Here is a 57,671-nt window from a genome sequence, read left to right as displayed (position 1 = left end):
AAAAAGTATCCTTTGCCTTTTCAGTATTGTTTCATCCATTGCATATGCCCAACAGATTTTACCAGAAGTTGAACGTGCCAAAGTAGTGGACGAGATATTGGAAGAACGCTTCAACAATCTGCTTCCAAAACTTATGGACGATACGGGAATAGATATGTGGATAGTTATTTCCAGAGAGTATAATGAAGACCCTGTTATAAAAACAATGCTACCGGCTACATGGTTGAATGCCCGCAGAAGGACTATTTTACTTTTTTACAGGAACAAGGCCAAGAATTCTATTGATAAACTGGCCGTGGCACGTTATAATGTTGGGAAAAGTATTCAATCAGCTTGGGACAAGGAAAAAGAGCCAAATCAATGGAAACGCCTAATGCAGCTCATAGAAGAACGAAACCCCAAGAAAATAGGGCTTAACTTTTCCAAAGATCATAATATTGCCGATGGTTTGGATAAAACAGATTATGATGAGTTTATGGCCAACCTGCCAAAAAAGCAACAATCAAAAGTAGTATCTGCAGAACAATTGGCAGTCCGTTGGATTGAGACACGTACAAATAGGGAGATGGTCATCTATAATCAATTGGTGGACATAACCCATGATATCATTGCTGAAGCGTTTTCAGAAAAGACGATTACGCCCGGAGTTACCACAACAACGGAAGTAGAGTGGTGGATGCGTCAAAAAGTTACGGATTTGGGATTGGAAACGTGGTTTCATCCAACGGTTGATGTACAACGAACCAGTGAAGAATTGGTAGGACATTTGTATTCATTCTCCGGTAGACCTAATGATTTGATTATCCAGCCAGGCGATTTGTTGCATTGCGATTTTGGTATAACCTTTTTACGTTTGAACACAGACTGTCAAGAACTGGCTTATGTGCTAAAACCGAATGAAACGGAAGCCCCGAAATTCTTGGTCGATGGGTTGAAAGATGGAAATCGTGTCCAAGATTTTCTTACACAAAATATGATAAAGGGAAGAACTGGAAACCAAATCTTGGCAAAGTCGTTACAAGAAGCAAAAGATGCAGGATTGCGTCCGGCAATTTATACACATCCGCTTGGGCTCTATGGACATTCTGCTGGTACTACAATCGGCATGTGGGATGCTCAGGACGGTGTGATGAAAGATGACGGGGAAAACTACCCTTTAAATCCAAATACAGTTTATGCTATAGAGCTAAATACCACTATTACTATTCCAGAATGGAAACGTGACATTCGAATTATGCTTGAAGAAGCAGGGTTTTATGGCGAAGATGGATTTCGCTACGTTAACGGTAGACAGACCGAACTTCTTTTAATCCCCAGAATTAAGGAACATTTAGGAAATTAAGGTTGTTTAAATAGTTGCCTTTCAGTATCTTAAACATGTAAGTTTTTGGTTGTACTAAATCAAGTATGATCTTTAAAACCCACATGCTATGAAAATACTATTTACGTGCTTCCTATCTTTTTTTGTCGTTACTATTTGTTTTTCACAAGAACGATTGATAACTGGTAAAATAACTGATGGAGGAGGTGATTTTTTCCAAAATGCAAAAATCCAAGTCATAAATCAAGATGTATCCGCGACTTCTGATGCGGATGGGTATTATACGATTGCTGCATCACCGGGAGATGTGCTTTTTTATAGTGCAGAAGGAATGGAACCGGTTCAAATTCGTGTAGAGGATGTTACCAAAAGACTAAATCTGGAACTATTTCCTAGAATTGAAAAATTGGAAAACGTAACCGTGACCAAAAAAAGACGTAACAGTCAAAAGGAGTTGGAGATAGATTATGCCAGTAACCCAAATATTATCAAAACTGCTTTCGGCTATTTGAATAAAGAAAAGGCTTCTTACTCTATGAGGATATTGGACAGTAAGGACTTCTTGCAGGGAGAGTATGATTTGGTCAGGGTATTACGGGGTAGATTTGCAGGTGTTACTGTTTTAAGGGGCGCTACTACCGGAGTACTTACCATTCCTGGCAATCCAGAATTTAACGCTTTAAGTACGCAAACGAGTAATGCGACAGTTCTAATCAGGGGCAAAAAGGCTATCTATGATGTAGATGGTCAAATATTTACTGATTTCCCTGATTTTATTGATGTCCAGAATATAGAACGTATTGCGGTTATAGCATCAGCAGCAGGAACTGTTCGTTACGGAAATGTAGGTAGTGGTGGCGTGGTGGTCATAAATACAAAAACCGGGACTATAATTCCAAAAGATAAAAACAACCTTGTGATGGATAGTGCTAGACTTTTGGATAATTATTACACGGGAACAGCACTTACCGAGGCGGATATTCTAAAAAATGCACCCAACTATCTTAAGGAATTAAAAAGTTCCAATTCTTTTGAAGAGGCAAAAACCAAGTATGAATCCAGTGTTGAAAAGTATAGAAATTCTCCATATTTTATTCTGGATTCCTATCAATATTTTTTCGAAAAATGGAAACAAGAAGCCTATGCGGATGAGATTATCGAAGATGGACTTTCAATTATTGGAAACAACCCAATTCATTTAAAAGCACTGGCCTATATCTATGAATCGCAGGAACGCTATGAGCTTGCCGACGAAGTATATAAAGAGGTTTTTATATTGAGACCGAACTATGCACAATCGTATAGGGACTTGGCACTTAGCAATAGAAGTGTGAATAATTCAAGAAAAGCAGCAATGCTTTATGCACGTTACTTTTATTTGTTGGATGAAAACTTTATGCGAGCGGATACTAGCAGTTTCTCCAAGATCATCAATAGAGAGTTTAATAACTTGCTGGCCTTGGAAAAAACAGATATGATGAAGCGTTCCGCTGGTAAGAAGATAAAAGTGGAGAATGAAGATTTTAAGGGAACACGATTGGTTTTTGAATGGAACGATAGTGAAGCCGAATTTGATTTACAGTTCCTAAACCCCGATAACCAATACTATACTTGGAACCATAGTTTAGAGGCAAATGCTGATACTATTGCCACAGAAAAGAATTTAGGATACTCATGCTCTGAATATTTAATTGATGATTCGCTGGCAGGTACATGGAAAGTGAACATCAAGTACCTGGGCAACAAAAGCTTGACCCCTACCTATCTTAAGGCAAAAATTTATCATAATTATGGAGATAAATCCCAATATAGTGAATCAAAGGTCTTCAAACTTGACGTAAAAAATGCGAATAGGGAGCTTTTCCGCATAACTAAAAATGTTTCAGTGGCCTCAAAGTAGATGCTATGAAAATATTCTATGGTCTTTTTTTGGGATGTACCATGCTATTTTCAGGTATGCTATCTGCCCAACTTGATTATAAGGGCAAAATCTTTGATGCTGAAAGTGGATTGCCCATACCTTATGTCAATATTGGAATAATTGAAAAGGGTGTTGGTACTGTTAGTGATGAGACAGGAATATTTCACCTTGAATTCAATCCTGACCTTTATACTTCACATGATGTCGTTTTATTTTCCTCTTTAGGATATGAAACACTGGAGATTCCCATTTCTGATTTAGAATTTGTATACAATGAATATCCGATACTAAAACTAAATCCTTCCATTTTAGAATTGAGCGAAGTAGTCGTAACGGACGAAAAAGGGGATTTTGTGGAAAAATCTGTTGGTTATAAAAATAAGGGTGAAACGGTATACGGATATTGGAAGGACAACATTGCCCTTGGTGGGGAATTAGCCTCTCATATTTCCGTTGCTAAAGGGCTACGGCAGCTTAAATCCTTTGGATTCGAAGTCTGGGAAAATATATCTGATAGTGTTCTGGTACGGATCAATGTTTATGATATAGACAAGTCTTGGGGTTTTCCAAAAAATAACCTGAATCAATCTACAGAAAATATCCTGCATACTATAAAGAAGAATGATATGTTCGCACATGTGGATTTAATCCCTTTTTCCATTTTTGTAAGGGACGATTTTATTGTTTCTATTGAATTACTTCAAGTATATGGCAAAGAAAAACCGAGAATGGCTTTGGCAGGAGTCTCTTATGGGAATGGTTCTTTTAGAAAATATGCCAGCCAAGATAAGTGGGAGAAAATATCAGATAAGAGCATGGCTTTTTTTATGGAAACTTCGTATTTCGTTTCTGTAAATGAAGCAGAAAGGATAAGAAAAAGAGAGAAAAGGCGTAAAGAAAAACTGCCCATGATTTCTGGTTTCATTATGGAAAATAGCAATATGCTCTCAAATGTGACCGTCCGAAATCTAAGAACCAAAGAGTGGACTACAAGCGATGAAAATGGTAGGTATACGCTTCATGCAAAACCCAAAGACAGGCTTCTTTTTACTAAAAAAGGCTATTTCAACACCAGTTTAAAAGTAAAAAAAAGACCCTCTTTAAATGTTAAGCTTAAACTAAGAACATCACCTTAGCTACACTTGCAAAACTCCCATATTGAATTGTTTTTCAATAGGTGCATGATTGGCGGCTTCAATCCCCATGGATATCCATTTTCTTGTGTCCAATGGGTCGATTATTGCATCGGTCCATAGTCGCGATGCTGCATAATACGGCGAAATCTGATTATCATACCGTTGTTTGATTTCATCGAACAATGCTTTCTCTTTTTCAGCATCTAATTTTTTCCCATTTTTTTCCAACGAAGCCTTTTCAATCTGCATTAATACCTTAGCGGCAGAGTTTCCGCTCATTACCGCAAGCTCTGCACTTGGCCAAGCTACCATAAGCCTAGGGTCATAGGCTTTTCCACACATGGCATAATTTCCTGCGCCATAGCTGTTACCAATGACCACCGTGAATTTTGGTACTACGGAGTTACTTACCGCATTCACCATTTTGGCACCATCCTTTATAATACCGCCATGTTCGCTTTTACTGCCAACCATGAAACCTGTAACGTCTTGTAAAAAGACCAAAGGAATTTTCTTTTGGTTGCAATTGGCAATAAATCGTGTGGCTTTGTCTGCTGAATCCGAATAGATCACACCTCCAAAACGCATTTCGCCTTTTTTGGTTTTTACCACTTTTCTTTGATTGGCGACAATACCAACGGCCCACCCATCGATTCGTGCATAGCCTGTTAAAATACTTTTGCCAAATCCTTCTTTGTACTGTTCAAATTCAGAATTATCGACCAGGCGCTTTATAATTTCCAACATATCGTATTGGTCGCTTCTGGAAGCTGGAAGAATGCCATAAATATCATTTTCATTCTCAACGGGAAGCTGGCTTTCGACCCTATTAAAACCCGCTTTTTCAAAATCCCCGATTTTAGAAACGATATTCTTTATCTTATCCAACGCATCTTTATCGTCCTTGGCCTTGTAATCTGTAACACCACTAATCTCCGAGTGTGTGGTAGCGCCTCCCAAGGTTTCATTATCAATGCTTTCACCAATAGCGGCCTTTACCAGATAACTCCCAGCTAAAAAGATGCTCCCTGTTTTATCTACAATAAGTGCTTCATCGCTCATAATGGGCAAGTAAGCTCCGCCAGCAACGCAACTGCCCATGACAGCTGATATCTGGGTAATGCCCATACTGCTCATAATGGCGTTGTTCCTAAAAATCCGACCAAAATGTTCCTTGTCCGGGAAAATCTCATCTTGCATGGGCAAATACACTCCAGCGCTGTCTACTAAGTAAATAATGGGCAACTTATTTTCTATGGAAATCTCTTGTGCCCTTAAATTTTTCTTTCCCGTAATTGGAAACCAAGCTCCTGCTTTTACCGTAGCATCATTGGCAACCACAACACATTGTTTTCCCTTAATATATCCGATTTTGACAACAACACCAGCTGACGGACATCCACCATGTTCCTCATACATTCCATCGCCTGCAAATGCCCCTATTTCTATGGTTTTAGAACCCGTGTCAAAAAGATAATTAATACGCTCACGTGCGGTCATTTTACCTTTTGCGTGATGCTTTTCTATTCTTTTTTTGCCTCCTCCAAGCTTAACCGTAGTAAGTTTTCTTCGAAGCTCGGAAAGCTTCAATTTATTGTGGTCTTCATTTTTATTGAAGTTAATATCCATAGCTACTAAACCATTTTTAATCTTATCGGTTAAAGATAAGGAGTTATAATCATTACTTTTGATTTCAAATGGAAATGAAACTGAAATGGGGCATTATAGGCCCTGGAAATATTGCCAAAAAATTTGTTGCGGACCTGTTGCTTTTTGATGATGTTGAAATTGGTGCAGTAGCTTCAAGAGCTTTGGACAAAGCTCAAGGATTTGCAGAAGAGTATGGGATTGGCAACGCATACGGAAGCTATGAAGAACTTTTTAAAGCTAGTACCTCAAATATTGTTTACATAGCCACTCCACATAACTATCATAAAGAATTGGCAATAAAAGCCATGGAATATGGCAAACACGTACTTTGTGAAAAACCACTTGGAGTATCTAAATTGGAAGTTGAGGAAATCATTGCCGTAGCCAAGAAGAACAAGGTTTTTCTTATGGAGGGACTTTGGTCGCGTTTTAATCCGTCCATAAAAAAAATAAAAACTTTGATCGATACTGGTACGATAGGTGAATTGGCATACCTACATGCCGATTTTGCTTTCTATGGTCTAAACAGGGATGAAAAATCTAGAATCCTAAATCCTGATTTGGCTTCGGGCTCGTTGTTGGATATTGGAATCTACCCTATTTTTCTAGCTTATCTATTATTGGGCAAGCCCGATAACATCCATGCCTTTTCAAATTTTCATACAAACGGTACCGAATTGCAGACGTCGATGATCTTTCAATATCCCGCTGCACAAGCAGTGTTATATTCCGGACTGACAAGTCGGTCTAAAATGGAAGCTGAAATATCTGGGAGCAAAGGAAGTATATATATTCACCCTAGATGGCACGAGGCAAATGGTTTTTCCCTAGAAAAAGACGGCAGCACGGACGATTGTATACTTCCTATGGAGGGTAACGGTTTTGTTCATGAAATAAGGGAAGTACATCATTGTCTTAAAACTGGAAAATTGGAAAGCGAGCTGTGGACGCACCAAAATAGTTTGGATTTGTCAGAATTACTGGACAATGTGCGAGCCATTACTGGAATTAAGTTTCCGTTCGAGGCATAAACTGTTGCGAAGTCATCAAGAATAAATCAAATTTTTACGATATTTGATTTTACACTAATTAACTATATGGTAATGAATAAGAATACAGTGCTGGCGTGGGCAACATGGATCATGATTTTTGTTGGTATGGGAATGATAGCACTAGGTGCGTTTAAATATGACGATATAGCCGGATGGGGATTTGCAGCGGTCGGTATTGGTTTTTTTGCAATAGCCTGGGTTTTCAATGCACTTAAAGGTAGAGTATAGTTTTCCACTTTTTAATTTAAAAAATAACTGAATGTCAGACGATAAAAAAGTCATCTTTTCAATGTCTGGGGTAACCAAGACATTTAAAACGGCCAATACCCCTGTTCTAAAAAATATCTATTTAAGTTTTTTCTATGGAGCCAAAATTGGGATTTTGGGTCTGAATGGGTCAGGTAAATCTACTTTATTAAAGATTATTGCAGGTGTCGATAAGAACTATCAAGGCGATGTGGTATTCTCTCCTGGATATTCCGTAGGCTACTTAGAGCAAGAGCCACAATTGGATGACGAGAAAACCGTACTTGAGGTGGTGAAGGAAGGAGTGGCCGAGACAGTCGCCGTATTGGATGAATACAATAAAATCAACGATATGTTTGGTCTTCCAGAAGTATATGAAGATGCGGACAAGATGCAAAAGTTGATGGACAAACAAGCAGCATTACAAGATAAAATTGATGCCTCCAATGCTTGGGAACTGGATACGAAACTGGAAATTGCTATGGACGCCTTACGTACCCCTGATTCTGATAAGAAAATTGGTGTTTTGTCCGGTGGTGAAAAGCGAAGGGTCGCATTATGCAGATTATTGTTGCAAGAGCCAGATGTACTGTTGTTGGATGAGCCAACTAACCATTTGGATGCAGAATCGGTACATTGGTTGGAGCACCATTTGGCGCAATATAAAGGAACGGTTATCGCAGTAACGCACGACCGTTACTTCTTGGACAACGTTGCCGGATGGATTTTGGAATTGGACAGGGGAGAGGGCATACCATGGAAAGGAAATTATTCTAGTTGGTTAAATCAAAAATCCAAGCGCTTGGCCCAAGAGAGCAAACAAGCTTCAAAACGTCAGAAAACATTGGAACGGGAGTTGGAATGGGTTCGACAAGGTGCAAAAGGAAGACAGACCAAACAAAAGGCGCGTTTAAAAAATTACGATAAGCTACTGAGTCAGGACCAAAAGCAACTAGAAGAAAAACTAGAGATATATATTCCCAATGGCCCACGTTTGGGTACCAATGTTATAGAATCCAAAGGAGTAAGCAAAGCTTATGGGGATAAGTTATTATACGAAGAGTTGAATTTTAATCTTCCCCAGGCGGGCATTGTGGGCATAATTGGTCCCAATGGTGCCGGTAAGACCACAATCTTTAGGATGATAATGGGAGAGGAGACTCCAGATAAGGGAGAATTTGTTGTTGGAGATACCGCGAAATTGGCTTACGTAGATCAAAGCCATTCTAACATCGACCCCAATAAAACCATTTGGGAAAACTTTAGCGATGGTCAAGAATTGGTAATGATGGGTGGGAAACAGGTAAATTCTAGAGCTTACCTAAGCCGATTTAATTTTTCGGGTAGCGAGCAAAATAAAAAGGTGAACATGTTGTCGGGTGGTGAACGTAACCGACTTCACTTGGCCATGACCCTCAAAGAAGAAGGAAATGTTCTGTTGCTTGATGAACCTACTAACGACCTCGATGTAAATACGTTAAGGGCACTAGAGGAAGGATTGGAAAACTTTGCAGGTTGTGCGGTAATTATATCTCACGACAGGTGGTTCTTAGATAGAATATGCACACATATCTTGGCCTTCGAGGGTGATTCACAAGTATACTTCTTTGAAGGTTCCTTCTCAGACTATGAAGAAAACAAGAAGAAACGCCTTGGAACGGATATCATGCCCAAACGTATCAAATACAAAAAACTGATTCGTTAGTCAATTTTTTAAATGCTATTTTTCCAAGGCCCTTAAACCTTCTTCAAGCAATTTTTTGGCTTCGGTCATGTATGCTTTTTGATGGGCTTCAAGACTATTTGGTTCACTTTTTGCTTCCGTGGGATCATAAACAAAGGATTTAGAAAGCGTAACCAGTTGATCGATGGCTTTTTTAGCAGTTTCTAATCTGTCGGTAGAATGTTTTTCAAATATCTTCACCATTTCTTTCTCCATGGATACTTGTTCATTTCCTTGGGTATTGGCGTAGGCTTCATTTTCAATGGTACTTTCAGCATTATCTTCCACTACAACTGTTTGGGGCATTCCCAAAGTACATTCATCTAAAATAGTGATCAGTTCAGTGATCAAGCCCTTGGATTTTTTTGAGAAATACCTTCCGGCGTCCCAATCTACTGGGTCCTTTGCCTTGTTCAAAGCTTCCATGGCATCAAGCATTTTATCTTTTGACTTTGCACAACTGCATTCTTCCATAAAGGCTTTAGACTTCTCAAGCGCAATTAAGGCCCTATCGGCATAATAGGTTTGATGTTCGAAATTAGTGGCACTTAAAGCACTTTTTGTATGGTTGAGACCATAAGTAACTTTAGCATAAAAATTATCGCATTGATTGGATAAGGAAGTATTAATGGCAAGGAAGCACACCAATACAAACAAAACATAGGATTTGGGAACCATGGTTAAGTATTAATTTGGTTTGAGTCTTTTACTTAAACGATCTTAAACGCTCAATATTACATTTGTCTAAAAATCATCTTTAGGATACCAGTCCAATTGAATCACTTTTATATGTTGATTTTCTTGATTTATCAACATTTTAAATTTCTTTACATCGCTCACGTTGGGTCGCCCTCGGTAATGATAAGGGTATACTTCTTTGGGTTTAAATTCTAAAACGGCATTGGCTGCATTTTCAACGGTCATGGTGTAGGGCAGATTCATACATACAAACGCATTATCAATATTCTTTAGAGCCCGCATTTCAGGAATATCCTCCGTATCCCCAGAAAAGTAGATTTTTTGTTCATCCATGGTCAATACATATCCATTGCCCCTTCCTTTTGTATGGAATTTTAATGCTTCTTCCCTTAGATTATACATGGGAATGGCTTCAATGGTAATACCATACCGTTCTTTACTGGCTCCGTTGTCCAAAACATCGATTTGTGGAGTGAATTCTTGTGGCATTTTATCTGCAACGGCTTGGGGTACTATAATCTTTGCTTTTTGGGTATTCAGCTGTTGTAGGGTTTCTAAGCTAAAATGGTCACCATGTATATCCGTAATCAAAATTAAATCTGGTTGATAGTGCCCCTCGAATGCTTCTTTACCACCCACAGGGTCAATGTAGATGGTAATATCTTTCCATTCCAATACAGCGGTTGCATGTTCTATTGGGGTAATTTTCAGGGAGTCCGATTCATACTTTACAGTAGTTTCTACAATTTCATGGCCCTTAATTTCCTTATACATAGAGGATAAAACTAAAACCAACATCAAGGGCAAATATTTTTTTTTCATATTTAGAATTTTAATCAAACCCAGTAAAATAGAGGCTTCTAACGATTTAATAACTATTTTTTCAGTAGAATTTAATCTAAAAAAATCCAAACTAAAAACTAAAGCGTATATAAACCAAACTCAATTGATTAAATAGTTTTAACAAATCAATTAATTTACAAAGTTATGACTGAAACAAAAAGTAACAACGGATTAAAGGTAATAGCTGGTTTACTTGGTGTAGTTCTTTTAGGAACTATTATTTACACAGTAAGCCTTTACCAGGATAAGAAAAAGACCGCTAACGCTCTTACCCAAGAAAAGGAATTGGTGGTTGAAGATTTGAATAGCTTGAAGTCAGAATACGATAAAGCTATTTTGGAAAGCAACGCTACAAATGAAGAACTTGTTGCCGCAAGAGACAATATTGCAAAGTACATCGATTCTGTTCAAGGAATGAAGGCTGATATCGCTTCCCTTTCAAGATATAGAAGACAAGTTAGTGTACTTAAGAAAGAAAGAGAAGCATTGTTAAAGCAAGTTGACTCTTTGACGTCTTCCAATACGCTATTGGCCATGCAAAGGGATAGTACGTTCACTGAATTGGAAAAGCAAACTGTATTCAACGATTCTTTAGTTGTTCAGAATACGCAACTTGCCGATGCTGTTGAAAGAGGTTCTGCTTTAAGCCTTTCTACTTTTACTGTTGATGCTGTAAAAGAAAGAAGCAGTGGAAAATTGGTTTCTACTTCTAGAGCTAAAGCTACTGACAAATTCAAAGTATGTTTCACAATTGCGGACAACGTAATTGCAGAAGCTGGAGATAGAGAATTCTTTATTGAAGTTCTTGACCCACAAGGAAATGTTTTAGGAGACAGCTTTACAAAGTCTAGTGAAGAAGGAGCTTCTATTACCTACAGCAAAGGAACTAACTTCTACTATGAGAACAGTACCTTGGATGTTTGTGACTACATTAATAAGCCTGCTTCAGATTTCCAAAAAGGAAACTATATGGTAAATGTTTATGACAATGGTCTTAAACTATTGGGTACTTCTAAGTTCGCCCTAAAATAATATACACTATCCACATTTAATTAAAAATCCCGATTCTGCGAAGAATCGGGATTTTTGCTTTTAGATAATATGATCGTTGCGCTATTTTAGACTACCTACCATATCTTCTGGTTTTACCCATTCGTCATATTCTTCCGCAGTAACATAACCAAGGTTAATGGCTTCCTCCTTTAAGGTCGTACCATTTTTATGGGCCGTATTTGCAATTTCAGCAGCTTTGTAATAGCCAATCTTGGTATTTAAAGCGGTAACCAACATTAATGAGTTGTTCAATAATGTCTTGATGACTTCGTGATTTGGCTCAATACCAACTGCACAGTTTACATCAAAACTTACGCAGGCATCACCTAATAATTGCGCTGATTGTAGAATATTTGCTGCCATCATCGGTTTAAAAACATTGAGTTCGTAGTGTCCCTGTGTTCCCCCTACGCTAATAGCCACATCGTTACCCATAACTTGGGCACATACCATGGTTAAAGCTTCACATTGCGTGGGATTTACTTTTCCGGGCATAATGGAACTGCCAGGCTCGTTTGCAGGAATTATGATTTCACCAATGCCTGAACGTGGTCCAGATGCCATCATCCTAATATCATTTGCTATTTTGTTTAAAGAAACTGCCAATAGCTTTAGAGCTCCGTGACTTTCCACGATTGCATCATGGGCGGCAAGTGCTTCAAATTTATTGCCGGCCGTTTTAAAAGGAAGGTTTGAAAATTGAGAAATGTATTTGGCAACCAAAACATCATAACCTTTGGGTGTATTTAGACCAGTACCAACAGCAGTACCGCCCAACGCCAGCTCACTTAAGTGTTCCATGGTATTCCTCAAGGCTTTTAAACCATGGTCCAATTGTGAAACATAACCAGAGAATTCTTGACCTAAGGTTAGGGGAGTGGCATCCATTAAGTGTGTACGACCTATCTTAACAACATCTTGGAACTCTTTTGATTTTTTCTCCAAAGTATCCCTTAACTGCTGAACTCCGGGTATGGTTACATCTACGATTTTCTTATAAGCTGCAATATGCATTCCCGTTGGAAAAGTATCATTGGAAGATTGGCTTTTGTTGACATCATCGTTTGGCTGAATGGTTTTTTCACCTTCTCCTATTTTTTTTCCTGCAATTTCGTGGGCTCTGTTCGCAATGACTTCATTTAAGTTCATGTTGCTCTGCGTTCCCGAACCAGTTTGCCAAATCACCAATGGAAATTGTCCATCATGCTGACCTGCTAGAATTTCGTCGCAAACTTGTGCAATTAAATCCCGTTTTTCTATTGATAAAACTCCAAGCTCATGATTGGTGTAAGCAGCAGCTTTTTTGAGATATGCAAAACCATAAACTACATCCAATGGCATAGAGGCTGGCGTACCAATTTTAAAATTATTTCTAGAGCGTTCGGTCTGTGCCCCCCAGTATTTATCCGATGGTACTTTTACCTCGCCCATCGTATCTTTTTCGATTCTAAAGCTCATTTCTCAAATTTTTAGGTATACAAAGTTAGGTGATGTTCATTAAAATTATATGACATCTCTACAATTGTATATTTTTTAATTTGAGATTTGTTTTTTTAAAGGATTTCAAAGTATCTTTGTACAACAAAAGGAGTAAATCATGTTCGAATTTGACCAATATCTAGGTTTCTTAGCTTTTTTAACCATTTTGACCATAGGCTTCTGGTTAATGATTTTCTTGTTGACTTTTGTAGTTCCTTACTGGTTGTTTGGGAACTTAATGGAGATGTACAAAGAAAGACGTGAGGCTAAAAGAGCAGAACGTAACGAATAATCGAGGAGGCTTTTAGCCTCTTTTTTTATCCTTCAAATTCTACATCCTCTTCACCATTACTTCTACCTTCTCTTTTGTTTCGCTCATTCTGTGGTTGATTGAACCTATATAGAAAAGACAGTGTTAGTTGCCGTTCCCTAAATTGGAACTCACTGTTTGTAAAGACGTTCTCTGTTGTGGTCTCCGTAATACGCTTTCTGGAATTAAAAAGATCTCTAACATTTAAGGATAGTGTTGCTTTATCTTTAATTACATCTTTACTGAAGGCGAGATTAGTACTCAATATGCCCTTGTTTACATTCTGTGCGTCGACCCTTCTTCCTCGATAAAGTGTGTTGGTTTGAAAGTCCACTTTTCCTGGAAGCGGTATTTTAGCACTTAAACGGCTGAACCATGTGAAATTATCAGCATCAAAACTCTGAAAAACCGCTTCACCCAGAAAGTTGGTAAACGTGAAGTTGCCTCGTAGTTGTTGTTGAAATAAATTGAGGTTCAACGTTAAACGCCAATCTCTTTTTGGGACATAAGTGGTTGTCAATTCACCACCAAACCGAGTATCTGTTGCCAGATTGATAGGAGTTCTCACTTGAACTGGAACTATAATAGGGTTTGCCACATCATCAGGGTTTTCAATCTCAACAAAATCGCCTGTCTCTTGTGTAATAAATTGAAATACTCCTGTGGAACGATTATAATACCCAGAAGTTGTTAATGTAATTTTATCCCAACGCTTTATATATCCTAAATCAAAAACATTGGTGTACGTAGGGTCCAAGTCTGGATTTCCCTGAAAAAGATTTGTATTGCTGGAACGTGACGGAAAAGGATTGATAAATCTGGACCGGGGTCGTCGTAACCTTCTACTATAGCTTATGGTGAACTGTTCATATTCTGATAGTTCATAACCAAAAAACAATGAAGGAAACCAATCGATATAATCCTTTTCAGAAACATCATTCGTGTTTACGAGCTCAATACCAATATCCGAAGCTTCCATACGTATACCTCCCAAAATACTGAAGCTATTGATTTTGGTTCCCAGTTGGGCATATGCGGCATTTACATATTCCTTATAGATGAGTTCGTTGCTAAAATCAGGGTCGGAATCCAATACACCATCTTCTAAAATTCCAAAAACAAAATCGGTATTAAATGTATTGAATGTGCCACGGTAACCTATCTCAAATTGTGATCGATTGTTTTTACCAAAGGGATGCACATAATCAAACTGCGCCAATTGGTTGATTTGGCTTTCATCATTTATGGTCTGCTCTGTAGGTAACTGAATATTGTCACCGAGTATAAATTCTTCAATAATTGAGTTTTCAATATCGATACCCTTGGAATATTGATAATCGGCAGTCAATAATTGTCCATCTTTCTTAAATCTTTTCTGATAGTTTACGGAGTACTGTATGTTTTCGTCAAACTCATCTTCATTCGTGAATCGGTTCCGTTGTATGGTCGGATTTCGCAATGCGTCAAAATTGAAGAAATCAACATCTACCGTGTTGTCTCCATCCGACCTTCTATAAACGAATGAATTGGTGATGCTACTTTGTGCCTCGTCATCCAAAAACAATTCAAAACCAATATTGGTGTTAATACCATCGTCCTTACGCTGATACTCCCTAAACTCATCTTGAAAACTTGCGGTGTTTCCGTCTTCATCAAAATTTTCTTGTAGAAACTGTGCATTTCCGGGCGCATCTCGATAGCGATAGGTGGTAGTGGTGAAAATATTGAAGCGCTCTCTTCTAAGATTCAGGTTCAAAGCTCCCCCAAAATTATCTGGATAACCTCCAAAGGCATTAATGGAACCATTTAATCCTGCAGTTTTGCTCTGTCTTAAAATTATGTTTAGAATACCGGCAGTGCCTTCGGCATCATAACGGGCGGAAGGGTTGGTGATGACTTCTACTTTTTCAATGGCATCAGCAGGCAATTGTTGTAAGGCATCTGGGCTAAGACCAGATAGGGCAGAGGGTTTTCCATTGATCAATATCCGTACACTTTCATTGCCCCTTAAGCTAATGTTCCCTTCAACATCCACGGTTATGGATGGTACATTGTCCAACACATCTGTTACAGAACCACCTTTTACGGTAAGGTCACTTCCTACGTTATAGACTTTTTTGTCCAAACGTAGTTCGACCGTTGTGCGTTCACCAACAACTTCTACATCTTCGAGTTGTTCTACATCGATGCCAAGTTCAATGGTACCTAAATCAGTTGAGGCTTTTAAGGTTTGCGATTTAAGCTGGTACGTTTTATAAGAAATGTATTCCACACGGATATTAAAAACCCCTGGAGGGGTTTCTACTTCAAAATTTCCAGATTCATCTGTTATTCCGCCTGTTACTTTTTCAGGGTTTCGAACACGTTGGAGTACTAAAGTAGCATACTCCAAAGGTTGTCCTGTGTCCCTATCGATGACCTTTCCGGTTATTTTAATGGGAGAAGGTCGATTGCCCTGTCCTTTGTTTTGTGCTGTTAGTACTATGGAGTTAAGCAATAGAAAGGACAGTAGCAGTTTTTTCATATCAGTCTTTGGATTTCTTCTTTTTCTTCTTTTTCTTTTTGCTGGTCTTGAACCTATTTTCTTGGAGCTCTAAATATGCATTGTACTTATCTTCTGGCAACCCGTTCTTCATTTCTTCATTCTGGTTCTTGCCTATTTTTTCAAGCTCTTCCCTCATTTTCTGAGGTTCTAATTTTAAAATCTGCAGCTCTATTCGCTGTTGTACATATTTCGTCAATGTAGTTTTGACTACGGCTTCTTCAAACGGATTGAGCCCCAACTCCTCCGTAATAGAAGGCATACGTTGTTCCACAATCTCTTCAGCAGTAAGCGGGTCTGGTTTTTCAGGTGCTTGTTGCGCTTGTGGAATAGCACTTCGTTGTTGTCTGCCAAACCTATTTCCAAATTGAGCGGACAGCGTAGAAGTGTATGTAATTGCCAATAAAAATGTGATAACGAATACAGTACGTACATTTTTCATGATGTTGAACTTAAATATGATTCTAAAGTTAAGTGAAGGTTTAATCCAATTTGGTTAAACTTTTGTTAAGTACATTTTATAGTATTTCTTTAATATTTTCGGCTGGTCTGCCGATTACGGCATTTCGGCCTTTCATTACAATTGGCCGTTCTATCAATTTTGGATGTGCTATCATGGCATCCAATACTTGTTCGTCCGTTAAAAGCTGGTTACGGTACTTTTCTTTCCATATCGCTTCATTTTTTCGGACCAGATTTTCAGGAGAAATTCCCAAACAGGCAATGACCTCTCGCAATTCCTCTTTCGTAGGAATATTTTCCAAATATCGTACCACTTCAAACTCTTGACCAGATTTTTCTAAAACTTCTAGTCCTTCCCTGGATTTTCTACATCTTGGATTATGGTAAATTTTTATCATAACTATAATTAGATTTAATCGTCACGTTGCCCCATCATCATAAGGAACGCCTTCAAAAATGAATTGATATCACCGTCCATAACAGCATCAACATTACCGGTCTCTTCTGCTGTTCTAACATCCTTGACCAATTTGTAGGGATGCATAACGTAGTTCCTGATTTGTGAGCCCCATTCTATTTTCATTTTGGAGGACTCGATTTCTGCACGTGCTTCCTGTTTTTTACGAAGCTCAATTTCGTACAATTGCGATTTTAACATCTTCATGGCAGTGGCTCGATTATCGTGTTGCGAACGTGAATCGGAACAAGAAATCTGAATGCCTGTAGGCTTGTGGACCAATTGTACCTTGGTTTCTACCTTATTCACATTTTGCCCACCGGCTCCGCTGGAACGAGCAGTAGTTATTTCAATATCAGATGGATTTACATCGATTTCAATAGTGTCATCGACCAACGGATACACATAAACGGAAGCAAAAGAAGTATGTCTTTTGGCATTACTGTCAAAAGGAGAGATACGCACCAAACGATGTACACCATTTTCCCCCTTCAACCAACCAAAGGCAAATTCACCTTCGATCTCCAAAGTGACTGTTTTAATACCAGCTACATCGCCTTCTTGATAGTTGAGTTCTTTGACCTTATAACCATTTTTTTCGCTCCACATCAAATACATTCGCATGAGCATGGCAGCCCAATCACAACTTTCCGTGCCACCTGCGCCGGCCGTTATTTGCAATACGGCAGTGAGTTCATCGCCTTCGTCCGAAAGCATGTTCTTAAACTCAAGATTTTCTATAAGAAGGACTGCTTTATCGTGCTGTTGGGTTACTTCTTCCTCGGAAACTTCACCAGCTTCTTGAAACTCCAACAATACCTCTAAATCCCCAATCAAGGCTTTCGCTGCATTGAAGTCTTCTACCCATTTCTTTTTGGACTTGAGCTTCTGCATTTGGACTTGGGCTTCTTGTGGATTGTCCCAAAAACCGGGTGCAAGGGTTTTCTCTTCTTCGTTCTCTATTTCAATAAGTTTGGCATCAATGTCAAAGATACCTCCTTAACGCACCAAGGCGCTCAATAAGATCTTTTTGCTGATCTGTAGTTATCATCAGAATTTAATTTCAAGCAAAAATAGTGTTTCACAATGGTCAAGCAACGAAATTTATATATTTTTAGGTTTAACTAACTACGATATGAAAAAGTACCTCTCTCACATTTTACCATTCATTCTGATAACTAGCTTTTTAAACGCCCAAAGTTTTGATAGTACCAAAGAATATCAAAAGTTTAATGGCTACTTTAATTTTTATTTTGATGACAAAACAGATAAGATTTTCTTAGAGGTAGATGAACTGGAAAAGGAATTTTTATATGTGTATTCTTTGAGCAGTGGAATAGGTAGCAACGATATAGGATTGGATAGGGGGCAACTAGGAAACGAACAAATAGTTTTCTTTAGAAAAGCGGGAAACAAATTACTATTGGTTCAACCCAATTTAAAGTTTAGGGCACTGACCCAAAATAAACTGGAGAAAAAATCGGTGGAACAAGCGTTTGCAAAATCGGTGCTTTATGGGTTTAAGATTGAAGAAGAATCAAAAGGAAAGTTTTTAATCGATATTACTGATTTTCTAATGCGTGATGCCCATGGTGTCTCCGCCAGATTGAAACGGACCAAACAAGGTTCTTACAGTTTGGATAAATCCAAAAGTGCCATGGCCTTTGACCGTACCAAAGCATTCCCAAAGAATGTGGAGTTTGATGTAACGCTTACCTTTTCTGGAAACCCTGAGGGAGCATACATACGCTCTGTTGCCCCAAACCCTTCACTGGTTACCGTTGCTCAGCATCATTCCTTAATTGAGCTACCTGATGATAAATATGAAAAACGTGTGTTCGACCCGCGCTGTGGTTCGTACCCAATATCATATTACGATTACGCTACTCCAGTACAAGAGCCTATTTTAAAACATTTTGTAAGACGTCACCGTCTTGAAAAGAAAAATCCTGGAGCAGCTGTGAGCGAAGCTGTAGAGCCCATAATTTATTATTTGGATAACGGAACCCCGGAACCTGTTCGTTCCGCGCTTCTCGAAGGAGGCAAATGGTGGAATCAAGCCTTTGAAGCCATAGGTTATAAAGATGCGTTTCAATTGAAAATATTGCCCGATGATGCAGATCCCTTGGATGTTCGTTATAACGTAATCCAGTGGGTACATCGTTCCACAAGAGGCTGGAGCTATGGAAGTAGCATCACCGACCCACGAACGGGAGAAATTATGAAAGGGCATGTGAGCTTGGGAAGTCTTCGTATACGCCAAGATTTCTTGATTGCACAGGCCTTAATGAACAAGCCTTTTGCTGAACGGGATGATAATTACCAACCTATGTTGGAATTGGCTTTGGCACGGATTAGACAGCTCTCTGCCCATGAAATTGGACATACCCTGGGCTTTGCCCATAATTTTGCTGCTAGCACCAATGGCAGAGCTTCGGTAATGGACTATCCACATCCGCAATTTGAACTAAAGGGCGATGCCATCGATTTTTCCAATGCATATGACACGGGAATCGGGGTATGGGATAAAGTCACTGTGGCATATTCTTATACAGATTTTCCGAATAAGGCTAAAGAAGCGGAAGGTTTAAACGCTATATTGGAAAAAGCACAAGCTGATGGTCTACGATACATATCCGATCAAGATGCCAGACCCATGGGCAGTGCACATGCTTTGGCCCATTTATGGGACAATGGGAAAAATGCAGCAGAAGAATTGGAACAAGTACTAGCGATACGAAAAATAGCTATGGCTAACTTTTCCATGGACAATATTCGTTCAGGAGAACCCAATTCGGTGCTGGAAGATGTTTTTGCACTTTTATTCTTTTTTCACAGGTATCAAACGGAAGCAACTTCTAAAGTTATTGGGGGATTGGATTATAATTATGTCGTAAAGGGTGATGGACAACGTGCTGTTTCCGTTGTTAACCGAACCGGTCAGGAGAATGCCCTGAAAACCATATTACAAACATTGGACGCTAATAAACTGGCAATACCAAAAGACAAACTAAACCTTTTTCCACCACGCGCCATTGGATATGGACGAACAAGAGAATCTTTTAAAGGAAGAACAGGTGTTAGTTTTGATGCGCTTTCGGCAGTGGAAACCTCATCAGATATGACTTTGGGACTCTTGTTACATCCTGAAAGGGCTTCTCGTTTAATTCAGCAGAAAAGCTTGGATAAAAACCAGCTTGGATTAGAACAGGTGTTCAATACTTTAGTGAATGCTACGATTGAAAAAACACATAAAAATACCTATTTAGACGAAGCGCAGCAGATTATAAATTTTAGAGTACTGTTTCACATGATGAATTTGGCAGCGCACAATGAAGTTCACCCTCAAGTAAATGCAATAGCCAATGAGTCTTTAAAGCGATTAAAAACCAGAATGACCAATAAAGGAAGTAGTGCGATTTCCTCAGAAATGGTACGGCGAATAGATGCATTTCTAAAAGCTCCGGCTAGTTTTAAGGTTATTCCAGCTCCTAAGATTCCAGATGGTTCCCCAATTGGTATGGATTGTATGAACTAAAGATTTGTTCCTTTTATGAAAATTAATTTGATAAGTGACACGGTCACACGACCAAGCAATGGTATGCTGGAGACCATGATGAATGCCAAGGTAGGGGACGATGTCTTTAAGAATGACCCAAGCGTTAATGCATTTGAAGAAGAAGTAGCCAATTATTTTGGTATGGAAGCCGCTTTGTTCTTTCCAAGTGGCACTATGACCAATCAAACAGCCATAAAATTGCATACACAGCCTGGTGAGCAGCTAATTTGTGACAAGTACGCCCATGTCTATAATTACGAAGGTGGCGGTGTAAGCTTCAACAGTGGTGTTTCCTGTAAACTGGTGGATGGGAATAGGGGAATGATGACCGCTGAACAAGTTGAAGCGGCCATTAACCCTCCCGATTTTTATCATAGCCCCTTGACTTCTTTGGTCTGTATCGAAAATACAACGAATAAAGGAGGAGGTGCATGCTGGGACTTTGATGAGCTCCAAAAAATAAGAAAGGTCTGTGATGAAAATGAATTAAAATACCATTTGGACGGCGCACGACTCTGGAACGCATTGGTAGCTAAAAATGAAAATCCAAAGGACTATGGAGCTTTATTTGATTCCATTAGCGTCTGTTTTAGCAAGGGCTTGGGTTGTCCCGTGGGTTCCGTGCTTGTGGGTAGCGAAAAATTAATCGCCGATGCCTTACGGGTGCGTAAGGTATTTGGGGGCGGTATGCGCCAGTCTGGTTTTTTAGCGGCAGCAGGTTCATACGCCCTAAATAACAATATTGCTCGACTGTCCGAAGACCACAACAAAGCACAGGAAATTGGAAGTGTCCTCGGTAAACTGGAATTTATCAAAAAAGTAGAGCCCATTGAAACCAACATTATCATTTTTGAGTTGGATGAATCCCAAATGTCTTCAACTATTTTCTTGTCCAAGCTGGAGGACAACCATATCTCGATTATTGGAATGGGGCAAGGTAAACTGCGTATAGTGACACACTTGGATTATACTGCGCAGATGCACGACCACTTTCTTGACATTCTACGAAAAATAGGGTGATTACTCTTAATCGGAAACGGGTGCTGAGTGTAGCACCTATCTCTATTTTTGTATCTATCGAAATCGTTTGAAATCATCCTAGAAGTTATCTTAACTGATTTTTTCTTACGTATAAAAATTATTTGATAGATGTTGTAAGAAATAACATGTTTTTTTATTAGTTTTATATAGTTGTCCAACGCCCAAATCAAACAGGATTTATGTGCCAAAAACCAGCCAATAATTCTAGCCTATTCACCTTTTCGCTTTGCTTACAGGGGATAATCACAATATTTATTTTTGGAACGGTAGGCATTATGTTTTCACAAAACATTGAGCCCACTCTCCCGACCCCTGGTACGTTTCAATCCTACGGTACTTTACAGCCTACACAACCCATTAATGTTCTAAGCTATTTTTCCAGTTCTCCATCGAACGACAGGGATAGGTATGCCCGCCAAATGGCGATGCACGAAGCCGATATCAGAAAAGTCGAAGCGGAAGAAAAGGCCAAAAGGGAGATTATCCAAGACGCCTTCACTACAATGAACGGTATTCCAAGTGCATTGCCCTCATTCGCAAATTCAAAAGGCTCCCAACACTACCGAAATGCTTTTGCAGAGTTGTCGGTAATGCGGGAAAACACCTTTTCCGCAAAAAAAGCAACCTTCATTGTTGAGAATGCTTTTTACGAGAATGAAAAAGATTATTCCGAGTTTGAGCAGACAATAAAACAAACAGGTGATTTCCTTCGAGAAAAAATGAAGGAATTAGATTTAGATGTAAAAAGCAACCTAGCAAAAAATTACCTGCTATTCCAATTCTTTGCTGACACTCTGGAAATCAAATCCAAGGGCTTAAAACACTTTCTGTTTGAATATGATTTTGATGATTACTGGGGCAGAAAGGATTGGAGCAAAATGTTTGTCCATAAACTTCTTTTAACGGGAAAGGGTCAGTGCAATTCTTTACCGAGATTATACCTCATCCTAGCCGAGGAAATCGGTGCGGTGGCGCATTTGGCACTTTCGCCCAACCACTCCTATATAAAGTTTCCCGATGACAGTGGGACATGGTACAATATAGAACTCACCAATCATATGCTCACCACGGATGCTTTTATCCTGAACTCTGGCTACGTAAAGGCCGAGGCAATACAGAACAAGATATTCATGCATCCTATGAATGAACAAGAGCTTTTATCTAATTATTTTGCTGAATTGGCTGTTGGTTATATAAGAAAATATGGCTATGACGATTTTGCAGAAGAAGTTTTGAACACTGCTCTTGAAATCGACCCAAAAAATATTCCCGCCCAATTATCGAAGGCTAATTTGCAGACGGTAAAACTGAAATATGCCACGGAACAATTGGGGATTACCAAAGAAAACTTTGATGAGATAAGACATTACCCCCAATTGGTCAAACTTTATAAATCGGTTCTGGAGCAATATGAAACGGTGGATACTCTTGGTTATGCCGAAATGCCCGCCGAGCAATACGAGAAATGGCTTGCCTCGGTCAACGAACAGGAAGCGCGACAGCTCAATGAGAGTTTTGGTAAAAAATCGATTAAACAGAAAAAGGATTGAAAAAAATTATCTGCTCCATAGTATTGACAGTATTGCTCCAAACAGGAACGGATGCCCAGCGTTTTTTCTACGATACCGCTTTTGAGAACATCAACTGTATGCTGGAAGGTTCCTGTGAGCTCAGTTTCAAGAATGCCGTGTACGAGGTGGAGAACGCCTACCTAGAAAACAGCTTGGACAGTGTTTTGTTCCATAACGAAATAAGAAAGCTGACCGTCCTTGCCCAAAACCTCGTCAAAAGCCGTGAACTAAAATACCAAGGCTCGGACAAAGAGGAAGTCGAAAAATATGCCGCCCTGTTCTCAGCACTAAAGGACAGTTTTGAAATTGCGGACAGCAAGGGCAATATCTACCGCTACACCCCATATTCCTATGATTTTGAGGATATCTGGGGGCATGGCGACTGGAAGAACATGTTCGTCTCCAAACTGATGGTCACACGCAAGGGCAATTGCCATTCCTTGCCCTACCTGTACAAAATTCTGGCGGAAGAACTGGAAGTGGACGCCTATCTCGCTCTGGCACCCAACCATATTTACATCAAGCACTGGAAAGAGGAGGACGGGTGGTATAATACGGAACTGACCAGCGGTATTTTCCCAATGGATTCTTGGTTGATGGCCTCGGGCTATATTCATTTGGATGCCATTGCCAATAAACTCTATATGGAGGCCTTGGACAACAAACGGAGCGTGGCACTTTGCCTCATAGATTTGGCACAGGGCTATGAACGAAAGTTTCTCGATAATGACGGCACTTTTGTCCAAAAATGTACCCATGCCGCCCTGAAACACTACCCCAACTACATCAATGCGCTGATACTGAAAGCGGAAACATCGAAAAAGATACTGGAGCAGGAGAACAGGACAGACTTTGCAGGGTTGGCTCAAAAAGCCTCACAAGATGACACCTTAAAAAAGAGATTTTTAGAACTCCAAGGAGATTATATGACCATACATGAGCTAGGCTACCGCAGGATGCCAGAGGAAATGTACCTGGACTGGCTCACTTCCTTAAAGGAGGAACGAGAAAAATACGAGAACAAAACGATTACCGATAACAACTGATACCATGAAAAAACTATTCCTAATCACAATTGCCGTTCTTTGCGTAAGCATAGGCCATGCACAAAACCCGTTCGAGAAGTTTGGATATACGCCCAAGATAGGAACCCTGAGCAAGGGCAAGTATATTGAACATTTTGACAATGACAGCATCGTGCGGATAGGCTCCGTACTGTTCAATCCCTTTACTAAATCCATTGTCGGGTTTGTAGAGACCGACAAGGTATATTCGGAAGCGACCTTGAAACCTGAAATCGTCAGTCGATGGTTATCCCCAGATCCGTTGACAGAGGAACGAGAATGGCTTACACCATACAACTTTGTACAAAACGATCCGATTAACCGTATTGACCCAGATGGTGCATTAGATGAGATGATACAACAACCTGATGATCGATATAGGCTCCTAAGTGATGGAACAGTTGAGTACTATGATAACAAAGGTGGTGAATCCCTTGATTATTTGATGGATACAAATGGTAATGAAATACAAGTGACAGACACCTCAATACTCCCAGAGTTAGAGAAGATAAAAGAAACTTCACAAGATAGTGAGCATGGAGAGCTCAACTTTAGGGATGTTACAAGAGGAGAAGACAATCAATCAAGCTTATTTAAAGTTTTCAATTTTGCGGCAAATAATTCTAATGTGGAATGGTCATTGTATAGATTAAACATAGATGGAACGACTAAATTTAATTTAGGTTCTTATGGCAACCGAACATTATCCCCAGGCGGAAGTAAGTTTGACAAATCGCAATGGGTTGCTGGAATCCATTCACACCCTAATATACCAACAACGACCATTAGAGAAATAGGATCTATGTATGGGGACCGAAGTAGGAGTCAAACTCAGATTAGGAGGAATGGACAAGCGGCAGGATTGAAATACGTATACTTCCCCAACTCGAATAATATATATAATATAAGCAACAGAAATACCTACGTGTCCTTTATCCGAAATACAGGAGGAGATTACAAAAGATTCTTTTTTGGCACTTTAAATACGAAGTAGAAATGAAAAACTTAATTCCAATGTTACTTTTTGTAGTTGTGCTTTCAAGTTGTAAAAACCAACAAAAAGATAATGAAAATCAACATGATGTTACTGAATTTAGTCGTTCCACTGAAAAAAGTGAAATAGAAGTGTCATCTCAGAACAAAAACTATATTCACCTTGACAGCACCCTATCAGAATTAATTTATCAATACTCAAAGGAGTACCCGATAAAAAAGGTAGAAGATACTTCTAAATACGTCCTTCAATCTTATTATGTTAGTTTTTTTAAAGTAAAGTCTGATACCCTTTTGGCACTTTGCCGACAGCCGTTTTTAATGGAACTTTTCCCCACTTATGCATTTGAAGAAAATGAAACCCCAAAAGAGCATCCCGAATATGTAGGGATGGTTGAAGGTGCTGACTTACCAATATTCATATTTGATTCTGGAGAGGCGGGGAATAGGTTTTATAATAACACCCCTATTATCAAAAAATATCCAGAAAGATTTGTAACCGATGAAGGTAAATCACACACGCCTGAAATTCCCCCAATATATAAGTATAAAGTTAATAAAGGTGATTTTAAATTTTTGGGCAAATCTGAAAGTCAGTGGATTGACTAAAAAAAGATAAACTTTCATCTAAGTCACTATTTGTCAGTACTCTTCAAAATGCTTTTAGTCGGTTTTAAAAATTGACTTCAAACAAAGATTAGTACATTAATCTTTGTGAAAAATGGAGTTGTAAAAATTTCTCTTTCAAAAAAACCGATATTTACATTGTCGAAGGGTCAAAGGAAATTGACGACGAATTTATCCTTATTTTTTGAAATTAGATGACAATCTGAAAAATCTAAAGGGGTATTTGATAAGAGGAGATAGTGCAATCTTCTTATACTATTTAAACATGAATTGGCAAGGATTAAGAATTAAGAAATGATTAAAAGAGGTATATTCTGTACTAGTATTTATCTTACTCTTGTCTTTTTAATTTTAACTGGCTGTTACCAGTCCGAAAGATGTTTACAAAGTTTGGAATATGTTAGCCATGAACTATCAGGAGGAACATTCGATGTAGCTATTGCAGAATTTAAAAACGGCGAATGGAAAAATATATCTAAAGACACAGAAAATTGGGGGGGGCGATTTTCATACAAAATAGCAATTGATCAGAATGCAAATGTAATATCTGTCAACAGCGAACCTATAGATACTGATATAAGGGATAATATCGATGATCAAGTTGACCAAAATCTTAATAAGTTTTCAGAAACTAAATCGCATCCTCATATTTTCTTTGAAGTACAAACTTTCGACCTAAACACAGACTCAAAAAATAATAAGTTGATTAAAACAATTTGTCGTATACACGATATTGTCTCATCCATCAAGAAAGAGAAAATCAGTAATGGTTTTGATAAAGAATTAGTCGACCGTGTTTTACTCGAAAGATATGTTGTTTATGATTATAAGCAGCTTTATGGAAATGAAAACCCTATATTTTCAGAGAAGCAAGAAAATTAGCCCATAATTCTAAGATAGAAAATCTCAGCAAGGGCAAGTATATTGAACATTTTGACAATGACAGCATCGTGCGGATAGGCTCGGTACTTTTTAATCCTTTTACTAAGCAGATTACAGGTTTTGTAGAGATTGAAAAAGTGTATTCAGAAGCGACATTGAAACCTGAAATCGTTAGCCGATGGTTATCCCCAGATCCGTTGACAGAGGAACGAGAATGGCTTACGCCATATAACTTTGTCCAAAACGATCCGATTAACCGTATTGACCCGGATGGTGCATTAGATGAAATGATACAACAACCTGATGATCGATATAAGCTCCTAAGTGATGGAACAGTTGAGTATTTTGATAATAAAGGCGGAGAATCCATTGATTATCTAATGGATGAAAGTGGCAATGAAATACAATTGACAGATACCTCAATACTTCCGCAACTAGAATCTCAAACAATGCAGGAATCTGCACATTATAGTGATGACGTAATATTGACTGGTAATTATGCTATTAGTAAAAACAACAAACAGACAAAAAAATTGTTTGATTGGGTTGCAAGTAGAGATTCTAACGAATGGGCTTACATAAAGGGGAAAACAGATGGTGGCGTTTATTCATTTATAGGTTCATATCATGTAAGCGACCAAGCACCCTCACCAAGGAGAGCTGGGGGTTTCGGAGATTTTGAAACTCTTATTAATATACATAGCCATTATGGAACGAGTCTTGATGATTTCCAACCTTCGGGTAGCGATATGGCTGGCGCAAGACGTGAAAGAATGCGGTCACCTAACGCACAATTTTTTATCTTTTCACCCCTAATTACAAAAAATAGATATAATAATGCGATTGATGGGAAAATACTACCAGGAACTCTAAATACACCATATAAAAAAATAGATTATGAGCCTAAGAAATATATCCCGTATTAGTTTTCATTTAGCTATTACATTTTTAGTCTTAACAGGATGTAAACAGTCCAACACGTGCTTACCATCTTTGGAATATGTTAGCCATGAACTACCAGGGGGAACATTCGATGTAGCTATTGTAGAATACAAAGACAGTGAGTGGAAAAACATATCTAAAGACACAGAAAATTGGGGGGGGGCGATTTTCATACAAAATAGCAATTGATCAAAATGCAAATGTAATATCTGTCAACAGCGAACCTATAGATACTGATATAAGGGATAATATCGATGATCAAGTTGACCAAAATCTTAATAAGTTTTCAGAAACTAAATCGCATCCTCATATTTTCTTTGAAGTACAAACTTTCGACCTAAACACAGACTCAAAAAATAATAAGTTGATTAAAACAATTTGTCGTATACACGATATTGTCTCATCCATCAAGAAAGAGAAAATCAGTAATGGTTTTGATAAAGAATTAGTCGACCGTGTTTTACTCGAAAGATATGTTGTTTATGATTATAAGCAGCTTTATGGAAATGAAAACCCTATATTTTCAGAGAAGCAAGAAAATTAGCCCATAATTCTAAGATAGAAAATCTCAGCAAGGGCAAGTATATTGAACATTTTGACAATGACAGCATCGTGCGGATAGGCTCTGTACTGTTCAATCCCTTTACTAAATCCATTGTCGGGTTTGTTGAGACCGACAAGGTATATTCGGAAGCGACCTTGGAGCCTGAGATTGTTAGCCGTTGGATGACCCCAGACCCGTTGACAGAGGAAAGAGAGTGGGTAAATCCATACAATTTTGTTCAAAATAATCCAATTATCAGAACTGACCCAACCGGTCTATTGGATACTTACGGAGTAAACAATGATGGTGATGTTGTATGGCTGGACGACAAAACGTATCTTGACGAAAACGGGAATGAAGTTGACAGACTTTATGCGATAGATGACCAAAATAATATTGTCGATTCCAATAGTGGTCAGGACTTTGCAACTGCAATGGTGGATGATAATTCTGGGTCAAGTTTTCTAAAAGACTTAGCATCTGATAACACTGGTGTAGATTTTGGAGTAACTCAGAATATGGCAGACGCATTTGATGTGTTTAAGTTTGCAGCAGATAACTCAAGTGTAGAATGGGGGCTACAAAGCTATAAACTTGATAATGGTGCCAACTCTTATATAGTTGGAACATCAAAAAGTGAAAGTTATGCCTTTAATGGTTATCATTTAGGTTTGTCTGGAGGTTATGCAGTAGAAAATTTATTGTTTGATGTACATAGTCACGTGGGTAACGGAACTGCATCTGGGTATAGAGATAATTCTTTTCCATTTACAGGAGACAAGGAAAGACAATTCAATCACAAAACAGAACTAGATAAAAAAGGATTACCTCTTCCATTATATTATATCTACAATAACAAATCAAATGAACTCTATAGATATACTCCCTCCTATGGTGATAAATTTATTAAGAAAATAAATCGCTCAAGTGACTTTTATAATGGAAAATTCAAGTAAAATGAAGAAGTTATTGGTATTAAGCTCAATTTTGTTAGTAGTTCTTAGCTGTGGCGAGAAAAAAAAACGATGTTGTACGTAAAGATTTAATGAAAGAAATTAGAAAGTATATCATATTCTGTGAAAATAGGGCTGATAAATCGAAAATCGCTAGTGAGACAAATATTTATTATGTTAAGTTTTATTCTAAAAACAATAATGATATAGTGGATATATTTCAGAATATGTCATACAACAAAAAATATATGGATGGCTATATCAATTTAAAAGAAAATACTGTTTTTTTCTATAATTCAGATACTAATCTTGTCAATGTCAAGAAGCTAAATAAAAAAGCTTTAAATGATTTGCCAGATGAAAATTCAAAAGAGGCGGAACTTGGATTTAATCCTATAGTATGGGGTTACATTATTAAAAATGATAGTTTAGTAAAGATTGATTCAGAGTAATTTCAATCTTTGTACAATGAATTTGTCCAACCTAACTTTGTGTCATTTTAAACCAATTTTTTTAAGCTTAACAGTAGTTACCCGTAAAGCTAGGATAGTCAAGAAGATTAGAAAATCAAAAATATTCATAACAAAATTATTTATCATCATTTTCATAGCTGGTTGTCAAAATAATTCAAAAGTTGTTGATGAGAAATTAATGGCAGAAATCGACAAGTACATCGAGTTCTGTGAAAATCGAGCAAAAGAAAAATCTACTTTCAAGGAAACCAACATTTATATCGTTTATGGTTCAAGTAACGGGAAAGAAGAAATTATAGAGATATTCCAATATTTGAATTACAGTCAAAAAAATCTAGATGGACACTTGGTTAGAGGGGATAATACAATTTTCTTTTACGATTCAAATGAAAAATTGGTGAACGTAGAAAAGCTCAATCATGAATTATCAAAAGAAGTTCCAGATGAAAATTCAGACGAAGCACAAGTTGGCTACAACCCAATTATATGGAAATTTTTACTAATTGATGGTCAACTAAAAAAAGTCGATAATTCTCTAGAATGATTTTCTAATCTATGAAAAGTCTAATGATTTTGTTGACAAAACTAACGATTAGATTATGAGAGCATTAAAGCTATTATTTTGCACTTCTTTTTGCATCCTTTTAGTATGTTGCAAGAACACTTCTAACTCCGATATAATCAGAAATGATTTACTTAGGGAGATTGAGGGATTTATAGCTCTTAACGAAGAAAGCATATCAGATTTTAAGAATAATAGAACGGATACAGATATTTATTGGGTTGAGTTTTTCAATAAAGATGGAAAAAAAGTTGTTGTGATTATGGAAGAACCATTTGTTTATAAAAATGAGACAGATGGGTTCATTAAAATAAATGAAAACTGGGTTTTCTTTTACGATTCAAATCCCGCCTTTGTAGATGTTTCAAAACTTGAAAAATCCATTGGTGAAGAAGTCCCAGATGAGAATTCTAAAGAAGCTGGCTTAGGATTTAGTGCCCCTAACTGGGCTTACTATATCAATGCTGATAATAGTTTGGAAAAATTTGAACTTGGGCAATAAAAATTCATTTTCGCTTTAATTCTAATTTATCAAGAATGAATAGATAGATTATGAAAAAAATAAAACTTTTCTTTGTCGCATCTCTTTTCTTGATTTTACTGAGCTGTAACGATTCAATGAACTCGAAAATCGTGCGAAGAGATTTGTTGAAAAATATTGATGGGTTCATAGAATACAGTGAAGAAAATGCTGGGAAATACGGTCGTAAAGTTGGAGACACTAATATTTATTGGGTTGAATTTTTTGAAAAGAACCATAGTGATGTTGTCGTAATCATGCAACAACCCTATTATCATTCGCAGAACAACGATGGTTTTATTGAGCTAGATGAAAACCTTGTGTTCTTTCATTTTTCTAATAAAGATTTTGTCGATGTCTCCAAATTAGAGCATACCCCACCTAACGATACGCCAGATGAAAATTCAAGAATGGCAGGATTAGGCTATAGTGCGCCTAACTGGGCTTATTATATCACTGATAATGGTTTAGAAAAATTTGAACTGGGAGAATAGGAAAATCCCGATAGGAGGAAATAAAAGAACTGATGAAATCCAAGCAATAGATTTTCTAGAAAACCGTATAAAGTTATCTAAAGAAAAGAGGTATTAATAAGCATGTCCAAGAGTAAATAATCAATTGTCAACAAAATTAATTAGGTGAGATTATCCATTTTTCAAATTGTTATCTTCATAGCCAGTTTTGCTAATGCCCAAGATGACTGGACAGAGGTTACGGTCGATGAAATTGTTTCCACGAACAGGTTTGTGGTAACCGAGGTGAAGACCGAAAAAGAGTATGAAATCCAAATCATAAAGACCAAGGCGGTACAGCAAGATAACCCTCTTTATGAACAGGGTATAATTTTTCTCGAAAAACATATTTTAGGGAAAAATGTTTTTTTCGTTTCTGAAAACAAAAATACAGATTCAGTAGAAGGTTCTATTTTGTATGAATGTCAAAGAAATACCGATTATCCTAATAATGATTTGCCACCATGCCTTAGTGCTACTCCGTTGGATTACACGCTCATAAAAAAAGGATTCGTTGAAAATTTGGGCAATAAAACGGTATCAAATGAAAATCCAGAATAATCACAAATTAAAGTAGTTTCAAATTCTAGCCGGAATGAGATTATTCTTATTGTTACCAGCATTGTTTTTAGCATCATGCAACTCTAAAAATCGGGTAGCGTTTAAAGAAGATTGCCAAAGTCTTAATGAGAAGTATCTTAAACTCTCCTCAGAGCATGAAATAGATTCCGCTTTGTACTATTTGGATAGAACCATAAATTGTGATTCAGAGAGCGATTTCTTCAAGTTTGAGAAAGTAAAATACTATGTCAGTCTTGGACAATATCAGAATGCATATAATTACTTAGACGTCCTAATATTGAAAAATGAACCAAGCTATTTAACCTATAAAGGTGCCCTAGGCCTAAAGTTAAAAAAGCCGGAAGCAGAAAATTTATTAAGGCAGGCACATACTGCTTATGGTAAAATGAGTAAAAAAGAAATTGATAAGAGAAGTGCAGCTACATATAAAATAAGTCTAGATAATTATTTTCTGGGGAAACAAAACGCAATCGAACAAATCACAGAATACAAAAGTCAGCCGAAAAAAGAAGAGCATGAAATTCAAGTAATTGATTTTATTGAAAACGCCATTAACACTTTGGATAAGAAAGAAGTGCTACTGACTATATTTAACATCAAATAGGGTAGTCATCAATTCAAGAGTAATAGATAAATCTTTATGATTTGATTTTTCAAGCAAGTGGTCGACTGCGCTCGACTTGACGTACTTCTATAAAGTATTGAAGGTAAGTACTATAATCTTATTCTCGTATGGAACTCATGCTATTCAAACATCGAGTCCATCCCCGGAATGTTTGGCATTCCTTCTTTGGCAACGGCGGCCAACTCTGTTTCATTAACATTCGTAGCTTTTGCAATAGCCTTGTTCAGTGTAATGATGAGATAATCTTCAAGCTGTTCTTTATCCTGTAATAGAGCTTCATCAATGTCTATGGATTTTAACTCTCTATTTGCAGTAATAGTTACTTTAAGGTGACCGTCAGAAGAAGTTTCATCAATCATCACGGTATCCATTCGTTTTTTGGTTGCCTCTACTTTTTGTTGGGTCTCTTTGAGCTTCCCCATCATTCCCATCATATCTCCAAACATAAGTTCCGTGTTTTATAATTATAAGATCAAAAGTAACGAATTGAGGTAAAAATGTCCCTTTCAGCGCTATGATTTTGTATGGTACTTTTATTTTAAATCTTACTTTTGCGGCCTCTTATCCAAACATGAAACAACAGTTGATGGACATAAAAGCCCCGATCGCCAAAAAGAAACCAACAAGATTGGAAAAGCACGGCGATATCAGAATAGACGATTACTATTGGATGAACGATAGGGAAGACCAAGAGGTAATCGATTATTTAAAATCCGAAAATGCGTATTACCAAAAGATGACTGCGCACACCAAGGATTTTCAAGAAAAGCTTTTTCTAGAGATGAAATCTAGGATAAAAGAAGATGACTCTTCGGTTCCCTATAAGTATAATGGATATTGGTACATAACGAAATACAAGGTAGGACAGGAGTATCCAATATATTCCAGAAGGAAAGAGCATATGGATGCTGAGGATGAAATACTATTTGATTGCAATGAACTTGCCAAAAGCCATGACTATTTCAATTTAAAGGGAGTATCTGTAAGTCCTGATAATATAATGGCATCTTTTGGTGTGGATACAGTATCCAGGAGAGAGTATGATTTACAAATCAAAAATTTACTGACAGGGAAAGTTTACCCTGATAAAATTGAGAAGACAACGGGAAGTTCGGTTTGGGGAAATGACTGCAAAACCTTGTTTTATACCAAAAAAGACCCAGTAACCCTGCGTTCGGACAAAATTTACAGGCATACGTTGGGCACTCCAACTACTGATGATGTATTGGTGTACCATGAAAAGGATGAAACCTTCAATACATTTGTCTACAAGACCAAGTCCAAAAAGTTTATTGTAATTGGTTCCGTAAGTACATTAACTTCTGAGTATCAAATTTTAAATGCAAATACTCCTGAAGGGGATTTCAAAATGTTTTCCCCAAGAGAAACTGGGGTAGAATATTCCATTGCCCATTATAATGGCAGCTTTTATATCCTTACCAATAAGGACAACGCCACCAATTTTAAATTGATGAAAACCGCTGAAGATAAAACTACATCGGATAACTGGAAGGAATTTATTAAACATAGAAAACATGTTTTGTTGGAAGACGTGGAAATATTCAAGGACTATTATGTGCTTTCCGAGAGAGAAAATGGGCTGAATAAGCTGAAAATCACCAAATGGGATGGTAGATATAGTTACAATCTGCCTTTTGAAAGTGAAACTTATGTGGCTGGAACATCTGTAAATGTAGATTTCGATACTAAAGAACTTCGCTATTATTATAATGAAATGGGAGCTCCTTATGCGATCATCGACTTTAATATGGAAAGCAGAACCCAGACAATCTTGAAAGAACAAGAAGTTCTTGGAGGCACATTTGACAAAGAAAATTACAGGACAGAACGTTTGTGGACCATAGCAAGAGATGGAATAAAGGTTCCTATTTCCTTGGTTTACCATAAGGATACAAAATTGGATGGAACAAGTCCTTTGTTTCAATATGCCTATGGTTCCTATGGAAGTACAATTGACCCCTATTTTTCTTCAATTCGTTTGAGTTTGTTGGATAGAGGTTTCATTTTTGCTATTGCGCATGTAAGAGGTGGCGAATATTTGGGTAGGCCTTGGTATGAAGATGGTAAATTGTTGCGTAAGAAAAATACGTTCACAGACTTTATTGACTGCTCCAAGTTTTTAATTGAAAAGAAATATACCAGTCCTGAACATTTGTATGCCAACGGAGGTTCTGCAGGGGGGTTACTGATGGGGGCTATCATTAACATGGCTCCAGAACTTTATAATGGTGTAATTGCAGCTGTCCCCTTTGTGGATGTTGTTACCACGATGTTGGATGATACCATTCCCTTGACCACTGGGGAATATGATGAATGGGGCAATCCAAATGATAAAACATACTATGGCTACATGAAATCCTATTCCCCATATGATAATGTTACGGCACAGGATTATCCAAATCTATATGTTTCGACAGGATTGCACGATTCCCAGGTACAATATTGGGAACCGGCTAAATGGGTCGCCAAATTAAGGGAACACAAAACGGACGATAACCTTCTTTTTTTGGATACCAATATGGATGCAGGCCATGGTGGAGCTTCGGGTAGGTTTGAATCTTTAAAGGAAACAGCGAAAGAATATGCCTTCATTCTGGATTTGGAAGAAAAACTTGTCTTAAAATAAAAAATGTTATTTTTGCACCGGATAAATTTTGAGTATTTCAAGATGCATTCCTTACCTAATACCAGTTATGGAGAAACAGATAAATGCGCACAGCAATATTCTAGAATTAATTGGAAATACCCCCTTAGTTAAGCTCAATAAAATTACAGCATCTCTTACCGGAAATTTCTATGCTAAGTTAGAGGCCTTTAATCCAGGTCATTCTGCAAAGGATAGGATTGCTGCATACATTATTGAGGAAGCAGAACGCAAGGGTATTCTTAAACCGGATAGTACCATAATTGAGACAACATCTGGCAATACAGGTTTCAGTTTGGCGATGGTAAGTATAGTGAAAGGGTATAAATGTATTTTGGCCGTTAGCTCAAAATCATCCCCAGACAAAATAGATATGCTTCGCTCCATGGGAGCAAAGGTCTATGTCTGTCCTGCCCATGTTAGTGCAGATGATCCAAGATCTTATTACGAGGTTGCCAAACGCCTCCACAATGAAACCGCCAATTCCATCTATATCAATCAGTACTTTAACACGTTGAATATAGAGGCCCATTATAAAACGACCGGTCCGGAAATCTGGAATCAAACCAATGGAAACATAACCCATTTAGTGGCATGTAGTGGCACTGGTGGTACTATTTCCGGTATTGCTCAATATTTGAAGGAACAAAACCCTAACGTAAAAGTTTTGGGTGTAGATGCCTATGGTTCAGTACTTAAAAAGTATCATGAAACCGGAGAATTTGACCATAACGAAGTGTATCCCTATAGAATTGAGGGGTTGGGTAAAAACTTAATCCCAACAGCCACAGATTTTGAGGTTATTGACCGTTATGTAAAGGTTACCGATGGTGAAAGTGCCCATATGGCCAGAAAGATAGCCCAGACCGAGGGTATGTTTGTTGGCTATACGAGCGGAGCCGCTATGCAGGCTTTGTACCAATTGAATACGGAAGGTGAGTTTTCAAAGGACAGCAATGTAGTAGTAATTTTCCCAGATCACGGTTCAAGATATATGAGCAAAGTATTTAGTAATGAATGGATGGAAAACCAAGGTTTCTTTGATATTCAAAATACCGATGTTCCTGAAAAAATAGAGTATATCGAGTAGGAAATTGCTCGTTTTTCAAAAAAAAGTCGACGACAATGCAATACATTGTCGTTTTTTTATATCTTAAATTCGTTATGTGAGATTAGTAAAAAGCTATATTTTTGCAGTTGAATTAATTTTAGGGTAGATGAGAGATTTATTTGATAGAATTATTGAGAATAAAGGTCCTTTAGGGAAATGGGCGTCACAGGCAGAAGGTTATTTTGTATTTCCAAAATTGGAAGGCCCTATCTCCAATAGAATGAAATTTCAAGGAAAGGAAGTCATCACTTGGAGTGTAAACGACTACCTGGGTCTTGCAAATTTACCCGAAATTAAAAAAGTTGATGGTGACGCTGCCTATGAACATGGTTCCGCATACCCAATGGGAGCACGTATGATGAGCGGGCACACGGATTATCACGAGCAATTGGAGCAAGAACTCGCCGCTTTTGTACATAAAGAGTCGGCGTACTTATTGAATTTTGGTTACCAGGGCATAATGTCAGCCATTGACGCACTGGTTTCCAAAGATGATATTATTGTTTACGATGTGGATTCCCATGCTTGTATCATAGACGGTGTTCGTCTTCACATGGGCAAGCGCTTTACATTTAAGCACAATGATGTAGAAAGCCTTGAAAAGAACCTAGAGCGCGCTACAAGAATGGCAGAACAAACCGGAGGTGGAATTCTTGTAATTTCCGAAGGTGTTTTTGGAATGCGTGGCGAGCAAGGAATATTGAGAGAGATTGTTGCGCTAAAGCAGAAGTACAAATTTAGGCTGTTGGTAGACGATGCCCATGGTTTTGGGACACTTGGTAAAACAGGCGCTGGAGCAGGAGAGGAGCAAGGCATTCAAGACGATATTGATGTATATTTTGCCACTTTTGCTAAATCTATGGCGAGCATTGGCGCTTTCTTAGCTGCTGATAAAGAGATTATTGACTATCTAAAATATAACTTAAGGTCCCAAATGTTCGCTAAATCATTGCCCATGATTTACGTGAAGGGAGCGTTGAAGCGTTTGGATATGTTACGCACCATGCCAGAACTTAAAGCTAAGCTTTGGGAAAATGTAGATGCATTGCAAAACGGTTTAAAAGAACGTGGTTTTGATATAGGCACTACATCAAGTTGCGTAACTCCAGTATACTTGAACGGTAGTATTCCAGAAGCGATGGCCTTGGTTAAAGACCTCCGGGAAAATTATGGAATATTCTGTTCTATAGTAGTTTATCCTGTTATACCTAAAGGATTAATTCTGCTTAGGATGATTCCTACTGCTACACATACAATGCAAGATATTCTTGAAACATTGGATGCGTTTTCTGCCATTAGGGAACGTTTACAAAACGGAACTTACAAAAGATTATCTGCTGCCGTCGCTGCTGCTATGGGGGAATAGTTTTTTTGCTTAACGCTTAACGCTTAACGCTTAACGCTTAACGCTTAACGCTTAACGCTTAAAGTGATGCTCATTCAAAAAACTTAACGATTGTCGGCATTTATAAAATCCACTATTTCAGGAATCAAATCTTTATGTAGCGGTAGTTTTGGGTCAATGTAGGTAGCGAAGACTTCTTCTCTATCTGGTTGTGCCATTTTTAGCACATGGTCCATATTCTCAATAATCATCTTTTTGGAATCTTTTTTTGCTTCGGCCAATGTATTTGCATCTTCCACACTGACCTGTATGTCCGTTGTGCCTTGAAGTATTAAAGTTGGACAGTCCAATTTAGAGATTTCAATTGCTGGATTGTATTTGAACCAAGAAATTAAATAGGGTTGAACGCTTTTTCTGAACAATTGAATTAGCGTTTGGGGTACATTTTCTTCAGTATCGCCATGTTCTAGTTTTTTGATTATTGATGAAGCTTGATTTATTATAGAATCTGGTTGCGCTGCTTTTAATTGTTTCATGATGATTTCTCCGGCAGGAAATCCTGCACCGGCTAAGGAAATGTATTTATCCACATTACTGTTCTGTGCGGAAATCATTCCAATCAATGATCCTTCACTATGTCCCAGAACTACAAGGTTTTCAAATCTTTTATCTTTTTTTAATAAACTGTTCCAGGCTTTTACATCATCAATATAATGCTCAAACCTAAGATGAGATTCGTCTGTTCCCGCTTCTTTGCTTTCTCCGATACCTCTTTTATCAAAACGTAGCGATGCAATCCCATTTCCATATAGCCCTTCGGCCAGCATTTTTAAAGAATTGTTGGAGAACATAGGAAAGTTTCCGTTTCTGTCCGTAGGTCCTGACCCCGCAATAATTAACACTACGGGAACTTTATCGGATGATTCGGGAATCAATAATGTTCCTTCTATGGCTCCTGTTTCCGTTTTCAATGTAATTGATTCTTCTACGAATTGCCCAACTACAGTATTAGTGAAAATAAAAGCTATTATTAGGGTTAGGATACTACTTTTCATGACTAATAAATTTTGTTCTACGCTTTGTCTATGAAGGTTATAGTTTCTGTTATAGGTTCGGTACTATCTGGGCCGACCCAGAGCAGATGCCCCATTTATTACTATATAGTTTTAAATCTGAGTTGGTTATATTTTTTTGAGCATGATATGCCATTGCTATAGAAACCGTTTTATCGTTTTTGCTATGTATTATCAACGTTGGGCATTCAATTTTTGAGAGCGTATCACTAGCTATATTTTGCTCTAAATCATTTGCAAACCCATCACCAGAACTTTGATTGAAAGTCATCCCTTTTATGGTTTCTATTTCGTTACGGTCAAAATTAGCAGCTTTAAGAGTAGAAAGCTCTTTGAACAAGGTTTTGGTCATTGTTAAGGGCATTAACCTAAAAAATACCCTGAACATACTCCAGCTCAATTTCTCCATGGTTGGGGAGAATAGCAACTTTCCCTTTTTGTATAGTGTATCAGACGGTTGTAGCCATTTTTTGGTTACCGCGGATAATAAAATGAGTTTTTCCACACGGTCTTTATAATTTGCGGCCATATCGAGCGCTGTTAGGCCTCCTGCAGATATACCTATGATGACAACTTTTTCTATCCCAATCTTGTCCAACAATGAAATAACTAGACCGGCAGCTTCTTTTGGCGATTTAAAAGTTGATAATGGTGTATTTCCATAGCCTGGCCTTGTAGGTGTAAGCAATCTAAATTTCGTTTGATCGAAACCTTTGTGCCAAAGGGATTCATTACAATTGCCGTGTCCCCCATGCAAAAAAAGAATTGGTTTTCCCGTACCTACATCGCTATATTCAATGGTGCCTATTTTTGTTTTAACTATCATTCTAAATCATCGAAAAGGGTAGAGACAGAATAGTAAGACATAAGCTTTGAGCCTCCGTTGAAAGTTTAAAGTTCCTTTTTGTAGGTTCGTCTTCGCTTGTGCGTCACTGGATTAAAATGTTTCCACATTTGTCGAATAGCAATATTCTCTTCGAGTTCGGGAGTTCGAATACAATTGACAATTCCCTTCTCCTTAAATGTTTTGTAATATTCATTAAAGATGATCGCAGTGACTCCTTTATTTTGATAGTCGGGGTGTATGCCAATAAGATAAAAAATAACGTCCTTACTTTGTTTCCTGGCTTTCAAAAGATGAAATATCCCTGTTGGAAACAACCTGCCCTTAGCCTTTTGCAATGCTTTTGAGAACGATGGCATCACTATGGCAAAAGCCACCAATTCATTTTTTGCATCAATGACGAATTTGATATACTCCGGATTGATAAAGCTGACATATTTCTTCTTAAAATATTCTTTCTGTACATCGGTAATCTTAACGAAAGACGAAAGGCGAGAATAGCTTTCATTGAACAAATCGAACATTTTATCCACCCATGGCATAATTTCTTTGCTGTTGCTAAAATTTAACTCCCTAAGACCGTATCGTTTCTTAACCAACAAATTGGCCTTCTCAAACAACTTGGGATGTGCACTGGATGCTAAAAACTTATTTTCGAGATATCCTTTTTCCTTTACAAAGCCATGCTTTTCGTAATGGGATTGGTAATACGGATGATTGTACCAGGTTATCATAGTACCGATATGGTCAAACCCTTCAACAAGTACCCCAACTTTGTCCATATTGGAAAAACCCACAGGACCTTCCATATAGTCTAGTTGATGGCCTTTTCCAATTTCAGCAACTTTATCCAATAAGGCCTTGGATACTTCAAAATCGTCCACAAAATCAAACCAACCGAACCTCATTTTTTTGAGGTTTTGCTCTTTCACTTCCAACCAATTAATGATAGCAGCGACCCTCCCTACGATTCTTTCATTCTTGTACGCCAAAAAGAACTTGGCCTCTGCACTTTTAAAAACTGGATTTTTATTAGGATCAAAGGATTCCAATTCATCCTTGATAATGGGGGGAACCCAATACGGGGAGTCTTTGTAGAGTGAAAAGGGAAACTTTACAAAACGTTTTAAATCAACTTTGGATCGGGCTTCTTTTATAGTGATCATACATCAACTTTTGTATGATCAATATTAGGAATATCTATTCAGAAGAAAAACAGAAATTGTCAAAACTTAGCAAATGCTAAAAGTCTACATCATCTTTGTTCTTTTTGTTTTTTTTCTTCTTTTTCTTTCCTTTTTTCTTTTGGGCATTTCTTGGAATGCTTCCGTTTTGACCCGCTTTCTGTTCTTGGATTGGAACTAGTTTGTCTTTATGGAAATCCAACCGATAGGAAGCACCCAATACTGCAAAAATTCGTGAGGGAGAATTTTTAAATCCAGACCCCAAATGAAAGTCGGCTTGAAAGTTTGGACTAAAAAGATGTGCTACGCCGCTACGCAATAAAATATCTGAATATCTGTCGCTGCTAATACCTTGATTTTCTATAAAAACGCTCCATTTTGGGTCTCTAAAAGAATGTGTTAGCGATATTGCGTAGCCCCATTCTGGAAAATCCGTGCCAATTCTATCATATGAAATGTTCGAAATCAAAACAAGTCGTGGGGACATTCTACTTTGCGTGGCAATGGCTACTCTGGGCGATGCCACAGGGTCGGTGGGATAAAACGGATTTTCTCCAAGATTGAGCGTAGCCCCGGCATAGATAGAAACCGCAGGAATCAGATTTTTCCATTGAAACTTATGATTGGCGCGCCAACTATAAAGATTAGGCTTATTGTTCTCCGGATTTTTGAAGGGGTCGAAGACCAAATACTTCAGACCTATCCTATTTCTGGTAAAATCGGTTCTTGTTTCTTCAGTATTTAAATCCGTAAACAAAATGTTCTGGTTGATAAAAGTACCTTCCCATTTAATCTCCAATGGTTCAAAAAGTAACCCGTACCTGAACGAAAAATCAGTCCCAAAAATATTTGAATCAGAATTAAGGTCAATGTTGTCCTGTTGCTCGTATACCACGCCTATTTCCGCCTGTATCACATTTTTACCCACGGCATACGCACTCACTGCTCTACCCGGTCTATTGGAATTTATGACATCTGTATACTGTGCATTTAGGCATAGAGGGGTAACAAGGGCTATTACAAGTGTTTTTTTAATATGTTGGAAATCCATATAACTTATTTTAATACTTTTTTAAGATACTTTAAGGGCTTTTAAAGGACTAACAATGTAATTTTGATGCAATAGCTCTTATTATATGGTTTTATTACAAACGATTTTAATAGTTGTATTAGTATACTATACATTTAAATTACTGGCAAAATGGTTGGCTCCCAAATTGTTCAGCTATGCTGTAAAGAAAACACAGGAACGCTTTGGGCAACAGTTTGGCAATTATCAGGATTTTGGAGATGCACCCAATATGAACGGTGAAACCAAAATTTCTAAAAAGCCGTTCAGAAAATCCAATCCTTCAAAAAAAGTTGGAGAATATATAGATTTTGAAGAAATTGACTAATATTTGTCTATTCAAAATCAATCCATGAATTTTTCTCCAAAAGCTGTTATCACCCATATTTGTGTAATCGCTTTCTTCATTCTTGCTTCCCTGGTATACTTTTATCCGGTACTACAGGGAAAGGCGATTTTCCAATCGGACATTGCGCAGTATAAAGGTATGGCCAAAGAGCGAAATAACTTTAAGGAATTGACGGATGAAGAGTCTTACTGGACGAATAGTGCTTTTGGAGGCATGCCCACATACCAGTTAGGTGCAAACTATCCGCATGATTACATAAAAAAGCTGGATAGACTCGTACGTTTTTTACCCAGGCCCGCAGATTATCTTTTTCTGTATTTGGTTGGGTTTTATATCTTAATGCTCTGTATGAAGGTCGAGTACCGACTCGCCATTTTAGGTGCGCTTGCCTTTGGCTTTTCAACCTATCTTATTATCATTCTTGGTGTGGGTCATAATGCGAAGGCTCATGCTTTGGGGTACATCCCCATGGTTTTGGGCGGTATTATCCTCGTTTTTCGAAAAAGGTATGTTCTGGGCTTTATACTGACTGCCTTGGCGATGGCATTGGAAATAAGTGCCAATCACTATCAAATGACCTATTATTTTATGTTTTTGGTCTTGGTCTTAGGATTGGTATACTTGATTTATGCAATTAAAGAAAAGAAGTTAAAACATTATTTTGTTTATGTTGGGATTTTGGTTGCCGCTGTGGCATTATCTATTGCTACCAATGCAACAGGGCTTATGGCCACCAAAGAATATGCAGATTGGAGTACACGAGGTAAATCTGAATTGACCATTAATCCCGATGGTAGTGCCAAAACATCCCAAGCTGGTCTAGATAAAGAATACATTACAGAATATAGTTACGGTATTGCAGAATCGTTGAATTTGTTCGTCCCCAGATTGTTTGGTGGTTCTGGTGGTGAAGATTTGGGAAAGGATTCTAAAGCTTATGAGTACTTGACTGATCAAGGGCTTTCACCTTCAAAGGCATTGGAGTTTTCTAGCGGGATTCCATTATATTGGGGAAATCAACCCATAGTCGCAGCACCTGCTTATGTCGGTGCCATAGTTTTCTTTTTGTTTATTCTTGGTTTGTTTTTGGTGAAAGGAAAAAAGAAATGGTGGATATTGATTGGAGCTATTCTGGCCTTACTGCTGTCTTGGGGTAAAAATTTCCCGGTTTTGACCAACTTTATGATCGATTATTTTCCGCTCTACAACAAGTTCCGGGCAGTATCATCCATTCAAGTGGTTTTGGAACTTTGTTTCCCAATATTGGCAATCTTAGGAATACGGGAGCTGTTTAAGTCGAAAGTCGAAACAGCCAAAAAACTTACAGCACTAAAATTAAGTTTTTTCATCACTCTTGGCTTGGGCATCTTGATTTTCTTATTGAAAGGTTTCTTTGATTTTGAAGGCTTACGTGACGAAACGTTCAGGGGTTATTTTGGAGATGAATTAATGACAATGATTAAGCGTGATCGTGAGGCAGTTTATATTAATGATACGATTCGTTCATTACTGTTTGTGATTTTGACGGCAGTAGCATTATGGTTTTTAATAAAACAAAAAATAGGAAAGAACTTAGCGGTACTTGTTCTTGGCGCTTTGATATTGTTCGATTTGATAGGAGTGAACCTACGATATGTCAACGAAGGTGATTTTGTACGTCAACGTAATGTAAATACACCCTTCCAAGCCAGTCAGCTGGATAAATTGATTCAGCAGGACACATCAATATTTAGGGTTTTTGATCCGCAAGAAGGTTTAAACGGGGCAAGAACTTCCTATTTCCATAAATCGATTGGTGGATATCATGCCGCAAAGCCACGACAATTACAAGATTTGTTTGAGTATCATTTGTACCAGAACAATGTAGAGATTTTGAATATGTTGAATGTAAAGTACATCATTCAGCAAGACGAAGAAGGGAATAGTTTTCCGGCCGTTAACGACAATGCGAACGGAAACGCTTGGTTTGTGGAACGTTTGATTTCAGTAAAATCCGCCAACGAAGAAATCCAAAAGCTTGAGGGGTTTGATTCAAAATTGCAAGCTGTTGTCAATACAAATTCGTATCCTACTTTAACCAAGCTCAGTTACGTCGTGGATTCTTTGGCGACTATTGATTTGGTGGACCACCAGCCCAATTACATAAAATATAAAACCAATAACACTAACGATGGTTTTGCCGTTTTTTCCGAAATGCACTATCCAAACGGATGGAAAGCTTATATTGATGGAAATTTGAAGGAGCATTACAAGGTTAACTATGCGCTAAGAGGACTTAAGATTCCAACAGGTCAACATGAAATAGAATTTAAGTTTGCTCCAAAAGTTGTTGAGACAGGTAGCAAGATTTCCTTGGTCAGTTGTATTTTATTGGGACTTGTTATTGTTGGTGGCGTTGGGTTTTCGTTTCGTATCAAAAAAGCTAAATCCAAAGCATAATGCGAAAGGTTTTGGTCATAGCCTATTATTGGCCGCCAGCTGGTGGACCGGGTGTACAACGATGGCTGAAATTTGTAAAGTACCTGAGGGATTTTGATATTGAACCTATTGTTTATGTTCCCAAGAATCCCAGTTATCCCATTGTCGACCACGGTTTGGCCAATGAAATTCCAGAAGACATACAAGTTTTAAAGCAACCCATACGTGAACCTTATGCTTGGGCTTCATTGTTGTCCAAACGCAAAACAAAGACCATAAGTTCTGGAATCATCCCAGAAAAGAAACCATCCTTTATAGAGAAAACGCTTTTGTGGATTCGTGGAAATCTTTTTATTCCAGATGCACGGATATTTTGGGTAAAACCATCCATAAAATATCTAGCAAACGTTTTGGAAGAACAACAAATCGGTACCATAATTACGACAGGACCACCACATAGCATACATTTGATTGGGTTGGGTTTAAAAAAGCAGGTCCAAATTAAATGGGTTGCCGATTTTAGGGATCCATGGACATCCATTGGATATCACAACAAATTAAGATTGTCCAGATCATCTCAAAAAAAGCATAAAGATTTAGAAAGTACCGTTCTAAACACTGCAGATAAGATTGTAGTCACCAGTGCTACGACTAAGAAAGAGTTTGAGGAAATTACGGATAAACCTATCAAAGTCATAACAAATGGATTTGATGATGAACTCAATGAGACCGAATTGGATGCTGATTTTACAATCTCACATGTTGGCTCTTTGCTTACCGGAAGGAATCCAATCGTACTTTGGAAGGTTCTTAAAAGTTTGGTGGATAAAGACCATTCTTTTCAAAAGAAATTAAAGATTCAACTAGTTGGTGTAGTAGGGGAAGAGGTGATGGAATCTATTAACGAATATGGATTAAGCCCTTATGTGGAGCAACTGGGGTATCTTTCCCATGAAATGGTATTGCAAGTACAGCAAAAATCGCAAGTACTGCTATTATTGGAAATCGATTCAGAAGAAACCAAAGGGATCATCCCAGGGAAATTGTTTGAGTATCTGAATGCACAGCGTCCCATACTGGCCATTGGCCCCAAAGGTTGGGAAGCTGGTCAAATTATTGAAGGCATCAACGCAGGTACGGTTTTTCTGCAACAAAACGAAGCTAGTATAAAAAATGTACTTTTAAAATGGTTCTCCGATTTTGAAAATGGAGAACTAAAGACAAATTCTAGTAAGATTGAGCAGTATCACAGAAGAGAACTAACCAAAGTATTGGCAAATTATATCCAATGGGAATCGTTTTAAAACAATCTTTAAAAAACATAACCATTACCTATTTGGGCTTTGCTTTTGGAGCTGTCAATACGCTTTTTCTCTACACCCAGATTTTACCTGATGAGTACTATGGCCTTGTAACTTTCATCCTGGCGTCAGGGGCAATTTTAATGCCGTTCATGGCCTTTGGTGTGCAAAACACAATGGTCAAGTTTTACAGTAACTATCAAGATACCGAAAAAGATGGGTTTTTAACCCTGATGCTCCTGACTCCCTTATTGGGAATTATACCATTAGCCTTGATAGTCTTTATTTTTAATGATGCTTTAGGAAATCTGGTTTCAAAAGTTAATCCCATTGTCAAGGATTATATCTGGTATGTGTTTTTGGTAGGATTGTCCATGGGCTACTTTGAAGTGTTCTATGCCTGGTGCAAAGTGCACCTTAAATCTGTTTTCGGGAACTTTATGAAAGAGGTTTTCGGTAGGATAGGGGTTTCCGTTTTGTTATTGCTATTGCATTATGAGGTAATTTCTTTGGATGTTTTTTTTAAACTTTTGGTCGGTCTGTATCTTTTGCGAGCTTTTATCATTAAAGTTTATGCTTTCAGTATCCGTAGGCTTAAACTGAATTTCAATTTTCCGTCCAATACGAAAGAAATAGTATTGTATACTTTTTTGATTATTCTAGGTGGCTCCGCCGCATTGATTTTAGTGGAAATAGATAAGGTAATGCTCAATCAATTTATTGAAATTGAAAATGTGGCCTACTATGGAGTGGCTGCATATATTGCTACTGTTATTATTGTTCCTTCTAGGGCGATGCATCAAATTACATATCCACTAACGGCGGAACTTTTGAATTCAGGCAATCATTTTGCGCTGGAAACCTTGTATAAGAAAACATCGCTGACCTTGTTCATTGCATCCGGTATTCTTTTTGTTTTGATCATACTGAATTTGACCGACCTATACCTGCTCTTGCCCGAAGCTTACCGAAATGGACTCTACATCGTATGTTTAATTGGACTTGCCAGAGTATTTGATTCTCTGCTTGGTAACAATAATTCTATTTTATACAATTCAAAATACTATAAAACAGTTTTAATATTTGGTGTCTGTCTCGCATTGTTGACCATTATTCTTAATTATTTTCTCATCCCTATTTTGGGCCTTGAGGGTGCAGCATTGGCCAGTTTCATTTCGATATTCATTTTTGATTTGGTAAAATTGATTTTCGTAAAAGTGAAATTTGGTTTTTTACCATTCACGCAAGCTACATTCAAGATTTTTGTAACACTCGTTTTTCTAGCTGTTCTTTTTTATGCAATACAGTTTCCATTTCATCCTATAGTCAATATTAGTATAAAATCGATTTTAATTGTAGTTACCTACTTGGGTATTTTATTCCGTTTTCAAATCTCCGAGGATGTATCCGGTATTCTTTCCAAATGGTTAAGAAGGAGGGAAGAGTAATTGTCACCTAAAGAAAAACCCCGTAGCGGATAAATCCAACTACGGGGTAAACAACTAACCAACCTAAAAACTATCGTTACTGTACTCTAGAACTTCTTGTTCTTGTACTTGAATTATTACTTCTTCTAGAACTATTGTTCCCAGTACTCCTTTTTACTGTAGTAGTTCTTGTGCTTTTGGAAACAGTTCTTTTTGGAGAACTACTTCTACTTGCAACTGACCTACTACTTGTACTCCTTTTGGCTTCTGGCCTTTTATACGTAGTTTGAGTACTGCGTTTAACTGTTCTACTTCTTGGTACAGTGGTAACCTGTCGTTTGGTTACAGTTCTGCTATTCGGCCTTTGTGTAACTTCCCTCTTGGTAACCGTTCTGTTCGAATTACTTCTAGAAGCAACATTTCCTCTTCTATAATCGCTCTGTTTTACCGTTCTTGTGCTTCTATTATTTCTAGCTTCTGTATTACTTGAACGATTTACTGTGTTCCCTCTTCTGGTGCTCGTTTGAGCTACAGACCTTCGGGTATTGGTATTCCTACTTGCACTATTAACCCTATTAGTGTTTGATCTACTAATAGTCTGGTTTGCAGACCTATTACTTCTAGATGCAACACTTCCTCTTCGTATAGTATTGTTGTTTCTTACTGCAACCCGTCTATCATTTCTATAGACATTGGCTCTTCTACTTCTATTATATCTATATTCCCTTCCAATTTGAGCATAAGCTCTACGAACATTGTTCCTGTATGGTCTATGCCATGTGTATCTTACCGGTGTATAATACCTTCGGTAAGGAGTTCTCCAAACGTTACAGAAGTTAACTGCGGGTCTGGCAAACCATCTGTGAAATGGTCTATACACATAACGTCGGTTATAAATATTTATGAATCCAGTATGATGACTAAAAACACCACCTCTGTAAAAGACATTTAATCCACCAAGTCTTCTGACCCTTCCGTTTCTGTACCAGACATCTACACTTCCAATTTGGGAAACACGACCGTAGAAATCATAAAAGATAGGTGTGTTTTCAACTTGGATTACAGCTCCAAAATCATCGAACTGGACAAATGGGTTATAATCGAAACCTGAGTTAAAGGTGATACCGACGTTCCCAATCTGGGCACCGACACCTACATTAACACGATTATCAACGTAAAAATCGAATTCCCCGTCAGGATAAACTGAAAATGTTACGCCATCCTCAACAAAGATGAAGGAATTTCCGTAACGATAATTGACGGTAGCAACCTTATCTTCAACCGTTGCGGCCTTGGTAAAAAATGTACCAAAAAAAACCGCTGCTATAATAAGTACTGACTTTTTCATACTATAAGGTTTTAAATTCTGAAAGTAACTATTTACTTTCCGTTTAGGTATTACCAAACAGCGTGCCAAAAAAATTAAACTCCTGATAAACAAATGTTTATTAGGAGTTCATTCCTTTTTATTCTAAAACTATTGAATTTAGTTTTTAATGATGAACATAGATCTTCGATTTAATTGATGGGCTTTTTCTGAACATTTCATACCATTTGAGCATTCATTTTGAAGTTGAGATTCGCCATAACCTTTAGCGGAGAGTCTGGTTCTATCTATTCCTTTATTAACTAACCATTCCAATGTGGATTTGGCTCTCCTATCGGAAAGAAGTTCATTGTATCTATCGTTTCCTCTGGAATCTGTATGTGATTCTATGTGGATGACCAATTGTGGATATTCTTTCATGGCTGATAATATTTTGGCCAACTCCACTTCAGCATCTGGTCTTATGTTATGCTTATCAAAATCAAAATAGATGGGCTGTAATTCTAATCTGCAACCTAAATCGTTTACTGGACAATCTGGAGGTGTCAATTCTAGATCAACCTCTAAAGTTGAAGAACCTAAAGGAGTATTGACCAGTTTCTCATCTGGTTGATATTCTTGCTCGTTATTGGTTCCCCTAACCGAATATTGGTCGTTACAATCCGAAATTCCATCAAAACTATATACACCTTTACTATTGGCTATGGTTTGGGAGACAACCTTGTTTTCACTATCAAGAAGTATGACCATTGAACCAGGCAAGATTTCCCTTGTATCCTTGTCCACAACTAATCCTTTGATTAGAATGGAACAACTTTCGGAAAATCTGTAAATGTCGTCTGACTTACTCCCTTCATTTCCATTTCTATTGGATGATAAATAGCCAAAGCGCTTTTCTTCGTTGATGATAAGTCCAAAATCGTCTTGGTTTGTATTTATAGGCTTTTTTAGATTGGTCACTTCTTTAAAAGCGCCTGGATTGTTTAGGGAGATTACAAAAACATCCAACCCGCCGAGACCTACATGTCCATCGCTCGAAAAATATAAGTTGTTGTTATTGCTCAAATAAGGAAAACTCTCCCTGGCTTCGGTATTTACCCTTGAACCTAAATTCACGGGACTTCCGTAACTCCCATTTTTCAACACTTCAACATACCATATATCTGACATTCCAAAAGTACCTGGCATATCCGAAGAAAAGTAAAGTCTAGTTTCGTCCCTGTTCAATGCTGGATGGGCCACAGCGTAAGAATCGCTATTAAAAGGCAGTTCTTGTACATTGCCCCAACTACCATCTGTACTTTTGGTGGCCTTGTAAATTTTTAGGCTGACCAATTTGTTCTTTCCTCTTTTTTTCTTGCCATTTATGTAGTTGTTTCTAGTAAAATACATAGTTTCTCCATCTTTTGTAAAACATGCTGAAGACTCATGGTATGGAGTGTTAATATCGCCTTTGAGCGATGTGGTTTTCGAGAATAGTCCATTTTCATCCAGATCTGCTTGATATAAATCTAGGTAAGGGAGTCCGTTCCAATCATGGATTTTATCTCCTTGGGTATTTTTTGAAGTTGAAGCATATGCGATACTATTTCCATAAAAGGAAGGTCCAAAGTCTGAGCTGGATAAACCGTTGGAAGCATTTAGCACTTCGAACTCTTTCGATTCAAAGTCAATAATACTGTCTAAAACGGATTTGTTTTTCTGGTAGTTTTCTGTTATCGAACTATTTTGGGCCATATCAGCATAAGAACCCATTATCTTTTTTGACTCCTCATATGCTCCTATACTTTTGAGGGATTGTGCGACTCTATGTTTATAAATCGGTTCTACTTCGTTTGGAAACTTTTCCAGCAGTCTTTTATACCATATGGACGCTTCTTTATATTCGCTATTGAAATAGTAGGTATCTCCCAGTTTTTTAAATACTTGTGCAGATTCATAACCATCTTCAACAACCTTAAGATATATTTTTCTAGCATCGATATAGGAATAGGTTTCAAATTCTTCATCTGCTTTTTTTACTTTATTCCTTTGTCCAAAAATGTTTCCCGTAATTAATACAAACAGTAAACATATTCGCAATTTTTGTAGCATAGTTATTGTCTTTATGGTTTTAGAAGAATCTTGGAGTTAATATTCGGTCTGATTTTTTGAAGATGTCAAATCGAAGAAATACTTCATAAGATCCATCGCTATAGGATTCTATTTCGGTGGTCTGATAATCATATGCCATGCCCAAAAACAGCGAATCGGTTATCTGAAATCCTGCTAGCGCACTTAAGGATGCACTCCATCGATATGAAGCTCCTAAAGTAAATTTCTCATTGAAGAGAAAATTTGCAGAAAAATCCCATTGTAGCGGAGAACCACCAACAGCTTTGAACAGGGTAGCGGGCTTGAACTTAAGATTTTGGTTTAAATCAAAAACATACCCGGCAATCAAAAAGTAATGCAATCTTTCCAACGCAATACTATCGGAATCCACGTTGTCGCCTTCAAGAGTACCTTCATCAAAATGCTCTGCCCGTAAGAAATTTGGTATGGAAGCCCCCATATAAAATCTATCGGTATTGAAATATAGCCCAACACCTACTTGTGGTTGTAATCTATTATCAATATTATTTTGAAAAAATGGGTCATTTTGATCAAAAATGGTCAACGCACTATAGTCAACATTCAATACATCAACACCGGCCTTTAGACCGAAGGATAGCCTACCCTCTCTTGAAACATCAATACGGTATGCATAATCTGCTGTTATATTGGATTCTGAGGAAGGTCCTATTCTGTCATGTACAATCGACAAGCCTAAACCCATATTATCATAAAGTCCGATCGGGGAGTTAACAGTAAATGTCCCAGATTCTGGTGACCCTTCCAGACTGACCCATTGGGTTCTTCCCAATAGTCCAAAACTTAAAGCTTCTCTAGAACCGCTATAGGCTGGATTAATGATTTGGGTATTGTACATGTATTGTGTGTACTGTGGGTTTTGCTGCGCCGTACAAACTATACCAAGTACCATAAATACGATGCTTATTATCAATCGATTTCTTTTCATTATAAACTATCTTGTGCGTTAGTTGCTTTTTTCAATTTGATGGTTGGCCCGTTAATCTCTATTGATATATAGATAACCAGAGTAGGTATCTTCTCCAGGATTTTCGCCTGTAAATGTTAGAATGTAGAAATAGGTGCCACTGGGCAGTTCCCTGGATTTGTCTATTGTGGCCCTGCCTTCAGAAATACCACGGAAAAGATTATTTCCCTGACCGTAATTGTCACTGTTATAGATTTCGACACCCCATCTGTTGAAGATTTTTACATTGTTATCTGGGTAGTTTTCTATGCCTACAATCTGGAAATAATCATTAAAACCGTCTCCATTGGGAGTTATGCCATTGTAAATCCTGAAACCGGTATTGTTACCATTAAATTCGCAGAAAGCGGAAACATTGGTTCTGGTCATTTCATTTTCTTGGTAACTATCATCATCGGATAAATCAAAAATAACATCATTCAATTCTATTAAGTTGGCAGCGATTGAGGCTTGGTTGTCAACGAAAATCCCATCTATATCTTCCTGTGTTACATTGTAGATTGCAGTATACTGCCATTCTTCTCCCGGTTGTAGGATACCATCTTCAGTCTCTTCGCTCACTACCAATCCGTTTATCTGTCCCTCAAAGAGTTCATCATTTATCTCCACATTTTCTAAGTTGATACTCCCTGAATTGATTACGGTAAAATCATACCTTATACTATCATCGCAGCCGTCGTTATCAATATCCAGTCCTTCTCCTGTTTTGATCATGGCAATACCGAACAGCGGTGTTCCACCGTCATCACCAGGGCAAGCATCATCAGGTACCTCGGTTCTGGTTGGGGAGTTCTCAAAGTTGCTATCGTCATCAGATAAATCGAAAACATTAATATCAAAGCCAACAGGCTCTGCCGATACGGTGGCTTGATTGACCACAATTGTGGCATCTATGTCGGCCTGTTTGATGGTGTATAGTGCTGTATAGGTCCATATCTCGTCCACCTCTAGTATGTTGTTCTCGGTAACACTCTCGGAGACTGGCCCTGGAATGACCCCACCGAATAGGGAATCTTCGAACAAGGGATCTTCCAAGAGGACCTCGTCGAGGTCGAAATCGCCCAAGTTGGTCATGGTGAAGGTGTAGCGTATACTCTCGATACAGCCATCATTGTCAATATCGACCAGTTCACTGGTCTTGATAAGCCCTATGCCGGGACCTCCTTCGGTACAGGCATCATCTGGCACCTGTGTCCTTGTGGGGTCGTCCTCGAAGTTACTGTCGTCATCGGACTGGTCCACGACCTGTTCGTCGGCTCCTACGGGTTCTGCTGATACGGTAGCCTGGTTGACCACAATTGTGGCATCGATGTCGTCCTGTGTGATTGCATAGAGTGCGGTGTAGATCCATATTTCTCCGACCTGCAGTACATTGTTCTCGGAGATACTCTCCGAGTCGGGTCCGGGTATGGGCCCACCGAGCAGGGGATCTTCCAAGTGTACCTCGTCCAAATCGATATTGCCCAAGTTGGTCACGGTGAAGGTGTACAGGATACTCTCGATACAGCCGTCACCATCAAAGTCTATTGGATTGCCATTTTTTACAAGACCTATACGAGGCCCTCCTTCGGTACAGGAATCGTCGGGAACTTCTGTCCTTGTAGGCTGATTTTCAAAGTTACTGTCGTCATCAGACTGGTCGGCGACCTGTTCGTCCGTTCCCACGGACTCTGCAGATACGGTGGCCTGGTTGATTACCACAGCGGCATCGATATCGTCCTGTGTGATGGCGTATAGCGCTGTGTATATCCAAACCTCGCCCACTTGTAGTATGTTGTTTTCTGCAATGCTCTCCGAGTCGGGTCCGGGTATGGGCCCACCGAACAGAGGATCTTCCAAGAATACCTCGTCCAAATCGACATTGCCAAAGTTGATTATAGTGAAGGTATACAAGATACTCTCGATACAGCCGTCACCATCAAAATCTATTGGATTGCCATCTTTTACAAGACCTATGCGAGGACCAAGCTCACCACAGGAACTCAGGTCGGTTATTGTAGGATCATCTTCCAATACACTATCATTATCAGACAGGTCATTGACCGTGTTAATCATTCCCTGAACATCAGCAGTAGCGGTAGCCTGATTTTCCACAAACCCATCGTTTATATCCTCCGGTGTTGTAACATAATCTGCGACATAAATCCAAGTTTCATCAGGGTCTAGGAAAGTATCATTATTGTCATCACCTGAATCGGGACCGGGTAAATCCCCACCCAATAGCGGATCATTAAGAACCACATTTTCTAAAATTTGACTACCTTCATTAGTGACTTCAAACTGATAATCGATAAAATTACAGTCCAATCCTCCAGCAGGGTCATTGGAAATACTCCCAGTTTTTATAACCGCAATTCTTGGCTGACAAGCCGTTAGATCTATTATAGTTGGATTGCTCCCTTCCACATCAATTGGATCGGATACATCGTCCACACTCACTAAAGGTTGGCCAACTGGATTTGAAGTAACATTTGCAGGTTGGTCTCCAAAAGAACCATTATCTATATCTACCTGCGTTGTCTCATAGAAAGAATTATATATCCATGTTTCACCGGGATCTAGAAGGGTGTTATTGTTCACATCACCAGATACAGGAGATCCGTTAAGAATAATATCACCAAGATCTGTATCTGTGATCTCAATGTTCTCGAGTATCTCACCGGCAGTACTTTCGTTGGTCACGGTATAGGTAAAAACAATTTGACCGCAGAGGATTTCGTCGAAATCGGTAACGGCCCCGGTTTTTATAAGACCAATGCCCGGTACAAACATGTTGTTCATGCTGTTGAGTTCATTGTTACTTTCTTCGCTATGGGAGAAATTGTTTTCATGAGATGACCATATATTGGCATTTACACTAAAAATGAAAACGGGTAATATTATAACTAAGAAAAAAGAAATTCTATTTTTTACTTTGCAATAGTTCATAAAGGGCATGGTTGGAATATTTTAGCGATGGGATAGAATAATTAGGTTGTAGGTTCATTAAAAAACTTATACTTAGGCAAGCGTATATAGCTTGCTGGCAATCATGATATTTTGCATGTAATTGGACGTCTTGTACAATTGTGTGCAAATATCCACGAAAAATCAGTCTCAAATAGGTAAGGATTTTTGAATAGGCTATTTCAATGGACGGATGTAGCGTTTGATTTGACGGATGATATATCCGGGAAGAAAAAAATAAGCCTTAAAACCAGATTTGTAAATAAATACCTATTGTAATTATAATTTATACTTACAGTATTGTTGTTTGCAAATCCGCATGCAAGGAATAATAGAGATTAACCCTATAAATCAAAATTTGATATGAAAAGATACCCCTAAAGCTTTCCAGTAAGATATTCTGCAGTAAAGGATTTCCTATTTTGAATTATTTCTTCAGGTGTACCTTCAGCAATTAGGTGTCCACCATTTTCACCACCTTCTGGACCTAGGTCAATAATGTAATCTGCACATTTAATGAGCTCTATATTATGCTCTATGACAATGATGGAGTGTCCCTTTGCAATGAGTTCATCAAAAGATTTTAATAGCTTTTTAATATCATGGAAATGAAGGCCTGTTGTAGGTTCGTCAAAAATGAAGAGTGCTTTTTCTTTTGTATTTCCTTTTACCAAAAAGGAAGCTAGTTTAATGCGTTGTGCTTCACCACCGGAAAGGGTAGAGGAGGACTGACCCAAAGTAACGTAGCCGAGACCAACATCTTGTAATGGCTGTAATTTGGCTACAATCTTGTTTTGTGCATAGTTTTTGAAATGTTCGATGGCTTCATCTATGGTCAAATTAAGAATATTGTCTATATTTTTTCCTTCAAACTGTACTTCTAGTACATCTTTTTTAAAACGTTTGCCGTCACATACATCACATTCCAGATGCACATCGGCCATAAATTGCATTTCTACGGTGATCTCTCCTTCACCTTTACATTTTTCACAACGTCCCCCATCCACATTAAAAGAAAAATGTTTGGGTTGATACCCTCTTAGCTTGCTGAGTTTTTGCGATGAAAAAAGAGTTCGAATGTCATCGTAAGCCTTTATATAGGTAACCGGGTTTGACCTAGAGGAACGGCCTATAGGATTTTGGTCAACGAACTCCACATGTTTTATATGACTGTATTTGCCTTCTACTTTAGTAAACTGACCTGCTTTTTCTCCATAGCCACCCACTTCTTTTAGAATGGTTGGATATACTATTTTCTTGACCAAGGTACTTTTGCCACTGCCCGAAACCCCAGTAACCACCGTAAGAACGTTTAGGGGAAACGTAACATCTATATTTTTAAGATTGTTTTCGCGAGCTCCTTTAATCTGTATATAATATTTGGAATTTCTGCGTTCGCTTGGCACGGCAATTTCTTTATTGCCATTTAGATAATCTGCCGTTAGGGAATTAGCGTTCAATATTTGTTCTAAACTTCCTGTGGCTACTACATGACCGCCCAATGTACCCGCTTCAGGTCCTATATCGATAACTTCATCCGCAGCTTTCATGATATCTTCATCATGTTCGACTACTATCACCGTGTTGCCCAAATCTCGCAGGGATAATAAGACCTCTATTAAATTTTCGGTATCTTTTGGGTGTAATCCTATGCTTGGTTCATCCAAAATATACATCGAACCTACTAAACTACTTCCCAATGAAGTGGCAAGGTTTATACGTTGACTCTCACCACCTGACAACGTATTGGATTTTCTATTTAAGGTCAAATAGCTTAAACCTACTTTGCTGAGGAAGTCAAGACGGGTCATAATTTCTTTCAGCAATCTTTTTGCAATGGTGCTATCGTGCTCGGAAAGTTGTAAATCTTCAAAAAAGGGAATAAGTTTTTTGATGGGCAATTCAATTAAGTCCGATATGGAATGTCCCCCTACCTTAACATAGTCTGCCTCTGGTCTAAGTCGTTTCCCTTTACAGATAGGACATTTGGTCTTGCCCCTGTAGCGCGATAGCATTACCCTGTTCTGTATTTTATAACTTTTCTCTTCGAGCTGTTGAAAGAATTTATGGATACCTATAAAGTGTTCATTACCGTCCCAAACCAATTGTTTTTGCTTTTCAGAAAGTTCAAACCAAGGTTTATGGATAGGAAAATCGAATTTATAGGCTTCATTTACCAATTGGTCACGGTACCAGCCCATGCTTTCCCCACGCCATGGAAAAACTGCATTTTCAAAAATGGATAGTGCCGTATTGGGAACGACCAAATCTTCATCTATTCCAATTACATCACCATAGCCTTCACATTTTGGACAGGCGCCATACGGATTGTTGAAACTGAACAAGTGTACGTTAGGCTCAAGAAATTTCATTCCGTCCAATTCAAATTGATTGCTGAACGTTTTTATTTCTCCATCTTTCAAGTTTTCAATACTGCACTGTCCTTTGCCTTCAAAAAATGCATTGTCCACAGCATTGCCCAAACGATTATAAAAGTCTTCGTCTTCTTTAACGATTATTCTGTCCACGACCAGATCAAAGTTTCTGCCAATATCCTCGGGAACATTATCTATCCGTAGCACCTCTCCTTTATATTTGATACGTGCATAACCTTGTTTGGAAAAAAGTTGTAACGATTTAAGCGGTTCTCTTTCCTTCTTTATAGTAATAGGTGCCGAGAGCAATAACTTACTATCTACTTCTAAAGACTTGACAAAATCAATAACATCGGTTACTGTATCTTTTTTAACTTCACTGCCCGAGAGGGGGGATATGGTTTTTCCAATACGGGCGTAAAGTAGTTTTAGATAGTCATAGACTTCTGTTGTTGTACCAACAGTGGACCTTGGATTGGTGGAATTTACCTTTTGCTCTATGGCTATGGCCGGAGCTATACCTTTTATATAGTCTACTTTTGGTTTGTCCAATTTACCCAAAAACTGGCGGGCATAGGAGGAAAGACTCTCTACATAACGGCGCTGTCCTTCTGCATATAAGGTATCAAAAGCAAGGCTAGATTTACCGGAACCGGAGAGCCCAGTAATGACCACGAGCTTATTTCTTGGGATGACCACATCAATATTCTTTAGATTGTGTAGTTTCGCCCCTTTTATGATAATATTCTCTTTTGGATCAACGTTATTGATAATGGCCATATGTTAAAATTTG

49 protein-coding genes (1 of these 49 cut by a window edge) are annotated in these 57,671 nt (G+C 38.1%); 31 read left to right on the top strand and 18 right to left on the bottom strand.

What is annotated here, in order from left to right; genetic code table 11:
* From LV716_RS17460 to LV716_RS17450, 3 genes are all read left to right on the top strand, one after another.
* Window positions 1-1,342: the 3' portion of a M24 family metallopeptidase gene (locus tag LV716_RS17460; protein ID WP_163419059.1), read on the top strand. Its footprint begins 5 nt before the window's first position; 1,342 of the gene's 1,347 nt are visible here — the last part of the coding sequence; the start codon falls outside the window, past its left edge; its stop codon occupies window positions 1,340-1,342.
* Window positions 1,343-1,430: 88 nt separating this feature from the next.
* Entirely contained in the window at window positions 1,431-3,221 is a 1,791-nt protein-coding gene (locus LV716_RS17455) for a hypothetical protein (protein WP_163419058.1), read from the top strand.
* A 5-nt stretch (window positions 3,222-3,226) separates the two neighbouring features.
* Window positions 3,227-4,378, top strand: a complete 1,152-nt coding sequence (locus LV716_RS17450; protein ID WP_163419057.1) for a carboxypeptidase-like regulatory domain-containing protein — start codon at window positions 3,227-3,229, stop codon at window positions 4,376-4,378.
* Here LV716_RS17450 and LV716_RS17445 read toward each other — a convergent pair whose 3' ends face one another.
* Complete coding sequence (locus tag LV716_RS17445) at window positions 4,379-6,007, bottom strand: acyl-CoA carboxylase subunit beta (protein WP_163419056.1); 1,629 nt, start codon at window positions 6,005-6,007, stop codon at window positions 4,379-4,381.
* A 74-nt stretch (window positions 6,008-6,081) separates the two neighbouring features.
* On the opposite strand from LV716_RS17445, the gene LV716_RS17440 reads away from it, so the two are divergent.
* The 3 genes from LV716_RS17440 (at window position 6,082) to ettA (ending at window position 9,031) form a co-directional block, all read left to right on the top strand.
* Window positions 6,082-7,059 (top strand): Gfo/Idh/MocA family oxidoreductase, encoded by a 978-nt coding sequence (locus LV716_RS17440; protein ID WP_317167656.1) that lies wholly within the window; start codon window positions 6,082-6,084, stop codon window positions 7,057-7,059.
* Between the two features lie 66 nt (window positions 7,060-7,125).
* Complete coding sequence (locus LV716_RS17435) at window positions 7,126-7,308, top strand: CAL67264 family membrane protein (RefSeq protein WP_163419054.1); 183 nt, start codon at window positions 7,126-7,128, stop codon at window positions 7,306-7,308.
* A gap of 31 nt (window positions 7,309-7,339) precedes the next feature.
* Window positions 7,340-9,031, top strand: coding sequence for an energy-dependent translational throttle protein EttA (ettA, locus tag LV716_RS17430; RefSeq protein ID WP_163419053.1), 1,692 nt, complete (start codon window positions 7,340-7,342; stop codon window positions 9,029-9,031).
* 15 nt (window positions 9,032-9,046) lie between these two features.
* Here ettA and LV716_RS17425 read toward each other — a convergent pair whose 3' ends face one another.
* Window positions 9,047-9,727, bottom strand: coding sequence for a hypothetical protein (locus LV716_RS17425; protein WP_163419052.1), 681 nt, complete (start codon window positions 9,725-9,727; stop codon window positions 9,047-9,049).
* 66 nt (window positions 9,728-9,793) lie between these two features.
* A complete protein-coding gene (locus LV716_RS17420) occupies window positions 9,794-10,570 on the bottom strand; it encodes an MBL fold metallo-hydrolase (RefSeq protein WP_163419051.1) in 777 nt (258 codons plus the stop codon).
* 165 nt (window positions 10,571-10,735) lie between these two features.
* Here LV716_RS17420 and LV716_RS17415 point away from each other — a divergent pair, with 165 nt between their 5' ends.
* Window positions 10,736-11,623 (top strand): hypothetical protein, encoded by an 888-nt coding sequence (locus tag LV716_RS17415; protein ID WP_163419050.1) that lies wholly within the window; start codon window positions 10,736-10,738, stop codon window positions 11,621-11,623.
* Between the two features lie 81 nt (window positions 11,624-11,704).
* Here LV716_RS17415 and fumC read toward each other — a convergent pair whose 3' ends face one another.
* On the bottom strand, window positions 11,705-13,102 hold the full coding sequence (gene fumC, locus LV716_RS17410; protein WP_163419049.1) for a class II fumarate hydratase: 1,398 nt from the start codon (window positions 13,100-13,102) through the stop codon (window positions 11,705-11,707).
* A gap of 139 nt (window positions 13,103-13,241) precedes the next feature.
* On the opposite strand from fumC, the gene LV716_RS17405 reads away from it, so the two are divergent.
* Complete coding sequence (locus LV716_RS17405; protein ID WP_163419048.1) at window positions 13,242-13,415, top strand: hypothetical protein; 174 nt, start codon at window positions 13,242-13,244, stop codon at window positions 13,413-13,415.
* A gap of 25 nt (window positions 13,416-13,440) precedes the next feature.
* On the opposite strand, the gene LV716_RS17400 is transcribed toward LV716_RS17405, so the two are convergent.
* The 4 genes from LV716_RS17400 to prfB form a co-directional block, all read right to left on the bottom strand.
* Window positions 13,441-15,957 (bottom strand): TonB-dependent receptor domain-containing protein, encoded by a 2,517-nt coding sequence (locus LV716_RS17400; protein ID WP_163419047.1) that lies wholly within the window; start codon window positions 15,955-15,957, stop codon window positions 13,441-13,443.
* A gap of 1 nt (window position 15,958) precedes the next feature.
* Window positions 15,959-16,417: a hypothetical protein gene (locus tag LV716_RS17395; RefSeq protein ID WP_163419046.1), complete on the bottom strand. Its 459-nt coding sequence runs from the start codon at window positions 16,415-16,417 to the stop codon at window positions 15,959-15,961.
* A gap of 76 nt (window positions 16,418-16,493) precedes the next feature.
* Window positions 16,494-16,835, bottom strand: coding sequence for an arsenate reductase (glutaredoxin) (gene arsC, locus LV716_RS17390; protein ID WP_163419045.1), 342 nt, complete (start codon window positions 16,833-16,835; stop codon window positions 16,494-16,496).
* 14 nt (window positions 16,836-16,849) lie between these two features.
* A protein-coding gene (prfB, locus tag LV716_RS17385) for a peptide chain release factor 2 (RefSeq protein ID WP_163419044.1) occupies window positions 16,850-17,945 on the bottom strand; the annotation gives its coding sequence in 2 pieces (ribosomal slippage) (window positions 16,850-17,881 and window positions 17,883-17,945; 1,095 coding nt in all).
* Window positions 17,946-18,029: 84 nt separating this feature from the next.
* On the opposite strand from prfB, the gene LV716_RS17380 reads away from it, so the two are divergent.
* From LV716_RS17380 to LV716_RS17305, 16 genes are all read left to right on the top strand, one after another.
* Window positions 18,030-20,432, top strand: a complete 2,403-nt coding sequence (locus LV716_RS17380; RefSeq protein ID WP_163419043.1) for a zinc-dependent metalloprotease — start codon at window positions 18,030-18,032, stop codon at window positions 20,430-20,432.
* A 15-nt stretch (window positions 20,433-20,447) separates the two neighbouring features.
* Window positions 20,448-21,473, top strand: coding sequence for a low specificity L-threonine aldolase (locus tag LV716_RS17375; protein ID WP_163419042.1), 1,026 nt, complete (start codon window positions 20,448-20,450; stop codon window positions 21,471-21,473).
* 200 nt (window positions 21,474-21,673) lie between these two features.
* Entirely contained in the window at window positions 21,674-23,044 is a 1,371-nt protein-coding gene (locus tag LV716_RS17370; RefSeq protein ID WP_163419041.1) for a hypothetical protein, read from the top strand.
* On the top strand, window positions 23,041-24,111 hold the full coding sequence (locus tag LV716_RS17365; RefSeq protein WP_163419040.1) for a hypothetical protein: 1,071 nt from the start codon (window positions 23,041-23,043) through the stop codon (window positions 24,109-24,111). The genes LV716_RS17370 and LV716_RS17365 overlap by 4 nt, the downstream gene beginning before the upstream one ends.
* A gap of 4 nt (window positions 24,112-24,115) precedes the next feature.
* The gene (locus tag LV716_RS17360) at window positions 24,116-25,123 is read left to right on the top strand and encodes a JAB-like toxin 1 domain-containing protein (RefSeq protein ID WP_163419039.1); all 1,008 of its coding nucleotides are present in this window, start codon (window positions 24,116-24,118) and stop codon (window positions 25,121-25,123) included.
* A 2-nt stretch (window positions 25,124-25,125) separates the two neighbouring features.
* Window positions 25,126-25,731: a hypothetical protein gene (locus LV716_RS17355; RefSeq protein ID WP_163419038.1), complete on the top strand. Its 606-nt coding sequence runs from the start codon at window positions 25,126-25,128 to the stop codon at window positions 25,729-25,731.
* Window positions 25,732-26,043: 312 nt separating this feature from the next.
* Entirely contained in the window at window positions 26,044-26,631 is a 588-nt protein-coding gene (locus LV716_RS17350; protein WP_163419037.1) for a hypothetical protein, read from the top strand.
* A 68-nt stretch (window positions 26,632-26,699) separates the two neighbouring features.
* Window positions 26,700-27,557: a hypothetical protein gene (locus LV716_RS17345; protein WP_163419036.1), complete on the top strand. Its 858-nt coding sequence runs from the start codon at window positions 26,700-26,702 to the stop codon at window positions 27,555-27,557.
* 134 nt (window positions 27,558-27,691) lie between these two features.
* Window positions 27,692-28,117 carry a hypothetical protein gene (locus LV716_RS17340; RefSeq protein WP_163419035.1) on the top strand — a complete coding sequence of 142 codons (426 nt, stop codon included), beginning with the start codon at window positions 27,692-27,694 and terminating at the stop codon, window positions 28,115-28,117.
* 68 nt (window positions 28,118-28,185) lie between these two features.
* Window positions 28,186-29,073 carry a JAB-like toxin 1 domain-containing protein gene (locus LV716_RS17335; RefSeq protein WP_163419034.1) on the top strand — a complete coding sequence of 296 codons (888 nt, stop codon included), beginning with the start codon at window positions 28,186-28,188 and terminating at the stop codon, window positions 29,071-29,073.
* 89 nt (window positions 29,074-29,162) lie between these two features.
* Complete coding sequence (locus LV716_RS17330) at window positions 29,163-29,522, top strand: hypothetical protein (RefSeq protein WP_233759176.1); 360 nt, start codon at window positions 29,163-29,165, stop codon at window positions 29,520-29,522.
* Between the two features lie 16 nt (window positions 29,523-29,538).
* The gene (locus LV716_RS17325) at window positions 29,539-30,087 is read left to right on the top strand and encodes a hypothetical protein (RefSeq protein ID WP_163419032.1); all 549 of its coding nucleotides are present in this window, start codon (window positions 29,539-29,541) and stop codon (window positions 30,085-30,087) included.
* A gap of 55 nt (window positions 30,088-30,142) precedes the next feature.
* Window positions 30,143-30,607, top strand: coding sequence for a hypothetical protein (locus LV716_RS17320; RefSeq protein ID WP_163419031.1), 465 nt, complete (start codon window positions 30,143-30,145; stop codon window positions 30,605-30,607).
* Window positions 30,608-30,657: 50 nt separating this feature from the next.
* The gene (locus LV716_RS17315; protein ID WP_163419030.1) at window positions 30,658-31,119 is read left to right on the top strand and encodes a hypothetical protein; all 462 of its coding nucleotides are present in this window, start codon (window positions 30,658-30,660) and stop codon (window positions 31,117-31,119) included.
* Between the two features lie 144 nt (window positions 31,120-31,263).
* Complete coding sequence (locus tag LV716_RS17310) at window positions 31,264-31,698, top strand: hypothetical protein (protein WP_163419029.1); 435 nt, start codon at window positions 31,264-31,266, stop codon at window positions 31,696-31,698.
* Window positions 31,699-31,732: 34 nt separating this feature from the next.
* Window positions 31,733-32,323: a hypothetical protein gene (locus LV716_RS17305; RefSeq protein ID WP_163419028.1), complete on the top strand. Its 591-nt coding sequence runs from the start codon at window positions 31,733-31,735 to the stop codon at window positions 32,321-32,323.
* 140 nt (window positions 32,324-32,463) lie between these two features.
* Here the strand turns inward: LV716_RS17305 and LV716_RS17300 are convergent, their stop codons facing one another.
* Entirely contained in the window at window positions 32,464-32,790 is a 327-nt protein-coding gene (locus LV716_RS17300) for a YbaB/EbfC family nucleoid-associated protein (protein WP_163419027.1), read from the bottom strand.
* Window positions 32,791-32,915: 125 nt separating this feature from the next.
* On the opposite strand from LV716_RS17300, the gene LV716_RS17295 reads away from it, so the two are divergent.
* The 3 genes from LV716_RS17295 to LV716_RS17285 all read left to right on the top strand — a co-directional run bounded on the left by LV716_RS17295 (window position 32,916) and on the right by LV716_RS17285 (window position 37,486).
* Window positions 32,916-34,991 carry a S9 family peptidase gene (locus tag LV716_RS17295; RefSeq protein ID WP_233759175.1) on the top strand — a complete coding sequence of 692 codons (2,076 nt, stop codon included), beginning with the start codon at window positions 32,916-32,918 and terminating at the stop codon, window positions 34,989-34,991.
* A 67-nt stretch (window positions 34,992-35,058) separates the two neighbouring features.
* Window positions 35,059-36,099: a PLP-dependent cysteine synthase family protein gene (locus tag LV716_RS17290; protein ID WP_163419025.1), complete on the top strand. Its 1,041-nt coding sequence runs from the start codon at window positions 35,059-35,061 to the stop codon at window positions 36,097-36,099.
* Window positions 36,100-36,226: 127 nt separating this feature from the next.
* Window positions 36,227-37,486: an aminotransferase class I/II-fold pyridoxal phosphate-dependent enzyme gene (locus LV716_RS17285; RefSeq protein WP_163419024.1), complete on the top strand. Its 1,260-nt coding sequence runs from the start codon at window positions 36,227-36,229 to the stop codon at window positions 37,484-37,486.
* Between the two features lie 83 nt (window positions 37,487-37,569).
* Here LV716_RS17285 and LV716_RS17280 read toward each other — a convergent pair whose 3' ends face one another.
* The 4 genes from LV716_RS17280 to LV716_RS17265 form a co-directional block, all read right to left on the bottom strand.
* Window positions 37,570-38,520 (bottom strand): alpha/beta hydrolase, encoded by a 951-nt coding sequence (locus LV716_RS17280; protein ID WP_163419023.1) that lies wholly within the window; start codon window positions 38,518-38,520, stop codon window positions 37,570-37,572.
* 49 nt (window positions 38,521-38,569) lie between these two features.
* Window positions 38,570-39,364 (bottom strand): alpha/beta fold hydrolase, encoded by a 795-nt coding sequence (locus tag LV716_RS17275; RefSeq protein ID WP_233759174.1) that lies wholly within the window; start codon window positions 39,362-39,364, stop codon window positions 38,570-38,572.
* Between the two features lie 65 nt (window positions 39,365-39,429).
* Complete coding sequence (locus LV716_RS17270) at window positions 39,430-40,548, bottom strand: GTP cyclohydrolase (protein WP_163419021.1); 1,119 nt, start codon at window positions 40,546-40,548, stop codon at window positions 39,430-39,432.
* Between the two features lie 76 nt (window positions 40,549-40,624).
* Complete coding sequence (locus tag LV716_RS17265) at window positions 40,625-41,617, bottom strand: transporter (RefSeq protein ID WP_163419020.1); 993 nt, start codon at window positions 41,615-41,617, stop codon at window positions 40,625-40,627.
* Between the two features lie 85 nt (window positions 41,618-41,702).
* Between LV716_RS17265 and LV716_RS17260 the strand changes: the two genes are divergently transcribed.
* The 4 genes from LV716_RS17260 to LV716_RS17245 are packed head-to-tail and all read left to right on the top strand — an operon-like array spanning window position 41,703 to window position 47,151.
* A complete protein-coding gene (locus LV716_RS17260) occupies window positions 41,703-41,963 on the top strand; it encodes a DUF4834 family protein (protein WP_163419019.1) in 261 nt (86 codons plus the stop codon).
* Between the two features lie 24 nt (window positions 41,964-41,987).
* Window positions 41,988-44,423 carry a YfhO family protein gene (locus LV716_RS17255; RefSeq protein ID WP_163419018.1) on the top strand — a complete coding sequence of 812 codons (2,436 nt, stop codon included), beginning with the start codon at window positions 41,988-41,990 and terminating at the stop codon, window positions 44,421-44,423.
* Complete coding sequence (locus tag LV716_RS17250; protein ID WP_163419017.1) at window positions 44,423-45,706, top strand: glycosyltransferase; 1,284 nt, start codon at window positions 44,423-44,425, stop codon at window positions 45,704-45,706. The genes LV716_RS17255 and LV716_RS17250 overlap by 1 nt, the downstream gene beginning before the upstream one ends.
* Window positions 45,691-47,151, top strand: coding sequence for a polysaccharide biosynthesis C-terminal domain-containing protein (locus LV716_RS17245; protein WP_163419016.1), 1,461 nt, complete (start codon window positions 45,691-45,693; stop codon window positions 47,149-47,151). The genes LV716_RS17250 and LV716_RS17245 overlap by 16 nt, the downstream gene beginning before the upstream one ends.
* A 76-nt stretch (window positions 47,152-47,227) precedes the next feature.
* On the opposite strand, the gene LV716_RS17240 is transcribed toward LV716_RS17245, so the two are convergent.
* From LV716_RS17240 to uvrA, 5 genes are all read right to left on the bottom strand, one after another.
* Entirely contained in the window at window positions 47,228-48,478 is a 1,251-nt protein-coding gene (locus tag LV716_RS17240) for a hypothetical protein (RefSeq protein ID WP_163419015.1), read from the bottom strand.
* A gap of 138 nt (window positions 48,479-48,616) precedes the next feature.
* Window positions 48,617-50,551 carry an OmpA family protein gene (locus tag LV716_RS17235; RefSeq protein WP_163419014.1) on the bottom strand — a complete coding sequence of 645 codons (1,935 nt, stop codon included), beginning with the start codon at window positions 50,549-50,551 and terminating at the stop codon, window positions 48,617-48,619.
* 19 nt (window positions 50,552-50,570) lie between these two features.
* Window positions 50,571-51,518, bottom strand: a complete 948-nt coding sequence (locus tag LV716_RS17230; protein WP_163419013.1) for a type IX secretion system membrane protein PorP/SprF — start codon at window positions 51,516-51,518, stop codon at window positions 50,571-50,573.
* Window positions 51,519-51,569: 51 nt separating this feature from the next.
* On the bottom strand, window positions 51,570-54,485 hold the full coding sequence (locus tag LV716_RS17225) for a gliding motility-associated C-terminal domain-containing protein (RefSeq protein WP_163419012.1): 2,916 nt from the start codon (window positions 54,483-54,485) through the stop codon (window positions 51,570-51,572).
* Window positions 54,486-54,880: 395 nt separating this feature from the next.
* A complete protein-coding gene (uvrA, locus tag LV716_RS17220; RefSeq protein WP_163419011.1) occupies window positions 54,881-57,658 on the bottom strand; it encodes an excinuclease ABC subunit UvrA in 2,778 nt (925 codons plus the stop codon).
* Window positions 57,659-57,671: the final 13 nt, after the last annotated feature.

Source organism: Flagellimonas sp. HMM57 (assembly GCF_021390175.1).
In the GTDB taxonomy this organism is placed as follows: domain Bacteria; phylum Bacteroidota; class Bacteroidia; order Flavobacteriales; family Flavobacteriaceae; genus Flagellimonas.
This window is presented reverse-complemented; position numbering and strand designations above follow the sequence as displayed.

Coding starts and splice junctions, on each gene's coding strand:
- LV716_RS17455 (WP_163419058.1), top strand. CDS start 1,431: ATGAAAATACTATTTACGTGCTTCCTATCTTTTTTTGTCGTTACTATT.
- LV716_RS17450 (WP_163419057.1), top strand. CDS start 3,227: ATGAAAATATTCTATGGTCTTTTTTTGGGATGTACCATGCTATTTTCA.
- LV716_RS17445 (WP_163419056.1), bottom strand. CDS start 6,007: ATGGATATTAACTTCAATAAAAATGAAGACCACAATAAATTGAAGCTT.
- LV716_RS17440 (WP_317167656.1), top strand. CDS start 6,082: ATGAAACTGAAATGGGGCATTATAGGCCCTGGAAATATTGCCAAAAAA.
- LV716_RS17435 (WP_163419054.1), top strand. CDS start 7,126: ATGGTAATGAATAAGAATACAGTGCTGGCGTGGGCAACATGGATCATG.
- ettA (WP_163419053.1), top strand. CDS start 7,340: ATGTCAGACGATAAAAAAGTCATCTTTTCAATGTCTGGGGTAACCAAG.
- LV716_RS17425 (WP_163419052.1), bottom strand. CDS start 9,727: ATGGTTCCCAAATCCTATGTTTTGTTTGTATTGGTGTGCTTCCTTGCC.
- LV716_RS17420 (WP_163419051.1), bottom strand. CDS start 10,570: ATGAAAAAAAAATATTTGCCCTTGATGTTGGTTTTAGTTTTATCCTCT.
- LV716_RS17415 (WP_163419050.1), top strand. CDS start 10,736: ATGACTGAAACAAAAAGTAACAACGGATTAAAGGTAATAGCTGGTTTA.
- fumC (WP_163419049.1), bottom strand. CDS start 13,102: ATGAGCTTTAGAATCGAAAAAGATACGATGGGCGAGGTAAAAGTACCA.
- LV716_RS17405 (WP_163419048.1), top strand. CDS start 13,242: ATGTTCGAATTTGACCAATATCTAGGTTTCTTAGCTTTTTTAACCATT.
- LV716_RS17400 (WP_163419047.1), bottom strand. CDS start 15,957: ATGAAAAAACTGCTACTGTCCTTTCTATTGCTTAACTCCATAGTACTA.
- LV716_RS17395 (WP_163419046.1), bottom strand. CDS start 16,417: ATGAAAAATGTACGTACTGTATTCGTTATCACATTTTTATTGGCAATT.
- arsC (WP_163419045.1), bottom strand. CDS start 16,835: ATGATAAAAATTTACCATAATCCAAGATGTAGAAAATCCAGGGAAGGA.
- LV716_RS17380 (WP_163419043.1), top strand. CDS start 18,030: ATGAAAAAGTACCTCTCTCACATTTTACCATTCATTCTGATAACTAGC.
- LV716_RS17375 (WP_163419042.1), top strand. CDS start 20,448: ATGAAAATTAATTTGATAAGTGACACGGTCACACGACCAAGCAATGGT.
- LV716_RS17370 (WP_163419041.1), top strand. CDS start 21,674: ATGTGCCAAAAACCAGCCAATAATTCTAGCCTATTCACCTTTTCGCTT.
- LV716_RS17360 (WP_163419039.1), top strand. CDS start 24,116: ATGAAAAAACTATTCCTAATCACAATTGCCGTTCTTTGCGTAAGCATA.
- LV716_RS17355 (WP_163419038.1), top strand. CDS start 25,126: ATGAAAAACTTAATTCCAATGTTACTTTTTGTAGTTGTGCTTTCAAGT.
- LV716_RS17350 (WP_163419037.1), top strand. CDS start 26,044: ATGATTAAAAGAGGTATATTCTGTACTAGTATTTATCTTACTCTTGTC.
- LV716_RS17330 (WP_233759176.1), top strand. CDS start 29,163: ATGAAAGAAATTAGAAAGTATATCATATTCTGTGAAAATAGGGCTGAT.
- LV716_RS17325 (WP_163419032.1), top strand. CDS start 29,539: ATGAATTTGTCCAACCTAACTTTGTGTCATTTTAAACCAATTTTTTTA.
- LV716_RS17320 (WP_163419031.1), top strand. CDS start 30,143: ATGAGAGCATTAAAGCTATTATTTTGCACTTCTTTTTGCATCCTTTTA.
- LV716_RS17315 (WP_163419030.1), top strand. CDS start 30,658: ATGAAAAAAATAAAACTTTTCTTTGTCGCATCTCTTTTCTTGATTTTA.
- LV716_RS17305 (WP_163419028.1), top strand. CDS start 31,733: ATGAGATTATTCTTATTGTTACCAGCATTGTTTTTAGCATCATGCAAC.
- LV716_RS17300 (WP_163419027.1), bottom strand. CDS start 32,790: ATGTTTGGAGATATGATGGGAATGATGGGGAAGCTCAAAGAGACCCAA.
- LV716_RS17295 (WP_233759175.1), top strand. CDS start 32,916: ATGAAACAACAGTTGATGGACATAAAAGCCCCGATCGCCAAAAAGAAA.
- LV716_RS17290 (WP_163419025.1), top strand. CDS start 35,059: ATGGAGAAACAGATAAATGCGCACAGCAATATTCTAGAATTAATTGGA.
- LV716_RS17285 (WP_163419024.1), top strand. CDS start 36,227: ATGAGAGATTTATTTGATAGAATTATTGAGAATAAAGGTCCTTTAGGG.
- LV716_RS17280 (WP_163419023.1), bottom strand. CDS start 38,520: ATGAAAAGTAGTATCCTAACCCTAATAATAGCTTTTATTTTCACTAAT.
- LV716_RS17275 (WP_233759174.1), bottom strand. CDS start 39,364: ATGATAGTTAAAACAAAAATAGGCACCATTGAATATAGCGATGTAGGT.
- LV716_RS17270 (WP_163419021.1), bottom strand. CDS start 40,548: ATGATCACTATAAAAGAAGCCCGATCCAAAGTTGATTTAAAACGTTTT.
- LV716_RS17265 (WP_163419020.1), bottom strand. CDS start 41,617: ATGGATTTCCAACATATTAAAAAAACACTTGTAATAGCCCTTGTTACC.
- LV716_RS17260 (WP_163419019.1), top strand. CDS start 41,703: ATGGTTTTATTACAAACGATTTTAATAGTTGTATTAGTATACTATACA.
- LV716_RS17255 (WP_163419018.1), top strand. CDS start 41,988: ATGAATTTTTCTCCAAAAGCTGTTATCACCCATATTTGTGTAATCGCT.
- LV716_RS17250 (WP_163419017.1), top strand. CDS start 44,423: ATGCGAAAGGTTTTGGTCATAGCCTATTATTGGCCGCCAGCTGGTGGA.
- LV716_RS17245 (WP_163419016.1), top strand. CDS start 45,691: ATGGGAATCGTTTTAAAACAATCTTTAAAAAACATAACCATTACCTAT.
- LV716_RS17240 (WP_163419015.1), bottom strand. CDS start 48,478: ATGAAAAAGTCAGTACTTATTATAGCAGCGGTTTTTTTTGGTACATTT.
- LV716_RS17235 (WP_163419014.1), bottom strand. CDS start 50,551: ATGCTACAAAAATTGCGAATATGTTTACTGTTTGTATTAATTACGGGA.
- LV716_RS17230 (WP_163419013.1), bottom strand. CDS start 51,518: ATGAAAAGAAATCGATTGATAATAAGCATCGTATTTATGGTACTTGGT.
- LV716_RS17225 (WP_163419012.1), bottom strand. CDS start 54,485: ATGAACTATTGCAAAGTAAAAAATAGAATTTCTTTTTTCTTAGTTATA.
- uvrA (WP_163419011.1), bottom strand. CDS start 57,658: ATGGCCATTATCAATAACGTTGATCCAAAAGAGAATATTATCATAAAA.